Origin of the sequence: Allobosea sp. LjRoot90, assembly GCF_964254315.1 — a bacterium.
GTDB lineage: Bacteria > Pseudomonadota > Alphaproteobacteria > Rhizobiales > Beijerinckiaceae > Allobosea.
Window position 1 is genome coordinate 388981 of sequence record NZ_CAXUTF020000005.1, and the last position, 44782, is coordinate 433762.

Genomic DNA, 44782 nt, shown 5'->3' on the forward strand with positions numbered 1-44782 from the left:
TGCGCAAGGGTGGCCAGAACCTCGCCCAGCAGATGCAGGGCGAGCCCGGCGAAGGCGAGGGCAACGAGAACGCCTATGGCGAGCCGGACGGCCGGCCGGCCGGACGGCCCTCGTCTCAGCAACCCAACAACAACGACCCGCTCGGGCGGCCGCAGCGCCAGCGCGACTGGGCGGATGGCCGCGTGCGTGTGCCCGGTGCCGACGAGAGCGCGACGCAGAGGGCGCGGCGCATCCTAGAAGAGCTGCGGCGGCGCCTCGGCGATCCGCTGCGTCCGACCGAGGAGCTCGACTATCTCGAGCGCCTGCTGCGGCGGAATTGATACCGTTGCTCCGCGTCATGCTCGGGCTTGACCCGAGCATCTCAGGCCGGAGAAGGCTCAGTTCGGTGCCTTCTCGTCATGAGATTCTCGGGTCTGCGCTTCGCTTCGCCCGAGAATGACGGCCGCGTCAGCCGGCGCGATTGCCCGAGACGACCGCGAGCGCCGCGATGAAGCGGTCGAGGTCCGCCTCGTTCAGATAGGGTGCCGGCGAGATGCGGATGGTGTTGCCCTTGGCGACGCCACCGCGGCGCACCGTCATCACCTTGTGCTGGTCGCGTAGCGCGGCCACGACGGCGTTGCAGTCGGCGGCGGAGCGCTTGCCCGTCAGCGCGAAGGAGGTGATGCCGGCGACCATCTCCGGATCGTCCGGCGTCTGGATCTCGACTCCCTTGAGCTCGCGCGCCCTGGCAACCCAGTAGTTGCGAAGATGTCGATAGCGCGCTTCCTTGGCCTGCGGGCCGACCTCCTGATGCAAGGCGAGCGCCGCGGGAACGGCGAGCTGGGCGGCGAAGTTCGGCGTGCCGGTATGGATGCGCGAGCGGACATCGTCCGCCTTGAAGTCCTCGTCGCCATAATGGGTGTCGATGTCGGCCAGCCGCTCACGGGCGATGTACATGACGCCGACGCCGAGCGGCGCGCCGATCCATTTGTGCAGGTTGAAGCCGATGAAATCGACGCCGAGATCCCTGGCCTTGAAGTCGACCTGGCCCCAGCTATGGGCAGCGTCGAGGATGACGTCGATGCCGCGCGCCTTCGCCATGGCGGCAAGCTCCCTGACCGGCATCATCAGCCCGGTGCGGTGGCTGATATGGGTGAGCAGCAGGAGCTTGGTCTTAGGATTGGCCTTGAGCGCGGCTTCATAAGCCGCGAGCACATTGGCCTTGGTCGCGGGCTCCGGGATGTCGAACTTCGCGACCTCGACGCCGCGCCGGCCCTTCAGCCAGTTCATCGCGTACTGCATCGAATCATAGTCGAGATCGGCATAGAGCACGCCGTCGCCGGGTTTGAGCTTGTTGTAGCCGGCGATCAGGGTCTGCAGCGCCTCGGTCGCGCCGCGGGTCAGAGCGATCTCCTCGCGGGCGACACCGAGGAAATCAGCCACCGGCGTGCGGACATTGTCGAGGTCCTGGCCGATCTTGGTGCGGGCGTAGACCGTGTTCTCGAAGTTCACGAAATCGGTCAGCCGCTTGTATTCGGCCTTCACCGGCTCGGCCATGATGCCCCAATAGCCGTTCTCGAGGTTCACCATGTCGGGCGTGACGCTGTAGAGGCGCCGGACCGAGTTCCAATAGCCGGTGTCGGTGCCGAGGCCGCCGGTCGGCAGGGCTGGAAGCGAGCGGGCGAGGGCTGGTGCGGCGAGGGCGGCGGTACCGAGCGCGGCGAGCAGTGTGCGGCGGCTAAGGGCGGTCTGGTCGGTCATGGCGGATTTCCTGAGGCGGTCGCCTTCGCTAGCCGCCGCCTGTTTCAGGGCCATGACGACTATCAGGTGGATTTATCCCCGCGCTGCGAAACGGATGCATACTGGGGCAAAGCGCAACCGGAGTGCCGCCATGTCGATGCAAGGATCGCCAGCCGAGGAAGCCCCAGTCGAGGAGCCGCAGGCGCCGCGAAGGCCCGATCTTGCCGTAACGGTCACGCGGCTCGCCCGCCTGGCACCGACGGGCAAGGCGGAGATCATGAACAACATCGCCTTGCATTTCGATCGGCTCGCGGCCGAGGCTGATCTGACGACGCCGCTGCGGGTCTGCCATTTCCTGGCTCAAGCCGCGCATGAGAGCGACCGTTTCCGCACGCTGGAGGAGAAGGGCGGGAAGAAGCAGTTTGCTCGCTACGAAGGCCGTGTCGATCTCGGCAACACCGAGCCCGGCGATGGTGCGCGCTATCATGGGCGCGGCATTTTCCAGCTGACTGGCCGGGCCAATTACAAACGCATCGGCCGGATGCTGAACGTCGATCTCGAAGGGCGACCGGAACTCGCGCTCGATCCGCGCATCTCAGTCCAGATCGCCTTCGCCTATTGGCGCGACCGCAAGATCAACGCCGCTGCCGATCGCGACGATGCAGCCCGCGTCACCCAGCTGATCAATGGCGGCGCCAACGGCCTCGCCGACCGCCGGCAATTGCTGACGACGGCGAAAGGGATCTGGTTCTAGGCGTCAGCGGTGCCCGGACTTCAGCGCCTGGTCGAGGTCGGCGTAGAGATCGTCGACATCCTCGATGCCGGTCGAGAGGCGCAGCAGGTCTGGCGGGCAGGGCGAGCCGGCGCCCTCGATCGAGGCGCGATGCTCGATCAGGCTCTCGACGCCGCCGAGCGAGGTGGCGCGCTTGTAGAGTTCGACATGCGCGGCCGACTTGATCGCCGCCGCCTCGCCGCCGGTGACCTGGACCGAGAACATGAAGCCGAAACCGCCCTCCATCTGGCGCGCCGCGATGTCGTGCCCGGGATGCTGCGGGAGGCCGGGGTAGAGCACGCGCGAAACCAGCGGGTGGGCGGAAAGCTTTTGCGCCAGGGTCATGGCCGAGGCTGACTGGCGCTCCTGCCGGACATGGAGTGTGCGCATGCCGCGCATCAGCAGGTAAGCCTCGAATGGGCCGAGGATGCCGCCCTGACCCTTGCGCACGGTCTTGATGCGCGCCCAGAAATCGTCGTCCTGCCGGGCGCAGAGCGCGCCGGCGATCACATCGGAATGGCCGTTCAGCACCTTGGTCGCGGCATGCATGACGATGTCGGCGCCGAGCGTAAGCGGGCGGGTGTGCACGGGCGAGGCGCAGGTCGAGTCGACCGCGAGCCTGGCGCCAGCCGCATGGGCGATCTCGGCGGCGCCGGCAATGTCGGTGATGGTCCAGAGCGGGTTGGATGGCGTTTCAATCCAGACCAGCTTGGTGACGCCGGGCTTCACGGCGGCCTTCAGCTTGGCGAGATCGTCGCTCTCGACGAAATCGATCTTTAGCCCCCAACGCGTCGCCTCGGTCAGCAGCCAGGAACGCAGCGCCCAGTACATTACCTTGGAGGCGACGACATGATCGCCAGGAGAGAGCGCCTGGAACACGGCGGTCGCCGCCGCCATCCCTGAGCTGAACAGCAGGGCGCCGGCCTTGGCCTCCTCCAGCATGGCGAGCACGGCTTGCGCCTCGTGCACCGTCTCATTGTCCGGCCGGCCATAGATGAAGCCGGATGAATAGGCGTTGTCCTCGTCGCGGATATAAGTGGTGGAGACATGGATCGGCGGCACCACCGCCTTGGTCAGCGGATCGATCTTGCCCATCGCCTGCGCAGCGAGCGAACGGGGATGCAGTGGGCGCGCGGTCATGATCGATCCAGTGCTTCTACTATGAGAGACGATTCATCTCACTATGATTGCTGCAGTGCAAGGGGCTCGTCTTGCCCGGAGCGCAGATGCACCCCATTCTCGCCGCATGAGCATATCGACAGATAGCGCCAGCCGTCAGCCGGTAGTGTGGCTTGCCGCCCTCATTGCCATCCTGCCGGTCGTGGCGGCTTCGCTGATTGGCAGCGCGGTGACGGTGCCGCAAATCCCCGGCTGGTATGCCGGCCTCGCCAAGCCGTCCTTCAATCCGCCGAACTGGCTGTTCGCGCCGGTCTGGACGCTTCTGTTCGCACTGATGGCGCTGGCGGCTTTTCGCGTCTTGCGCCTGCCGAACGGCACGCCGGGCAGGGCGCAGGCGCTGCTCGCCTACCACGTCCAGCTTGCGCTCAACATGCTCTGGTCCTGCGTGTTTTTCGGGCTGAACAGCCCGGCGGGCGGGCTCGTCGCGATCGCGTTGCTGCTGGTGGCTATGGTCTGGACGATGCGGTGTTTCGCAGGGCTGGGCGACAAATTGTCCGCGGCCCTGTTCATCCCCTATCTCGCCTGGGTCTCGTTCGCGAGCCTGCTCAACGCGTCGATCTGGTGGCTGAATCGCTGAACCAGCGAGCCCTCACCCGATCGAGCGCTCGATCACGCGGAGCACCGTTTCACGCAGTTCGGCGATGGTGAAGGGCTTGGTCATCACCTCCGCGACGATCGTCTCGAGGCTCTTGGCGCGCTCGCGCTGCTCGGCATAGCCGGTCATCAGCATGATGGTGAGGTCGGGGAATTGCTGCTTGGCGGCGAGCGCCAGCGCGATTCCGTCCATCAACGGCATGCGGATGTCGGTGAGCAGCAGATCGAAATGACCTTGCTCGGCCATCAGGATGTCGAGCGCCTCGGCGCCGTCGCCGGCGGTCAGGCAATCGTGCCCGTCCATGGCAAGGCCACGCGCGACCAGCGAGCGCAGGCTCTCTTCGTCGTCGACCACAAGGATGCGCGACATCGTTCAGATCCCCGGCAGGCCGGCCTGGTCGGCGGTCTCGATGACGCCGACATAGGGCAGCTGGCGATAGGAATGGGCGACGTCCATGCCGTAGCCGACGACAAAATAGTCGGGGCATTCGAAGCCGACATAGTCAGCCTGGATATTGACGGCGCGCTTGGCCGGCTTCTCGAGCAGGACGGCGGTGGAGACGCGTGCGGCGCCGCGCGCGGCGAGCAGGTCCTTGGCGAAGGCGAGGGTGCGGCCGGATTCGAGGATGTCATCGACGAGGAGCACTTGCCTGCCGCGGACGTCGCTCTGGACGTCGCGCAGGATCTCGACCTGGCCGGATGAGATGGTGGCGGCGCGATAGCTGGAGAGATGTACGAACTCGACCTGCGGGGTCATGCCGGTGCGATGCATGGCCCGAATCAGGTCGGCGACGAACATGAAGCTGCCCTTCAGCACCGCGACGACGAGCAGGTCCTCGCCGGAATTGGCCGCGATCTCGGCAGCCATTTCGGCATTGCGGGCGGCGATCGCCGCCTCGTCGTAAAGCACGCGGATACGCTGGGGCTGGGACATCGACGACCGTTCCTTCTCGGCGCAGGCCCGTGCCCGCGCAGCCCCGTGATCGCGGGCTCAGATTGTTAGGTCTCAGTCATAGCGTCCATGCGCCGACAATTGAAGCGGTCGGGGGCCAGGAGTCGGGAAACCAGGTGTGGGAAATCAGTAGAGAGCGGCGATGCCGTTGGGGCTATTCGCGCCAAAGCGCAACTGGACCGAGCGGCCGTTCTCGGGCGGCGAGGCGAGGCGGGCACGAAAATGCATCAACTCGGCCGATTCGAGCGATGCGCGCGGTGGCTCCGTTGTCCAGCTATAGAGCACCTTGCCGTCCTCGGCCTGCACCGTCACCGTGATCGGCGGCACCTTGGCCGCGCCCTTGGTGATGTTGGTGACGTCGCCCGTGACCACCAGGAAACGCCCTTGTGGGTCCTGGACCAACTCGCTTTCCACGGCGCTGAAGGCGAGACCACGCACGTTCACCGGCAGGCCGATCTTCGCGTAGAGCGCGGCAAATTGCGGCATCGCCAGGACGACGCGCTCGCGCTGCCAGACGCCGAGCGTGAGGATGGCGATGCCGACCACCACGAGGACGCTCGCGGCAGCCGATGGCAGGCGCGCAAGCGGGTTGCGGGCGCTAGCCCAGCTCCGCTTCCGAGGAGGGGGCGGCTGCGCTGCGTCGGGCGGCAGAAACTCGGCCCTTTCGGCTGCGACCGCTGAGATGTCGGCATCGATCTCGCCGGCGTGGCGCAGTTCCTCCTCGAGCTCGGCGGCGGTCTGTTCGGGGCTGGGAGCGGTGGGAAGGTCCGGAATCGCGGCATCGAGATCGGATTGCAGGATGTCGTTCGTCGGTCGCAATTCGTCAGCCCGCGGCGCTTCGATCTGCCAGGTCGTCTGGCAACTGGCGCAACGCACCTTGCGGCCGCCGGTCCCGATCTTGGCCTCGGCGATCTCATATCGGCTGGCGCAGTTGGGGCAGACGATCAGCATGGCCCAGAAACGGTCGCTCCGTGCGGCATCCGCGAGACATCGATGCGGAGCCTGATCCTCTCGCCGCCTCACGCAAGCAGAAGCGGAAGCGGTATGCGACTCCACGCCTCATAGGGTCGATTTATGGTTAACGTCGCGTAAAGCCGGCTCTCAGCTTGGGGCCACGAGTGCATTATCGGTGCGCTTGCCGTGCAGGCCGAACGAGGTGGACTCGCTGCGCGATTGAGGAAAACACGTTCGGCGCTTCCCGCGGGGCTATCGTCTGGGTGTAGGATCGCGCCGGCTTGGCAACTGTCCGTCACGATTCGGACGTGAGTGAGCGAGAGGAGCGGCGTTGGTTCGGTTCGAGAATGTCGGGTTGCGGTACGGGATGGGGCCGGAGGTGCTGAAGGATATCAACTTCAGCATTGCGCCGCGCTCGTTCCAGTATCTGACCGGGCCGTCTGGAGCCGGCAAGACCACGCTGATCCGGCTGGTCCTGATGGCGCTCAAGCCGACGCGCGGCCTGGTCAATTTGTTTGGCCAGGACGTTTCGCGCCTCGAAGCCAACACGCTCACCGATTTTCGTCGACGCATGGGTGTCGTCTTTCAGGATTTCCGGCTGCTCGACCATCTGACGGTCTATGAGAATGTCGCTTTGCCGCTGCGCGTCATCGGCAAGGAGGAGGCGAGCTATCGCGCCGAGGTCGTCGAGCTGCTGCGCTGGGTCGGGCTCGGCGAGCGCATGCATGCGGTGCCCGCCGTCCTCTCCGGCGGCGAGAAGCAGCGCGCCGCGATCGCGCGCGCCCTGATCAGCCGGCCGCAACTGCTGCTCGCGGACGAACCGACCGGCAATGTCGATCCCGGTCTTGGCCGGCGGCTGCTCCGGCTTTTCATGGAGTTGCAGTCGCTGGGCACTGCCGTGGTGATCGCGACCCACGACATCGCCCTGATGGAGCTCTACGACGCACCGCGCCTCGTGCTGGCGGATGGGCATCTGCATGTCGATGCCTGAGCCTCTCGATATGGACGATGCGGAGGAGGAGCGGCCGCGCGCCGGTCAGCGGCTGCCGGCCAGCCTGCGCCGCGACCAGCCCTTGGTGCCGGTCGATTCGGTCGCGGGGCGCGCGCTCGTCGTCGTCATCGCCATCCTGACCTTCCTCGCGGCTCTGAGTGCAGGAGCAGCGTTGCTTGCCGCTCGCGCCTCGGAGCAATGGCGCGGTGCGGTTGCCAACGAGATGACGATCCAGGTCCGGCCCGATCCACGCCGGAACATCGAGCAGGACATTGCGCGCGCGGTCGAACTCGCCCGAGCCGTGCCGAGCGTCGCCGAAGCGCGGCCGATGCCACGCGCCGAATCGGACAAGCTGCTGGAGCCCTGGCTCGGTGCGGGGCTCGATCTCGTCGAATTGCCGGTGCCGCGGCTGATCGTGCTTCGGCTTTCCTCGGCCGTCGCCAACGATCTCGTCACGTTCGGCCAGGCGCTCCGGCGCGAAGTGCCGAGCGCGACGCTCGACGACCACCGGCTCTGGGTACGCCGCCTCTCGACCATGGCGAGCACCATCATCCTAGCCGGCGTCGCGGTGGTGCTGCTCGTGCTGGTGGCGGCCGGACTCGCCGTCGCCTTCGCCACGCGCGGCGCCATGGCGGGCAGCCGCGATTCGGTCGAGGTGCTGCATTTCGTCGGCGCGACCGACGAGTTCATCGCCCGCGAGTTCCAGACACGCTTCGTCGCGCTGGGGCTGCGTGGCGGCGCAGCCGGTGGATTGGCGGCGATCCTGGCGATCGCGCTGCTCGGTCTTTTGTCCTCGGCCTGGAGCGCGACGCCGGAAGCCGATCAGTTGCAGGCCCTGTTCGGAGCCTTCGAGATCGGCTGGTCGGGCTATGCGGCCGTCGTGCTCGTCGCGGCGGTGGTCGCAGCGATTGCGGGACTCGTCTCGCGCCTGACGGTGCGGCATTATCTGCGGGCAATGAGCTGACTCGCTGCGCGGCGGAGTTGTGAGAGTGCCGTCATTGTGCCCGATTGGGCGGTTAGTTCCTGAACGTCATGGTGCTGCTTGGAACCCGGCAAGGCCATCTTCCCCATGTTGAGGACAGCCCGGCTGCCCTGCGACCGATGACGACGCACGTCTCTCCGCGGCGCCGCTTCCTTCGTCGTTTCCTGTTCTGGTCGTGCTTCGCCGGCGGTCTTGGCCTGGCCGTCGGCTACGTCAGGTTTGCCACCGCCCTGTCGGTGACAGAAGCCGGCTCGCCGCCCAGGACGGATGCGATCGTCGTCGTGACCGGTGGAGCGCAGCGGATCGGTGACGCCATCAGCCTGCTCAATGCCGATCGCGGGCGACGCCTGCTGATCAGCGGCGTCAACGAGAAGACAGGGCGCGACGAACTGGCCAAGCTCAATCCGACAGCACGTGAGGCGCTCGCCTGCTGTGTCGATCTCGATTATCGCGCCCGCAACACGATCGGTAACGCGATCGAGGCGCGGCGCTGGGTCCGGCGTCACGATTTCCGTTCGCTGCTGGTGGTGACCTCGAACTACCACATGCCGCGCACGCTGCTCGAACTCGAGCATGCGATGCCCGGCGTGCGCTTCGTGCCGCATCCGGTGGTGACCGATCAGGTCGACGTCGCCGGCTGGTGGCGCGACTGGCACGCGATCCGCCTGCTGGTGCCGGAATACCTGAAATATCTCGTCGCCGGCGTGCGCAGCAAGCTCGAGACGGATCCCGAGACCTCGCGTCTTTCCGTGATCATCGGTGGGCGGAAGCCCGTGTCGCCGAAGCCTGGCGACCAGATCGGCCCCGAGCACGACAAGCGTTCGCGGGCGGCGTCGCCGGCACGCGGGGCCTGACCCGATGCAAGAGGGCTCTTGACGCATTCGGGCTGTCGGGGTTCTTGCGGACCATGCTGCTGATCCGCTCGCTCCTGTTCAACGTCGCCTTCTATCTGAACCTCGCATTCTGGCTGCTCGCGGCCATGGTGACGATGGTGTTGCCGCGGCGCTTCCTGCTGAAGATCGCGGTGAGCTGGGGACGGACCTCGCTCTGGCTGATGCGGGTGATCGTCGGCACGCGTTGCGAGATCGTTGGAACTGAGAACATTCCGCCGGGCGGCATCATCATGGCGGCCAAGCACCAGTCGACCTGGGAAACCTTCGCGCTGGTGACGGTGTTCCGCAATCCCGTCTACATCCTCAAGCGCGAGCTGACCTGGCTGCCCTTCTTCGGCTGGTGCCTGATCAAATTGAGGATGATCCCGGTCGACCGCGGGGCGCGCAGCCGCGCCCTGCAGGAGGTGACGCGGCGCGCCAAGATCGAGCTCGGTGAGAACGGCCGGCAGCTGATGATCTTTCCCGAGGGCACGCGCCGCCCCGCTGGTGCCGAGCCGGCCTATAAATATGGTGTCACCCATCTCTACACCGAGCTCGGCCTGCCCTGCGTGCCCGTCGCGCTCAATGCCGGGCTGTTCTGGCCACGCCGCAGCCTGATCAAGCGGCCCGGCACAATCCGCGTCGAGATACTGCCGGCGATTCCGCCCGGCATGAAAAAGATGGCGTTCCACGCGCTGCTGCAGGAGCAGATCGAGACGGCGAGCAACCGGCTTCTGGCAGACGGCCTTGCCGAACTCGAGCGGCTTGGCGTGCCTCCTCCTGTCAGTATACGGCAGGAGCCTCAGCCCCGCGCCTGATCGGCCTTGACAAAGGTCGGGAGTGTTCCGATTTTGTTCTAGAACAAAGGAGGAACAATATGGCTGCTCTCGCCCGAGCCCGGTTCCCATTCGACCGCAACCGGTCGATCGACAAGATGCCGCGCCAGCTCAACCTGCTGGAGGCCCTGCAACCCGCCAAGGTGGAGCGCACCGTTTCGCCATTCGGCGACGATGAGGTCGTGCCGGGGCAGGTGCGGGAGATGCCGTTGCGCGCTACCGCCCATCTGGCCGAGCGTCGCTTCACCGCCTGGCGCGGCCGCTCGGGCCGGCGCTATGTCGCTTCGGTCTTCGCCGTCCAGGACGGGCATGCCCTCGGCTTCAGCGACGTGGTGCTGCTGGCGGTCTCGCCCGATCGCAAGATCGTCGCTGCGCGCGACAGTGGGCCGTTCGGCATCGATGCGGCGCTGACGCGCTGGCGCGATGCTGTCGCCATGGCCGGTGCCAGCGAGATCCATGTCCATCTGCTCGCCGAGGACAGTGCCAGCCGCCGCGCCGCGCTCTGCGATCTGATGCCGGAGGTCTAAGCTTTCAGGTCGGCGCCGTCTGGTGCGTCTTGTCGAGCTCGGCCACGAGGTGGGCGAGCAGCGGGTCATGGATGCCCATCTCGTGAAGATGCTCGTGGGTGCGCCGGACATAGTCCGGGTTCTCGCCCGAGACGCCCTTGCCCTGACGCACCAGCGCGAGCACCGCCGCCTCCGGCAGGCGCCCGGCATATTGCTCATGCGCACGGTCGGCGATGTAGGTGACGGCATGGAGGCGCCGGCCATCGTCGAGCCGTAAAGCAAGCCGGCGTTCGAGATAGACCGCGGTCGCCTGCTCGCGGGCGCGCAGATAGTCGATCGTCTCTTCGGCCTGTTCGGCGGGAACGCGGAAGGCGACACCGCGGCAGATGCCGCCCCGATCGAGACCGAGCACCAGCCCCGGCACTTCCGGCGTGCCGCGATGGACATGCGAATAGATGCAGAGCGCGCGATGATAGCCATGCAGGCGCGCGCCGGCGCGCTCGACGAAGGGGAAGCCCGGGCGCCAGATCAGCGAGCCGTAGCCGAACACCCAGAGATCTTCCGGCGGAAGCGGCGCCGTCATCCCGTCCCTCACAATTTAGCCTGCTTGCCTCGCCACAGAGGGCGTTCGCGATCCGTTGCTGGCGACCACCGCCAACGCTGGCGCGTTGCGGCCCCGGTCGCTATCAATCTGCCGAGATTTTCGCAATGGAGCCTCTGCGCATGTCCGATACCACGCGCGTGCGCCGGCACAGCCGCTTCTGGCTCTACGCGCCTTTCGTGCTGCTGGCGCTGCTCGCTGCCGGCTGGTCGGGCATATGGGGCTTCGCGCGCAGCAAGGTCGACCAGGAGCTCGATGCCGGCATCGCTCGCGAGGCCCGCGCCGGACGCAACTGGACGTGCCGCGAGCGCGATGTCGGCGGCTATCCTTTCCGCATCGAAGTGCGCTGCGCCAGCCTGACGCTGACCTCCTCGCGCTGGGGCGACGAGGTCAAGGTCGATGCCGGCCAGGCGGTCGCGGTCGCGCAGGTCTGGACCCCCGGTCACATCATCCTGCAGATGACCGGGCCGATGCTGGCCAACCTGCCGCAAGGGCGCAAGGCCACCCTCGATTGGAAGGGGCTCGCGGCCAGCCTGCATCTCAGCGGGCTCGCCTTCGAGCGCTTTTCGCTGATGCTGGGCGAGCCGGTGCTGACCGTCACCGAACCCGGACAGGCCGCCTCCGAGACCTGGCGGGCGACTGTCACTGAGATACATCTGCGGCCCAATCCGCAACGCTTCGCCAGTGAGGGTACGGTCGATCTCGCCGTCAACGCCAAGGGTGGCGTGCTGCCGGCGCTGGAAGTGCTGATCGGCAACGGCCAGCTCGCCGATCTCGACCTGCAGGCCAGCCTGTCGCGGGCTCCTGCCTTCCGACGCGGCTTCAATCCCGATGCGCTCGAAGCCTGGCGCACCTCCGGTGGTGGGCTCGACGTGACCAAGCTCGTGCTGACAAAGGGGCCGGCGCGGCTCGAGGCCAGCGGCCTGGTTGCGCTCGACGAGGCCCATCGGCCGGCTGGCAAGGTCTCGGCCGCAGTCGCCGGCGTCGATCGCATCGCTGGCATCAAGGTCGGTGGCCTGGCGGCAGGCCTCGGCGCCCTGTTCGGTGGACGTGGCGGGGATGGCATGCAAGGCAATACGGCGGCAGGGCTTTCGCCGCTGCCGCCGCTGGTCCTGCGCGAGGGCAGGGTCTTCCTCGGGCCGCTCAGGCTGCCCTTGCAGCCGCTGCTGCCGCTCTACTGATCAGGCCGCGGGCAGGGCGGCCCGCGGCGCCTCGATCCTCACCAGCGCCTTCTTGACCGCATCCTGCACCTTCTCGAAGGCGCGGACCTCGATCTGGCGGACACGCTCGCGCGAGACGCCGAACTCCTCGGAGAGCTCCTCCAGGGTGATCGGATCTTCGGCGAGGCGGCGGGCCTCGAAGATGCGGCGCTCGCGATCGTTCAGTACGCCCAGCGCCTCACGCAGGGCAAGATGGCGGTTGTCGCTCTCTTCGGAGTCGGCGAGCCGGCGCTCCTGGCTTTCGCTGTCGTCGACCAGCCAGTCCTGCCATTCGCCTTCGCCGTCCTCGCGCAGTGGCGTGTTGAGCGAGGCATCGCCGCCGAGGCGGCGGTTCATATCGATCACGTCCTGCTCGTTGACGCCGAGCTTGGTCGCGATGGTCTTGACCTGATCCGGCTTGAGATCGCCCTCGCCCAGCGCCGAGATCTTGCTCTTGGCCTTGCGCAGGTTGAAGAACAGCTTCTTCTGGTTGGCGGTGGTGCCCATCTTCACCAGCGACCAGGAGCGCAGGATGTACTCCTGGATCGAGGCTTTGATCCACCACATCGCATAGGTTGCGAGCCTGAAGCCCTTGTCGGGCTCGAAGCGCTTGACCGCCTGCATCAGGCCGACATTGCCTTCCGACACGACCTCGCCCATCGGCAGCCCGTAGCCGCGATAGCCCATGGCGATCTTGGCGACAAGGCGCAGATGCGAGGTCACGAGCCTATGGGCCGCGTCGCGGTCGCCACGCTCGCGCCAGCTCTTGGCCAGCATGAATTCCTCGTTCGGTTCCAGCATTGGGAACCGACGGATCTCGTCCAGGTAACGTGAAAGTCCGCCCTCTGCGGACATGACGGGCAACGACGCAATCGCCATGCTCGTTCTCCTTTTCCGGCCCCCGCTCTGCGGCGAGCCAACCACCCGATGTTCCATCGGGCAGGATCATCCGATGTGCTGCCTAGGCGACGACTCCCGTCCAGTTGCCTGCTGCACACCCTAAGCGGCGCCCCTTTAGCCATCCGCTTTCGCAGCGCAGTATAGACGATGCGAGGGTGGCGGAAAGTGGGCAGCGCAGCAAAAATCCGTCACAGGATCGAGAGCTCGGCTTGCAAACGTGCAAAGTCCGCCGGCGGTTCCGACTCGAAGCGCAATTCCTCGCGAGTGACCGGATGTTCGAAACCGAGCAGGCGTGCATGCAGCGCCTGACGGCCGAGATCGGCGAGCGCGGCCTGGGCTTGCTCGGGCAAACGGCTCGCCTTGGTCATGAAGCCGGAGCCGTAGAGCTGGTCGCCGAGCAGCGGATGGCCGATATGGCTCATATGGACGCGGATCTGGTGAGTGCGGCCGGTCTCGAGCTGGCACTCGACCAGGCTTGCCAGCGCCTCGACCTCTTCATGACCGCGCAATAAGGGCGGGTAGCGCTCGATCAGCTCGATATGGGTGATCGCCTCGCGGCCACGGCCTTCGCCGACCACCATCATCTTTTCGCGATTGCGGTTGGAACGCTCGATCGGAGCATTGATCGTGGCGGTCTGCCGGCGTGGCGACCCCCAGACCACAGCGAGATAGGCCCGTTCCAGAGGTCCGGTGCGGCCATGGTCGGCGAATTGCTTGGCGAGGCCGCGATGGGCCTTGTCGTTCTTGGCGACGACGAGCAGGCCGCTGGTGTCCTTGTCGAGCCGGTGGACGATGCCCGGCCGGCGCACGCCGCCGATGCCGGAGAGGCTCTCGCCACAATGGGCGATCAGAGCGTTGACCAGCGTGCCATCCTCATGGCCGCCGGCGGGATGGACGACGAGCCCGGCCGGCTTGTCGATGACGATCAGGTGCTCGTCCTCGAAGACGACGGTGAGCGGGATGTCCTGACCGATCGGCGCGGCGGGCTTGGCCTCGGGCATGACGAGGGAGAGGCGCTGGCCGGCGACGACCTTGCGGCTGCCATCGACGACGACAGCGCCGTCGACGCTGACGCCGCCCTCCTTGATCACCTGCTGTAGGCGGGCGCGCGAAACCTCGCCGCCAAGCAGGGCGAGCGCCTTGTCGAGGCGCAGGCCGGCTTGCTCGGGCTCGATGACGAGTTCGGTTGCAGGGAGCTGTGAGGTGGTGATCTCGGACGTGGTCATGCGCCGTCTATAGGCGGGCGGACAAAAAACCGCACGCGAAGATGCGAGAGATCATGCGTCATGCTCGGGCTTGACCCGAGCATCTCAGGCCGCGAGAGGCTCCGATCGGAGCCTTCTCGTCACGAGATTCTCGGGTCTACGCTTCGCTCCGCCCGAGAATGACGTGCCGGTGGCGTCAGCTGAAAATCCGAAAACGACCCTTGGTCTCGCCCGGCGCCTGCTGCTCCGGGCCGGGATCGTCGGGGGCGTGCGGGACCGGGAAGATGACCGGAGCAGGCTTGGCCTGCTGGGACGCCGGCTTCGTCGTCACCGGTGCAATCTCGACGACAGGCTCGGCCGGGGGCGGAGCCGGCGCGACAGGCGGTTCCGCTTTGGTCTCAGCCTTGGGCTCCGGCTTCGCCTCAGCCTTCGGCTGCTCGATCGTCGCGGGCGGAGCAAGTCCGGCTGGGGCCGGCACGGTCACTGCCTCCGCGATCTCTGCCTTGCCTTCCAGCAATGGCGCCGAGGGCTCGTCGAGATCGGCGAGGACATCGTCGTTGAGATGGGCGCCCTGGCTGCCGAGCGTCGCCGGCGGCACGGTCCAGACGAAGGCATCGAGCCGGCCAGAGATTGGCGAGACCGGCAACCATTGATCGGAAACGAGCCCGTCGGCGACCCAGGCAGCGTCGCGCGGGGCGCGGGTGGCGCGCCCCAGCCATTCGCGGACGCGCCCGGTGGCGCCGTGCTCGGCCTCTTCCAGTTCGGCCATCAGCAGGCAGGCGCGGACCGAGGCGCCGCCGGCGAGCAGCGGCTTCAACGTGGAACGGGCGCGGGCGAAATCCTGGGCATGGATAGCTGCGCCGGCGAGCGCCAAAACGCCCTCAGGATCGGCCGGACGCAGCTTCGTCAGCGTCTCGGCGCGGGCAAGGCGATCGCGGGCGCTGTCGCCGGGGCGGACGTCGAGATAGGCGCTGGCGACGTCGGGATGCGAGACCTGCTTCCAGGCCGCTTCCAGCAATCGTGCCGCCTTCTTGATGTCGCCGCGTTCCGACAGCATCCGGCCGGCCAGGGCGGCGGCGGGTGTCAGCCCGGGCGCGAGCTTGACCGCTTCGAGCGCGGCAGCGAGGGCCTTTTCGGGCTCGCGATCCTTGGCGTCGAGCGCCTCGGCTGCGAGCAGGACGGCGCGCTGGCGCTTGGCCTCGCCCTTGTCGGCGAGGCGCAGCGCGGCCCGGCGCTCGACCGCGGTACGAGCCGCCTGCCAGTCGCCCGCGGCGGTATGGAAATCGAGCAGGGCGTCATTGGCCCAGGCGAGCGAGGGCGAGCGGCGCACCGCATCGTCGGCGAAGGCGCGGGCCGCGGTCATGTCGCCGCGCCGGCGCGCCTCGACAAAGAGTCCCCGCAGGCCGAGCACGCGGGTTTCCGGCTTGTCGAGCATCGCCTTGAAGGCGGTCTCGGCCTGGCCGCGATCGCCGGAGAGCTGGGCCGACTGCGCTTCGAGCAGCAATGTCAGCGGCTCATTGGCTACGAATTTGCGGGCATCGACGGCATGGCGTCCGGCGGCGATGGGATCGCCCGCGCCGATCGCGACCATGCCGCGCGAGATCGCCTCGAAGCCGCGTGCCCGGCGCCGTGCTCGCGACGCAAAGCCGAAGGCGGAGGGTAGCCCGAAGACGAAGCGCGTGATCGCCCAGGCGACCAAAGTGAGGAAGGCGAGCACGACGACGCCGATCGCCGCGATCGCGACGCTGGTCTCGATCCTGTAGCCCTGCCAGAGGACCGAGACCTCGCCCGGACGGTCGGCGAGCCAGACGGCGCCGATGGCGACGAGCGCGATGACGAAGAGATAGACCAGTACGCGAACCATCGGGATCTATCCTTATCAGCCTGCCGTACCCAACGCCGCGACCGCATCCTGCGCAATGCGGTTGATCGTCGATTCCGCGATCGCCCGCAGCCTCAACGCCAGGCCGAAAGCTTCGCTGCCGCGCCGTGCCGGCTCGGGCAATTGCGTCCAGAGTTCAGCCGCCTTGACGACCTCGTTCTGGGTGAGCGCCGCTTCCAGCCGGATCGGCAGGGTCGCGGGATCGGTCGAGCCGGATTCGCCGACCGGGCGGATGGTGACGATGCGGCTCGCCAGCCCGAGCAGCTTGTCTTCCCAGCTGTTCGCGGCCGGCGCGGTCTCGCGCACGAAAAGGGCGCGATGGCTCCTGAACTGCGCCAGCAGCTGATCGCGGGTCGCGGCGCCGGTACCGGCCACCGCACTCAGCGCCGCGCGCTGTTCAGCTGGGATGTCTCCGAGGGCCGTCAGATCGGGCTGGAAGGGCCGGCCGGAGCCGATCGCGTCGCGGATGCGCTCGGCGAGGACGACACGCGCCGCGGCGAGCGCCTGCCGACTGGGCTGGGCAGCGCTCTTGGCGGCCGCTTCGACGCCAGTGAGGCGCTGGCCCAGCGTTGCGGCTGCGTCGCGGGCGGCGGTCGCGGTGCTGTCGGCGCGGTCGAGCTTCTCGTTCAGCCCGGCGGCAATCGTTGCACCGGCGGCCGGCGCAGCCTTGGCAAGCTCGGCGAGGCGGGCGGCATTGGCCTGTGCTTCGCTGCCCGCCTTGGCGGCGCTCTCGGCCGCAGCCACGGCCTTGCGGTCGACGGCATCGAGCGCAGCGCGATTGGGCAAAGCGGCGCTCTGCGCCTGCAAGGTCTCGACGCGCTTGGCGAGCTCGGCCAGTTGCGCACCGTCATCGGGGCCAGAGAGGCGCAGACCCAGCAGCACCAGGCCGGCGCCGATCACGCCGCCGGCGAGGCCGGCGAGCGCGACGGTCGGCAGGTTGTAGCGGCGCTGATGCTCGGGCACCGGGGGCGGCGTGAATTCCTGGGCGAGCGCTTCGGTCGGCAGCACCGCTTCGGCTTGCGTCTCGGTGTGCTCGGCCTCGGCCGCGCTTGTTGCCGAAGCGGTAGCCTCGGCAGATGAGGTCTCGACGGTTTCGGTGGCCGCAAGCTCGATGGTCGGCGGTGTCCTGCCGGAGCGATTGCGGCGCTTGCTCGCCGGGCCCTGGTCGCTGCTCGGCTCTGCCGTCATGCCGCTTTCGTCCACTTTGTCGTCTGCCGCTGCTGGCTCCTTAGCATCGCCGGTCAACAGAGTGCGAGCGGGAAGCTGGTCGAGTGCGGCAAAGAGCGCGGCTTCCTCGGGATGCTCGGCGACGAGCACGGTATCGGAGCCAGCCGCGATCAAGGGCGCGGCGACCTCGATGGAGAGAGCGAGCTGGGGCAGCGCCTGCGCCTGCTCGGCCAGCCCGGCCTTGCCGGCGAGGTCGAGGAAGATTTGGGCGCTGCGCGGCGAATAATGCAGGGCGGCGTCGGCCGAGCCGTTGCGCAGGGCCTCGGCGGCCGGGGCGGGCAGGGCATCGACCGCTTTGGCCTCATAGGCCGTCCAGACAGTCACCTCGTGGCCGGCGTCGCGCAATTGCTGCGGCAGGTCCTCGTGGCGGTCGCGGCCGGCGACGAAGAGGAGCTTCTGTCCCTTCGGCAGGCGCTCGAGGATCAGCGCCAATAGCTCGGCGCGCCCGCCTTGGGCGCTGTGGGTGGTGAAACCGAGCTTGCCGACGGTGTCTGCCGTGCGCGTGCCAACGCAGAAGGCCGGCAGCGTGCCACGCCAGGTCTTCGGCAGGGTCTCGACTGCCGGCACGGCATTGGCGCTGGTCAGGACGAGGGCGTCGAACGGCCCCTTCGGCGGCTTCTCGTTGCTCGGCACAATCTGGAACAGCGGCGCGACCACCGGATCCTGGCCGCGCTCGCGCAAGGCTTGCGCGCTGCGCTCGGCATCCTGCTGCGGTCTGAACACCAAAACGCGCATATCGCCTCCTCGTGCGGGCTTCGCTCAGGCCGGATCGTAGATGCCGGCAGGGGCGCGGGCGCGCAATTCGCGCCCGAGATCGGCTCCCAGTTGCGCGGCCTCCGTGACGGAACCAAGGCGTTCGCCCTCGGCGCTCGCCTTACCGTCGGGCGAAAGCAGAAGGCCACGCAGATGTAGGCGGTCGCCGTCGACGGTGGCGTGGCCGGCGATCGGTGTGCGGCAGGAGCCGTCGAGCTCGGTCAGGTAGGCACGCTCGGCGGCGAGGGCATGGCCGGTGTCGCGGCAGATGATGGGGGCGAGCGCCGCAGCTGCAGCTACGTTGCCGGCACGAATCACCACGGCGATGGCGCCCTGGCCGACCGCGGGAAGGCATTCATCGAGCGAGAGGATGCCGCTTGCCCTGTCGGCGAGGCCGAGGCGACGCAAGCCGGCGAGGGCGAGCAGGGTGGCGTCGATCTCGCCGCTCGCGACCTTATCCAGCCGCCTTCCGACATTGCCGCGCAGCAGCGTCACCTCGAGATCGGGCCGCGCCCGCTTGAGGATCGCCTGACGGCGCAGCGAGGCCGAGCCGACGATCGCACCTTGCGGCAGGTCGGCGAGCCGGGAAATGCCGCGCGCGATAAGCGCGTCGCGGACATCCTCGCGCGGCAGATAACCGGCGATGACGAGGCCATCGGGCAGGGCGGTCGGCAGGTCCTTGGCGGAATGGACGGCGAAATCGATGGTGCCGGCGAGCTGGGCGGCGTCGATTTCCTTGGTGAATAGCCCCTTGCCGCCAGCCTCCGACAGTGCCCGGTTCTGGATCGCGTCGCCGGTGGTGCGGATCACGTCGAGCGGCAATTCGGCGCTGTCCCAGCCATGGGCGGCGCCGAGCCGGCGGGCGAGTTCATGCGCCTGCGCCAGAGCGAGAGGGCTGCCACGCGTGCCGAGGATGAAGCGGCCTGCGAGCCGGCTTTCACGTGGCGGGGTCGGCATATCGGTCATTCGCTGCGAGGTCTCCGCTTTCGCGCCATTAACTGGCGCTGGCCATTGGCCTTCGCCTTCATGCAGCACTATACGGAGGAAATCCCCGCGCGAAACCGCGCACCTCGGCGGTAGCCCGGCCATCAGGGCCGATGTCCGCCCAACGTCACGATGAGCATGCGAGTTCTGGGCATAGAGACGACCTGCGACGAGACGGCCGCCGCGATCGTCTCGGTCGAACGCTCCGGCGAAGCGAAGATCCTGTCGAACGAGATCCTCAGCCAGATCGCGGCGCATGCCGCCTATGGCGGCGTCGTGCCCGAGATCGCGGCGCGCGCGCATGTCGAGGCGATCGACCGGATCGTGATGCGCGCCTTCGAGACTGCCGGCATGAAGCCCTCCGAGATCGACGGCGTTGCTGCGGCTGCGGGGCCGGGGCTGATCGGCGGCGTCATGGTCGGCCTGACCACCGCCAAGGCGATTGCGCTGGTGACCGGGCGGCCCTTCATCGCGATCAACCATCTCGAAGGCCATGCGCTGACGGCGCGGCTGACCGACGACATCGCTTTTCCCTATCTGCTGCTGCTGGTTTCGGGCGGTCATACGCAGTTGCTCGCCGTGCGCGGCGTCGGCGATTACCTCCGGCTCGGCACCACCATCGACGATGCGGTCGGCGAGGCCTTCGACAAGATCGCCAAGATGCTCGGCCTGCCCTATCCGGGCGGCCCCTCGGTCGAGCGCGAGGCTCGGAGCGGCGATCCCGAGCGCTTCGAATTCCCGCGGCCGATGAGCGGGCGGCCCAAACCGGATTTCTCGCTCTCCGGCCTTAAGACGGCGGTGCGGCTGGTCGCAGAACGGATTGCGCCCCTGTCGGACCGCGACGTCGCCGATCTCTGCGCCTCCTTCCAGGCGGCGGTCGTCGATGTGTTGGTCGACCGGACGCGGGCGGGCCTGCGCGCCTGCCGTGAGGCCGGGGTCAAGCCGACCTCCCTGGTCGTGGCCGGCGGCGTCGCCGCCAACCAGCAGATCCGCAATGGGCTCGTGCGGCTCGCGACCGAGGCTGGACTGCCGATGGTCGCGCCGCCGATGGCGCTTTGCGGCGACAATGGCGCGATGATCGCCTGGGCCGGGCTGGAGCGCCTGCGGCTCGGCCTGGTCGACGATATGACCGCAGTGGCGCGCCCGCGCTGGCCGCTCGACGAATTGCGGGCGAAGGCGTGAGCGGAAAAGCCCGTTACCAGACGATCGGCGTCGCCGGCGCCGGCGCCTTCGGCACGGCACTGGCGCTTGCAGCCGCGCGGGCCGGACGCCGCGTGCTGCTCTGGGCCCGCGATGCGGAGACCGTGGCGAGCCTGCGCGATAAGCGCGAGGCGCCGCGATTGCCGGGTGCAAGACTGCCTGACGCGATCGAACCGATGGCCGAGATCGCGGCGCTGGCACAGGCCGAGGCGCTGATCCTGGCCGTGCCGACGCAGGCGCTGCGTGCGGCTTCCGAGCTACTCGCCCCGGCGCTGCGCGAAGGGCTGCCTGTGATCTCGGCCGCCAAAGGCATCGAGCAGGGCACCGGCCGCTTCACCACGCAGATCATCGCCGAGGCGCTGCCTCAGGCGGTTCCTGCGGTGCTGTCCGGGCCGAGCTTCGCTGCCGATATCGCGCGCGGCCTGCCGACGGCGCTGACACTCGCCTGTGCGGACGCCGCGCTGGCGAAGGGGCTGGCCGAGGCGCTGAATTCATCCACGCTGCGCATCTATCACAGCAACGATCCGCGCGGCGTCGAGATCGGCGGTGCCGCCAAGAACGTGCTCGCCATCGCCGCCGGCATCGCGATCGGCCTCGGCCTCGGCGAGAGCGCCCGTGCTGCGCTGGTGGCGCGCGGCTTTTCGGAACTGCGCCGCTTTGGCGAAGCCCATGGCGCCCAGGCCGAGACGTTGATGGGGCTTTCGGGACTGGGCGACGTCGTGCTCTCCTGCGCCACGGCGCAGTCGCGCAATTTCGCCTATGGCCAGGCACTGGGGCAGGGCAGATCGCCGACCGAAGCCGCCGGTGGCAAGCTCGCCGAAGGCGCCTTCACCGCCTCCGTGCTGGTCCAGATGGCGCGGGCGCAGGAGATCGACATGCCGATCGCGGAAGCGGTCGCGAGCGTCATCGCCGGCACCGTCGGCGTACGCGAGGCGGTGGCCGACTTGCTGGCGCGGCCGGTGCGGGCGGAGAATTGAGCGGAGAGGCATGCATGGCGAATGACTGGTCCGATCTGACGAAGCGCGTCGCGCGCGGCATCGCCGAAGTCCGCAAGACGACTGGGGCCGAGTTGGTGAGCGAGAGCCAACCGGTGCCGCTTGCCGGGCGCATCGCCGGACGCGTGATCGAGCTGCGCCGGCGGCGGGCCGAGGACACGCATCGTTTCGTGCTGATCCTGCCCTTCGGCGAGGGCGAGACCCGGATCGAGCTCTCGCCCCAGGATTATGCCGCGCTGACGCGCGAGATGGTCAGGTTCTGGAACGAGAACGGCGAGGCGGCGTCGCGGCCGCCGGTGCCTTTGAAGGAAGAGGATGAGGGTTGATGGCGCACTGGTTGATCAAATCGGAACCTTCGGTCTTTTCCTGGGACGACCAGGTCAAGGCCGGGGCGAAGGGCACGCATTGGGACGGGGTGAAGAACCACACCGCCAAGCTCAATCTGATGGCGATGAAGAAGGGCGACCAGGTCTTCTTCTACCACTCCAATGAGGGGCTCGAGGTCGTCGGTATCGTCGAGGTCATCAAGGAGCACTATCCTTGGACCGAGGCCGGCCCGCCCTGGGTGCTGGTCGATTTCAAGGCGGTGAAGCCGCTGCCGAAGCCGGTCTCGCTCGCCGCGGTCAAGGCCGAGCCGAAGCTCGCCAAGATGGCGCTCGTCACCTCCTTCCGCCTCTCGGTGCAGCCGGTGACGGACGAGGAGTGGGCGCTGGTCTGCAAGATGGGCGGGCTCTGAGCGTTCCATCCTCGCCGAAAGTCGCAGCAACGAAAGTGCGAGCCCGCTGCGGCTTGCCGGCTGAGGTTCGCGCCGTATGATGCGGCGAAATTTAAGAAGCCGATGGGATGTCGGGCTGACGCTGCGCGCCAGCCGTGCTGATCGGTCCCGACGACGGCCCAAGTCTGGGGAGACGCCTGAAATGACCGAGATGATCTACGATGTGCCGGCTTCCTGGGCCAAGAAGGCATGGTTGAACGACGCCAAGTACAAGAAGATGTACGCGGCCTCGATCAAGGATCCGGACAAGTTCTGGGCGGAGCAGGGCAAGCGGATCGACTGGTTCAAGCCCTACAGCAAAGTCCGCAACGTCAGCTACAAGCCGGGCAAGGTCTCGATCAAATGGTTCGAGGACGGCACCACCAATGTCGCCTTCAACTGCATCGACCGGCACCTTGCGACGCGGGCCAAGCAGACGGCGATCATCTGGGAGGGCGATGATCCCAGCGAGTCGAAGAAGATCAGCTACGGCCAGCTCTATACCGAGGTCTGCAAGTTCGCGAACGTCCTGAAAGCCAAGGGCGTCAAGAAGGGCGACCGGGTCACGATCTACCTGCCGATGATCCCCGAGGCGGCCTACGCCATGCTGGCCTGCGCCCGCATCGGCGCGATGCATTCGGTGGTGTTCGGCGGCTTCTCGCCGGATTCGCTCGCCAGCCGCATCGAGGATTCCGATTCAAAGATCGTGATCACCGCCGATGAGGGCCTGCGCGGCGGCCGCGCCGTGCCGCTCAAGAAGAATGTCGACGCCGCCGACGACAAGGTGAAGGGCGGTATCGCCACGGTGATCGTGGTCAAGCGCACAGGTGGCAACGTCACCATGAAGGACGGCCGCGACGTCTGGTACCATGACGAGGCCGCCAAGGTCTCGGGCCATTGCCCACCGGTCGAGGTCAAGGCGGAGGACCCGCTGTTCCTGCTCTACACCTCGGGTTCGACCGGCAAGCCGAAGGGCGTTCTGCATACGACCGGCGGCTACCTCGTCTACACCGCGATGACGCATCAATACGTCTTCGATTACCATGACGGCGATATCTACTGGTGCACCGCCGATGTCGGCTGGGTCACCGGTCACAGCTACATCCTCTACGGGCCGCTCGCCAATGGCGCGACGACGCTGATGTTCGAGGGCATCCCGACCTATCCGACGATCTCGCGCTTCTGGGAGGTCATCGACAAGCACAAGGTCAACATTTTCTACACCGCCCCGACCGCGATCCGCTCGCTGATGGGCGCCGGCGAGGAGCCGGTGAAGAAGACCAAGCGCAAGTCGCTGCGCCTGCTCGGCTCGGTCGGCGAGCCGATCAATCCGGAAGCCTGGGAATGGTATCACCGCGTCGTCGGCGAGCGCCGCTGCCCGATCGTCGACACCTGGTGGCAGACCGAGACCGGCGGCATCCTGATCTCGCCGCTGCCGGGCGCGACCAAGCTGAAGCCTGGCTCGGCGACGCGGCCTTTCTTCGGGATCAAGCCCGAGCTGGTCGACACCGAAGGCAAGGTGCTGGAGGGCGCGGCCGAGGGCAATCTCGTCATCGCCGAGAGCTGGCCCGGTCAGATGCGCACGGTCTATGGCGACCATAAGCGCTTCGAGGAGACCTATTTCGCGACCTATCCGAACAAGTACTTCACCGGCGACGGCTGCCGTCGCGATGCCGATGGCTATTACTGGATCACCGGCCGCGTCGACGACGTGATCAACGTTTCCGGCCACCGGATGGGCACGGCCGAGGTCGAATCGGCGCTGGTCGCGCACCCGCAGGTCTCGGAAGCCGCGGTCGTCGGCTATCCGCACGACATCAAGGGGCAGGGCATCTACGCCTATGTCACGCTGATGGCGGGCGAGAAGCCCTCGGCCGACCTGAAGAAGGAGCTGGTCTCTTACGTCCGCAACGAGATCGGCCCGATCGCCTCGCCCGACCTGATCCAGTTCGCGCCCGGCCTGCCCAAGACCCGCTCCGGCAAGATCATGCGCCGTATCCTGCGCAAGATCGCCGAGGACGAGTTCGGCGCGCTCGGCGACACCTCGACGCTGGCCGACCCGGCTGTCGTCGACGACCTGATTGCCAACCGGCAGAACAAGCGCAAGGCGGGGTGAGGTCGGGAAGGACGGCTGTGACGTCATGCTCGGGCTTGTCCCGAGCATCCACGTCTTGAACACCGCTTCTCACCAAGGAAAACGTGGATGGTCGCCACAAGGGCGACCATGACGGAGGGGGCTCAGGCGTCCTTCTTGCCGGGCTTGCGCCGCGCCGACTTGACCTTGCGCCCATACAGCTCCAGCCGGTGGCGGACGATCTCGTAGCCGAGCTCGGCTGCGATCTTGGCCTGGAGCGCCTCGATCTCCGGCGAGGAGAATTCGACGACCTGGCCGGTCTCGACATCGATCAGATGATCATGGTGCTGCTGGTCGGCGTGCTCGTAGCGCGAGACACCGTCTTCGAAGGCGTGGCGTTCGATCGCGCCTTGCGTCTCCAGCAGCTTCATCGTGCGGTAGACGGTCGAAAGCGACAGCGTCGGGTCGTGCACGAAGGCGCGCGTGAAGATGCCCTTCGCATCGGGATGGTCGTTGGCTTCGGCCAGGACCCGCAGGATCAGCCGGCGCTGCTGCGTCATGCGCAGCCCCGCCTTGCGGAGCTGGAGCTCGAATGCCGCCACGCGCTGGTCGATTCCCTTCATGCGCGAGAGGTAGCAACCCTGAGAGGCATTTGCAAAAATGCTTTATCGCAATTCGTTTGCAACTGCGTTGACAGATGCAAGTGGTTTGCAATAGCGTTACATTATCCCCTGTTTCGCTATTGGAGAGACCATGTCGCCGCGCCGCTATTTCCTTGGCCTTGCCGCCGCCACGACACTGGCCTTCGGCCTTGCCGGTTCTGCCTTTGCGCAGACCACGCCGGGCAAGCCCTTGCGCGTCGTCACCACCTTCACGGTGATCCAGGACATCGCCCAGAACGTCGCCGGCTCGGTGGCGATCGTCGAATCGATCACCAAGCCGGGCGCCGAGATCCACGATTACCAGCCGACGCCGCTCGACGTGGTGAAGGCACAATCGGCCGATCTCGTGCTCTGGAACGGCATGAACCTCGAGCGCTGGTTCGAGAAGTTCTTCGACAATGTGAAGAACGTGAAGAGCGCGGTGGTGACCGACGGCATCGCGCCGATGGGCATCAAGGAGGGCCCCTATGAGGGCAAGCCCAATCCCCACGCCTGGATGTCGACAGCCAGCGCACTGATCTATGTCGAGAATATCCGCAAGGCGCTCAGCGAAGCCGACCCGGCCAATGCCGCAACCTATGCCAAGAACGCCGCTTCCTATTCGGCCGAGATCAAGGCGATGGACGGGCCCTTGCGCGCCCGGCTCGACAAGGTCCCGGCCGACAGGCGCTGGCTCGTCTCCAGCGAGGGCGCCTTCAGCTATCTCACCCGCGACTATGGCTGGCGCGAAGCCTATCTCTGGCCGATCAATGCCGACGAGCAGGGCACGCCGCAGCAGGTGCGCCGGCTGATCGACCTCGTCCGCAAGAACAAGATCCCGGCCGTGTTCAGCGAGAGCACGATCTCGGACAAGGCCGCCAAGCAGGTCGCGCGGGAGACCGGCGCCAAATATGGCGGCGTGCTCTATGTCGACTCGCTCTCGGATGCGCGCGGCGCGGTGCCGACCTATCTCAAGCTGCTGGAGGTCACCGTCGACACGATCGCGAAGGGGTTCGGCCAGTGAACCGGCAGGCCGCCGAGATCCGCCCGGGGCAGGAGCCCACACCCTCGATCGTGATCAGCGGCGTCACCGTCCGCTATGCCAATGGCGTGACCGCGGTGAACGATGCCTCGTTCGCGCTCGGCCCCGGTACGATCTGTGCGCTGGTCGGCATCAACGGCTCCGGCAAGTCGACGATCTTCAAGACCCTGATGGGCTTTTTGAAGCCCGCCCGAGGACTGGTCAGCATCGCTGGCATGGAGGTGCGCCAGGCGCTGAAGCGCGGCCTCGTCGCCTATGTGCCGCAGGCGGAAGAGGTCGATTGGACCTTCCCGGTGCTGGTCGACGACGTCGTGATGATGGGGCGCTACGGCCATATGGGCTTCATGCGCCTGCCGCGGAAGGCCGATCGCGAGGCGGCCGAGCAGGCGCTCGAACGCGTCAACATGCTCGAGTTCCGCCGCCGCCAGATCGGCGAGCTCTCCGGTGGCCAGCGCAAGCGTGTCTTCCTTGCTCGCGCTCTGGCGCAGGGCGGGCAGGTGATCCTGCTCGACGAGCCCTTCACCGGCGTCGACGTCAAGACCGAGGACCAGATCGTCGGGCTGATGCGCGAATTGCGGGCTGAAGGGAGGCTGATGCTGGTCTCGACCCATAATCTCGGCTCGATCCCGGATTTCTGCGACCAGGTCGTGATCGTCAACAAGACCGTGCTCGCGGCCGGGCCGACCGAGACGACCTTCACCCAGGACAATCTGCAGAAGGCTTTTGGCGGCGCGCTCCGGCATTTCCGCCTCGAAGGCGCGAGCTTGCACGCCGATGCCGACGACCGGCGCGTCACCGTGATCACCGACGACGAGCGCCCGCTCGTCTTCTACGGCGAGCGCGACCATGAGAAGCCTGCTGCCGGCAGGAAGGATGGCCAGCCGTGATGGAGCTCCTGCTCGAACCCTTCGGCTACCAGTACATGGTCAAGGCGATCTGGGTCTCGGCGCTGGTCGGCGGCGTCTGCGCCTTCCTGTCCTGCTATCTGATGCTCAAGGGCTGGTCGCTGATGGGCGATGCGCTGGCGCATGCGATCGTGCCCGGCGTCGCGCTTGCCTATCTCTTGAAGGTTCCCTATGCCGCCGGCGCCTTCTTCTCCGGCCTGCTGGCGGCGCTCGCCATGGCGCTGGTCCGGGTGCGCACGCAACTGCGCGAGGATGCCGTCATCGGCATCGTCTTCACCAGCTTCTTCGCCGTCGGCCTGCTGATCGTCTCGATCAACCCGACCTCGGTCAACGTCCAGTCGATCGTGCTGGGCAACATCCTCGGCATCTCGGACGAGGACGTGATCCAGGTCGCGATCATCGCCTTCGTCTCGCTCGCCATCCTGCTGCTGCGCTGGAAAGACCTGATGCTGGTCTTCTTTGACGAGAACCAGGCGCGCGCCGTCGGCCTGTCGCCGACACGGCTCAAGGTCCTGTTCTTCGTCTTGCTCTCGGCCTGCACGGTCGCGGCGCTGCAGACGGTCGGCGCCTGCCTCGTCATCGCCATGGTGGTGACGCCGGGCGCGACTGCCTACCTGCTGACCGACCGTTTCGGCCGGCTGATCGCGATCGCGGTGACGATGGGCGTCGTGACCTCGGCGGTCGGGGCCTATGCCAGCTATTTCCTCGACGGCTCGACCGGTGGGCTGATCGTCGTGTTCCAGACGGCGCTGTTCCTGCTCGCATTCCTGTTTGCGCCCAAGCATGGAAGGCTCGGCGCGCGCCGCGCCGCCAGCGCCGGAGGTGCGGCATGAGCCTGATCCAGAACTGGCTGCTCGCTCCCTTCGCCCATGAGTTCATGCTGCGTGGGCTCGCCATTGCCGTGATGGTCGGTTTCGTCTGCGCCGTCCTCTCCTGCTTTTTGGTGCTGAAGGGCTGGTCGCTGATGGGCGATGCGGTCTCGCATGCGGTGCTGCCCGGCATCGTGTTGGCGCATATCGCCAGCCTGCCGCTGGCGCTCGGCGCCTTCGCGGCGGGCCTCACCTGCGCCTTCGGCATCGGCTACCTCAAGGAGAACAGCCGGGTGAAGGAGGACACGGTGATGGGCATCGTCTTCTCCGGCATGTTCGCGCTCGGCCTCGTGCTCTTCGTCAAAGTCGATAGCGACCAGCACCTCATGCACATCCTGTTCGGCAATATGCTCGGCGTGACCTGGGCCGACATTGCCGAGACCGCGCTGATCGCCCTGCCGGTCGCCGCCGTCATGCTGGCGAAGCGGCGTGATTTCCTGCTGCACGCCTTCGATCCGGCGCATGCGCGAGCGATCGGCCTGCCGGTCAAGGCGCTGCATTTCGGCCTGCTCGCCATGCTGGCGCTGACCATCGTCGCGGCGCTGAAGGCGGTCGGCATCATCCTGGTCGTCGCCATGCTGATCGCGCCGGGGGCTATCGGCTACCTGACGACGCGCCGCTTCGATCTGATGCTGCTGGTCGCGATCGCGGCCGCGGTGACGTCGAGCGTCCTCGGCACGATCCTGAGCTTCCATCTCGACGTTGCGACCGGGCCCTGCATCGTCGTGGTGCAGGCAATGCTTTTCCTGGCCGCACTGGCACGCAGCCTCCTCAGGGCGCGAGGGCTGGTCGTGGTGCGGCCGGCCTGAATCGCACTGCGAAAATCGTCTCCTCGGGAATAAGGCCGATCGCCACTCGTTCTTCCCAAATCCGCCAAGTTGTCCCGCTGCCATGGGGCATGGTCGGTATAGAGGAGACGATGATGAGCGAGACCGACGAAGGACGGCGGAAGCTGCTGCGGCTGGCGCTCTTTGCGTTGCCAATGGCGATCGCCGGCTCAGTGCTGACCGCGACGACTGTACGAGCCGACGATGATGACGACGATGACGATCGTCGGCGCCGCCGGTGGTATCGCCGCCACTATTACGGCGATGGCTACCGGCGGCGCTGGCGCGATGACGATTACTATCGCTGGCGGAGGCACAGGCGCCGTCGTGACGATGATGACGACGACGATTGATCGCCGCGGCTGGGCGGCCGGCTCATCGCCGGGTCAGGCGGCCTCGGCGGGCTCGCTGTCCTCGGTCCGCGTGACCTCGACCCATTGGCTGAGGCACTGGCACAGGCTGCCGCTGGTCAGGAAGGCGATGTCGGCGGCGTCGCGACCGGCGGCGATGCGGACCATGCCCTCGATCGGCGCCAGCCGCGTCGGATCGACCAGCCACCAGCGCCCATCGAGGAAGACCTCGAAGACAGCGTGGAAATCGGGTGGGTTCAGCTCGGCGGCATAGACGCTGACGGCGCGGGCCGGCAGGTTGAGCGCGCGGCAGAGCGCGATGCCGAGATGGCTGAAATCGCGGCAGACGCCGGCGCGGTCGATGAAGGTCTGCTCGGCCGTGGTCTTGGCGTCGCTGACACCATGGACATAATCGACATGCTCCTGCAGCCAGTCGATGACGGCGAGTACTTTGGCGCCACCGGCTTCGATGTCGCTAAACTCGCGCTGGGCGAAGCGCATCAGATTGTCAGACGGGCAGAAGCGGCTCGGCAATAGATAAGGCAGGACCTCGGCCGGGAGTTCGGCCCAGGCAAGCTGGCGCGCTTCCGGCCTCAGGATCTCGCGGCTGCCATTGTCGATCACGCCCTGATACTGGATCGAGACCTGCCCGGAGAGCACCGCGCGAAAGCGGCGCACACCCGTGGCGGGGTCCTCGTCGCGGATTAGCTCGGCCGCCTGATCGATCAGCAGCCGGTCCGAGAGGATGGTCTGGTCCGAGGACCGTGCCGGTTCGATCGCGACGATCACCGGCGTTTCATGGTCGAAGCGATAGACGAGAGTGGCGACGACCTTCAGCTGCACATCCTGCTCCTTGTACGACCGCGCCAGGCGGCGCGTGCGTCAACCTGATGGGGAGCGGGATGTTCCGCTGTTTCCGCGACAGCCGTGCGAAGGCTTCGTGCCTGTCGTCAGCGCTTGGTCAGGAACGCCATGAAGGCGGCCTGCGCTTCGGCCGACTGCAGCCGCTCGCCGAAATGGCGCGCCTCGGTCGCGATCGTCTCGGCCACGGCGGCGGCGCTGCCGCGCTTGAGCAGTGCCTTGGTCAGCGCCACCGATTGCGGCGGCAACGCTGCCAGCGCCTTGGCCTTATCGAGCGCAACCGCGAGCGCACCACCCTCATCGGTGACACCGTTGATCAGGCCTGCCTCCTGCGCGAGCGCGGGCCCGAAGGCTTCGCCGAGCATCAGTAGCTCGGCGGCCCGCTTGGAGCCGGCGATCAGGGGCAGGAGGTAGCTCGAGCCGCCTTCCGGGCAGAGGCCGAGGCTGACGAAGGGCATACGGAAACTCGCGCCGCGCCCGGCGAAGGCAAGGTCGCAATGCAGCAGCATGGTGGTGCCGATGCCGACGGCGAACCCTTCCGCCGCCGCGATGATCGGCTTCTTGGCCGTCGAGATCGCGGTCAGGAAGTCGATGGCGATCTCGGCGCCGACGCCGGTCGCGGCCGCCACGGCGAAATCCTTGATGTCATTGCCGCTGGTGAAGCAACCGCCCGCGCCGGTGAGGACGACGGCGCGCACCGAGGCGTCGGCATCGGCCGCGGTGAGCGCGTCGATCAGCCCCTGATAGGTGACGCGGTCGAGCGCATTGCGCCGGTCGGGCCGGTTCATGGTGATCTGCCTGATGCCCTCGGCCGGGGTCTCGCTCAGAACGGTCTGCGTCATGCCAGCTTTCTCGCCTCATCCCGCCGAAAGCGGGCGGCAGACGATGGGGGAGGGGATTGCGCCGGTCAAGGAAGCGAGCGGGAGCAAAGCTGTCCCGGCTTGACAGCACCCCTCCCGCTCGGCTCCTTGCGGCGCGCAGTACAATGGAGGCAGGCATGCAGACGGTCACCCTCACCCGCCAAGGCCAGGTGGCGATCGCGACGCTGCACAACCCGCCGGTCAACGCCTTGAGCGCCGCGCTGCGGGCCGACCTGCTGCAGGCGTTGACGCAGGTGATGGCTGACAGCGACGTGGTGGCGCTGGTCATCGCCGCGCAGGGCAAAGCCTTCATCGCCGGGGCCGACATCAGCGAGTTCGGCAAGCCGCCGGCGCCGCCGATCCTGCCGGATCTGCTGGCTGCAATCGAGAATGCGGCCAAGCCGGTCGTCGCGGCGATCGAGGGTGTCGCCCTTGGCGGCGGGCTTGAGGTCGCGCTCGCCTGTCACGGCCGCGTCGCGATGCCAGCCGCCAAGCTCGGCTTGCCGGAGATCAAGCTCGGCCTGATCCCCGGCGCCGGCGGCACGCAGCGCCTGCCGCGCCTGATCGGGGCGGCTGCCGCCTTTCCGATGATGCTCTCAGGCGAGCCGATCGCGGCGCAGAAGGCCCTGGCGCTCGGACTGGTCGACAAGCTCGTCGAGAGCGATGCCGTGGGAGCAGCCGTTGCGCTGGCGCAGGAGTTGGCAGGCAAGGGCGCGCCGGCGAAGACCGGCGAGCGGGCCGACAAGCTGACGGCGGGCGATCGCGAGGCTTTCGAGGCACTGGCGAAGGATGCGCTGGCGAAGTCCGGCGATATGCCGAACGTCGCGGCGCTGGTCGAGGCGGTGCGTGGCGCTTTCGCCCTGGCGCCGGCGGAGGCCCATGCGAACGAACGCGCGCTGTTCGTAAAGCTCCTCGCCGATGAGCGCTCCAAGGCGCTGCGCTATGCCTTCTTCGCCGAGCGCGAGGCGGCGAAGGTTCCGGGGATCGACGAGAGCGTCAAGCCGCGTCCGATCGCGCGCGCTGCCGTGATCGGCGCCGGCACCATGGGCGGCGGCATCGCGATGTGCTTCGCCAATGCCGGCATCCCGGTGACGTTGATCGAGACCACGCAGGAGCAGATCGACAAGGGTTATGCGCGGGTGCGCGACACCTATGGTTTCTCGGTCAAGCGCGGCTCGATGACCGAGGCGGTGCGCGAGCAGCGCATGGCCCTGATCACGCCGGCAGTCGGGCTTTCCGCCGCTGCAGAGGCCGATATCGTGATCGAGGCCGCCTTCGAGGAGATGGGCGTCAAGCGCGAGATCTTCGGGGCGCTCGACACGATCGCCAAGCCGGGCGCGATCCTCGCCAGCAACACCTCCTATCTCGACCTCGCCGAGATTGCCGCGATCACCAGCCGCCCGAACGACGTGCTCGGCATGCACTTCTTCAGCCCAGCCAATGTGATGAAGCTGCTCGAGATCGTCCGCCCGGCCGGCGTCGCAGGCGATGTCGTCGCGACCGCGATCGCGCTCGGTCGCAAGCTCGGCAAGGTGCCGGTGGTGGTCGGCAACTGCTTCGGCTTCGTCGGCAACCGCATCCTGGAAGCGCGTACCCGTGCGGCCGAGCGCCTGCTCGTCGCAGGCGCCTTGCCGCACGAAGTCGACGCGGCGCTGACCGGCTTCGGCTTCAAGATGGGCCCCTTCGCCATGTCCGACCTCGCCGGCAACGACATCAGCTGGCGTAGCCGCAAGGCGCGCGGCAAGAGTGCAGCGGTGGCAGATGCGATCTGCGAGCGCGGCTGGTTCGGCCAGAAGACCGGGCGCGGCTATTACCGCTATCCCGAAGGCGCCCGCAGCGGCGAGCGCGACCCGGAGGTCGAGGCCCTGATTGCCGAGGTCTCGGCGCAGAAGGGCGTAACGCGGCGCAGCTTCACCAGCGAGGAGATCCTGGCGCGGTTGCTCGATCCCATGGTCAACGAGGGCGCGCGCATTCTCGAAGAAGGCATCGCGACCCGCGCCGGCGACATCGATACGGTCTGGCTCAACGGCTACAACTGGCCGGCCTGGCGCGGCGGGCCGATGCATTGGGCGCAGAGCGTCGGGTTGGGCGTGATCGTCAAACGGCTGGAGCAGCAGGCGGCGGAGAGCGGCGATGCCTCGCTCGAACCCGCGCCGCTGTTGCGCAAGCTCGCCGCCGAAGGCAAAGGCTTCTCCAGCGTGAAGGCTGCGGCCGCCTGAAGGCGGCCCGACACGAGCCGACACCCAAGTTCGAATGGCGGCCGCGGCCGCAATGCCAGACAGGATGTGAAGCGCCATGACCGAAGCCGTGATCGTCTCGACTGCCCGCACGCCGATCGGCAAGGCGCATCGCGGCGCCTTCAACCAGGTCCGCGGCGCCGACATGGCCGCCCATGCGATCAGGCACGCCATGGCCCGGGCCAAGCTCGAACCCGAGGCCGTCGAAGAGGTGGTGCTGGGCTGTGGCTATCCGGAAGCGGCGACCGGCGGCAATGTCGCCCGCCATGGCGCGCTCGTCGCCGGCATACCCGTGCAGTCGGCCGGCGTCACCGTCAGCCGGTTCTGTGCCTCGGGGCTGGAGGCGATCGCGCATGCGGCGCGGCGGGTCGTGATGGACGGCGTGCCGGTCGCCATCGGCGGCGGGGTCGAGTCGATCTCGCTGGTGGGGCCGGTGGTGCGGCGCGACCTGACCGAGAATGAATGGCTGAAGGCCCACAAGCCCACGATCTACACGACGATGATCGAGACCGCCGACATCGTCGCCGAGCGCTACGGCATCTCGCGCCAGGCGCAGGATGAATTCTCGGTCGAGAGCCAGCGCCGCACCGCCGCCGCCCAGCAGCGCCAATTGTTCGATGACGAGATCGTGCCGATGAGCGCGGTGATGGCCGTCACCGACAAGGCGACCGGCGAGGTCCGGCAGGAGCAGGTGACGCTGTCGAAGGACGAAGGCAACCGTCCCGAGACGACGCTGGACGGCCTGCTCAAGCTCAAGCCGGTGCGCGGCGAGGACAAGTTCGTCACGGCCGGCAATGCCAGCCAGCTTTCCGACGGCGCCTCGGCGAGCGTGGTGATGTCGGCCGAGGAGGCCAGGCGCCGTGGCCTCACGCCGCTCGGCATCTTCCGCGGCTTCGCCTCGGCCGGCTGCGAGCCCGACGAGATGGGCATCGGCCCGGTCTTCGCCGTGCCGCGCCTGCTCGAGCGCAACGGTCTCAAGGTCTCCGACATCGATCTGTGGGAGCTGAACGAGGCTTTCGCCTCGCAGTCGCTCTATTGCCGCGACACGCTCGGCATCGATCCCGAGAAGGTCAACGTCAATGGCGGCGCGATCGCGATCGGCCACCCCTTCGGCATGAGCGGGGCGCGCCTCGTCGGCCATGCGCTGCTGGAGGGCCGTCGCCGCAAGGCGCGCTATGCCGTGGTCACCATGTGCGTCGCCGGCGGCATGGGCTGCGCCGGCCTTTTCGAGATCAACGGGTAGGCTTCGCCGTCATGCTCGCCCTTGTCCCGACCATCCACGTCTTCCCTCGCTAAATGGCGCTGTCCAAGGCGTGGATGCTCGCCACAAGGGCGAGCATGACGGAGAGGTGATCACCCTTCCGCTGCGAAGCCGAGCGGGATCGCCGTGGTCGCCTTCAGCTCCTCCATGGCGAACATGGAGGTGACGTCGCTGAGCTCGATGCGGGCGATCAGCTTCTTGTAGAGCGCGTCATAGGCGGTGATATCCGAGACATAGGCCTTGAGCAGATAGTCGATGTCGCCGCTCATCCGGTAGAAGTCGACGATCTCGGGCAAATCATGCACGGCGGCGTGGAAGCGCTCGAGCCATTCCATCGTATGGCGCGCCGTCTTCACCGCGATGAAGACGGTGACGCCGGCCTTCAGCTTGTTGCGGTCGAGCAGTGCGACCCGCCGCTTGATGTAGCCTTCTGCCTCGAGCTTCTGGATGCGCCGCCAGCATGGCGTCGGCGACAACCCGACGGCCTCGGCGATCTCGGCCAGCGGCTTGCTCGCATCCTCCTGCAGCAAGGCGAGGATGCGCAGATCGAAGGCGTCGAGCTTGACCACGGTGGTCGATCTCCTCGGAACGGAATATCATTCGTAACCGGTCATCGGAAATCTGTTTCTCATAACGCGATGAAGATTGGTATTGGTTTTCAAAACTGGCTCGTTTCGAGCTGAGGATCGCAAACCATTGCCTCCACGCCCGGCCTATCATTCTCCCGTCATCGGACGTGATGGGAGATGAGGGACAATGCAGGGCTTTCTCGGCGAAGAGCGGCGCGGCGCGGTCCTGAATGCGTTGCGGACGCATGAGGGAACCTGCTCGCGCGACTATCTCGCTGCGGCGCGTAGCGTCCTCAACGAGCTCGTCGCCGTTCCCGAGCTGATCCAGCGCCTGCCGCTCCTGCGCAAGCCGGGCGGCTATACCCGTAACCTGCTCGCCGGCAATGAGGCGGTCGGCGTCTGGGCGATGGTCTGGGGCGAGGGCGCCACCACCTGCATCCACGACCATCATTGCTCGTGCTGCTTCGGCGTCGTCTCGGGCACGGTCACGGAAACCTGGTATCGCGCCATCGATGCGAGCCGCGCCGTGCCGACCGAGGAGCAGGAGCGCCAGGCTGCTTACGTCGCCTGCATGGTGCCGACCGGTCCGAACATCCACCGCATGCAGAACCGCGGCGTGGGTGACGCGATCTCGATCCACATCTACGGCTACGACCATCAGCTCCACGATTCCTCGGTCGAGACCGAGTACACCGCCGTGGCAGGCTGACGCGCGCAGCAGCTCGATTGGGGTGCCGGTGAGCGCGCTGGCAGCACTGCATCTCCGCCATCAAGATGTCGCAACCCTCGCCAATTCTGTCGGCGGGGAGATCGCAGCGATCAAAACGGGTGGGCCAGCTGTCAAGGAGACTTGAGGCATGAGCCTGAACGTTCGACAAATCCGTTGGGACGGCACCGAGGGCAACGATTCCTGGGTAGCCGACGACATCACAAAGAGTTGGGCTGCTTACGGCAATGGTTGCGATGACCATCTCACGGGCGGCTCGCTCGGCGACACATTGTCCGGCGGTGACGGCTTCGACGTCATTCACGGCGGCGGCGGCAATGATCGTCTCTACGGAGGCGAAGGCCAGGACCAGCTCTATGGCGGTGACGGCAACGACCTCATCGACGGCGGCGGGCAGTACGACCTGATCTATGGCGGCAATGGCAACGATGTCGTGCTCGGCGGCGGCATCGCCTACGGCGAGGCCGGTAACGATACGCTCTACGGCAGCGACGAACGCGACATCATGTCGGGCGGCGACGGCAACGATACGCTCAACGGCGGCAATGGCGCCGATTTCCTCCTGGGCGGTGCCGGCTCCGACACGATCCATAGCGGCGGCGACAATTCCGGCAATTTTTTCTACACGGACGAGCTGCAGGGCGATGGCGGCAAGGATTTCCTCTACGGCGATCTAGGCCGCGACGTCTTCGTCTACTGGAATGTCAGCGACAGTGCTCCCGGAGCAGCCGCGCGCGACGTCATCTACAACTTCACGCAAGGCGCGGATGACATCCAGCTGGCGATCGATGCCAACGCCAACACGGCCGAGCAGGAGGATTTCGCCTTCATCGGTAGGGATGCGTTCAGCGGCGAGGCCGGTCAGCTTCGCTACGAGATTTCGAACGGCAGCACGTTCGTCAGCGGCGATGTGAACGGCGACAGCCTGGCCGATTTCGAGATCGAGCTCGTCGGCGAGATCAATCTTACGGCCTCGGACTTCATGTACTGAGTCCGACAGATTCGGGCTAATCCAGCCAGCTGGTGAAGCCCTCGACCGGCTCGCGCTCCGGCACGAGCCGGTTGGCCGGCGCATCCGGATCGGCCTTGCCGAGCGCGATGCCACAGACCACGACCTCGTTCTCCGGGATGGCGAGTTCGCGCCTGACGACCCCGTGGAAGCTGGCGAAGATCGCCTGCGGGCAGGAATCGAGGCCATGGCCTTGCGCCGCGACCAGCATGGTCTGGACGAAGGCGCCGAGATCGAGCCAGGAGCCGATCTCGAGATCGCGGTCGACCGTCAGCATCAGCGCGACGGGCGCGCCGAAGAAGCGCAGATTCGCCGCGGTCTGGCGGCGCATGCCGGCATGGTCGCCCTTGGCGACGCCGAGCAGGCCGTAGAGATCCCAGCCGACCTTGCGGCGGCGCGAGAGATAGGGCTCGCGGAAGGTCGCCGGGTAGTAGCGGTATTCCTCTTCGCGCGGGGAGGGATCGTCGAGCGCGGCGGCCAGCGCCTTCTCCAGCTTGGCGCGCGATCGGGGACCGAGCACGCGCAAGCGCCAGGGCTGCATATTGGTGCCGCTTGGCGCCTGCGCCGCCAGTTCGATCAGGCGGCGCACCAGTGCGGGCTCGACCGGATCGGGCAGGAAGGCGCGCACGGCGCGGCGGCCGGTGATGGCCTTTTCGACCGCCTCTGCCGCCAGCGCCGCCATGGTCAGGCGCTGAGTGGCTGGCGCGCCGCCAGGAAGGCCTCGTGCTCGCGGATCAAGCCGCCGTCGAGCGCCTCGGCGATCAGCCTGCGGGTGTTGTCGAGTCCGTAGATCGCCGCGAAGGAGCCGAAGCGCGGGCCCTGATCCTCGCCGAACATCACCTGATAGATCGCCTTCCACCAGTCGCCCGAGACGCCGGGCCGTTCCGGTGTCGCATTCTTGGCAGTGAGGTTCTGGTAGCGCGGGATGGCGCGCGCCACGTCAAGCGCTGCGTCCTGCACGGCTTCGGCGCTCGCATCTGCGGGCAGAGCGGCAATGGCGGCATCGAGTGCCATGAAGGCTGCGCGCTCGGTCTCATCGGCCGGGCGATAGTGCTTTGCCGGCTTCACGAAGTCGCGGAAATAGGCGAGCGCGTAGCCGACGAGAGCGTCGAGCTGCGGATGGGTCGCAGGCGAGATGCCGGGCGCATAGCGCTGCAGGAAGCCCCAGAGCACGGCCTTGTCCTCGGAGTTCGCGACAGCGACGAGGTTCATCAGCAGCGAGAAGGTGATCTGCGTGCGCACCGCATTGTCGCCCGCGCCGGCGGCGATCACCTCCGGCTGCGGCGGCGTGCCGGCATGGATGTGCCAGGCGGGGTTGCCTAGGCGGTTCTTCCAGTCCTGGCGCTCATAGCCGCCGAGAAACTGCAGGTAGTCGTCGACCGCGCGCGGGATCACGTCGAAATGCAGCTTCTTGGCCTCGCGCGGACGCGCGTACATGAACAGCGCCAGCGACTCCGGCGGGCCATAGCTCAGCCAGTCCTCGATGGTGAGGCCGTTGCCCTTCGACTTCGAGATCTTCTGGCCCTGCTCGTCGAGGAAGAGCTCGTAGTTGAAGCCTTCCGGCGGCGTGCCGTCGATGGCGCGGGCGATCTGCGAGGAGACCTTGACCGAGTCGATCAGGTCCTTGCCAGCCATCTCGTAGTCGACGCCAAGCGCGACCCAGCGCATCGCCCAATCCGGCTTCCATTGCAGCTTGGCATGGCCGCCGGTCACCGGGGTGGTGAAGCGCTCGCCCGTTGCCGGATCGGTCCAGGTGATGGTGCCGGCCTCGACGTCGCGCGCCTCGATCGGCACCTGCATGACGATCCGGGTCTTGGGGTGGATCGGCAGGAAGGGCGAATAGGTCGCGGCGCGCTCCTCGCGCAGGGTCGCCAGCATGATCGACATGACCTTGTCGAAGCGCGCCAGCACCTTGAGCAAGGTCGCGTCGAACTCGCCGGCGCGATAGGCGTCGGTCGAGGACTTGAACTCGTAGTCGAAGCCGAACTGGTCGAGGAAGGCGCAGAGCCGGGCATTGTTGTGCCGGCCGAACGAGTCATGCGTGCCGAACGGGTCCGGCACCTCGGTCAGCGGCTTGCCGAGATGGCGCGCCAGCAGCTCCTTGTTCGGGACGTTGTCCGGAACCTTGCGCAGCCCGTCGAGATCGTCCGAGAAGGCGATCAACCGGGTCGGGATGGCGCCGTCGGTCAGCACCTGAAAGGCGTGACGCACCATCGAGGTGCGCGCGACCTCGCCGAAGGTGCCGATATGCGGCAGGCCGGACGGGCCATAGCCGGTCTCGAACACCGCCTCCTGCTTGCCCGATTTCTGCAGCCGCGCGACGAGCTTCTTGGCTTCCTCGAACGGCCAGGCGGCCGAGACGCGGGCGGCTTCGATGAGCGCGGGGTCGAAAGCGGGCATTTTGGCTTCAGGTCTCGCTGGGTAGGGCAGGGAAGCGCGCGGTTTCGCAGATATGCGCTGACGGCGCAACATCCGCGGGGCAGCCTGCTGGCAAGATGGAAAACGCCTGCCCGAAAAAGCGGCAGACAACCCCGGCCGCTCGATTGACTCCCGATAGAGCCTCGCTAGCGTCGTCGTACAACATAAGCAGGGGTCGGCTTCGATGGTTCGTGATGTGAAGTGGGGGCAGTCCGGCTCGCAGCCGGCCGGCGAAGGTATGGCTTGGGCACTCACCCGCCGTATCGCATTGGCGGGTGCAGCGGCTCTGGCCCTGGGAGCGATGTCTCCGGCGCAGGCGCAAACAGCGGTGAAGTTCACCCTCGACTGGGTGTTCCAGGGGCCGACCTCGCCCTTCCTGGTGGCGCTCGAGAAGGGTTACTACAAGGCTGAAGGGCTCGATGTGACCATGGACCCCGGCCAGGGCTCGGCCGGCGCGGTCCAGCGCGTCGCCACCGGCGCCTACGACCTCGGCTTCGCCGATGTGAACTCGCTGATCGAGTACAATGCGAAGAATGTCGGCAAGGAGATCCTTTGCGTCTTCATGGCCTATGACTTCCCACCCTTCGGTGTGCACACGCTGAAGAAGACCGGGATCACCAAACCGGCTGATCTCGCCGGCAAGAAGCTCGGTGCGCCGGTGTTCGACGCCTCGTTCCGGCTCTTCCCCGCCTTCGCCAAGAAGGTCGGCATCGATGCCAAGACCGTCAACCATGTCAACCTGACGCCTCAGCTGCGCGAGCAGTCGATGGTGCAAGGCACGGTCGACTTCATCTCGGGCCACTATTTCTCGTCGGTGCTCGACTTGAAGGCGCGCGGCGTGAAGCAGGAGGACATCGTCTCCTTCAACTACTCCGACTACAAGATGGACGTGTACGGCAACGGCATCATCATCTCGCCGGCCTTCGCGGAGAAGCCCGAGGTGGTCAAAGGCTTCCTGCGCGCCACCGCCAAGGCCTGGAAGGAAGTCGCGGCCAATCCGGCTCTGGGTATCGCCGCCGCCAAGAAGCGCGACCCGCTGATCGACGAGAAGCTCGAGACCGAGCGCCTCGACCTGTCGCTGAAGATGAACGTGCTGACGCCCTTCGTGAAGGAGAACGGCATGGGCGATGTCGAGCCGGCGCGCTTTGCCCGCTCGGTCGTCGACGTCGCCGACGCCTTCGGCCTGCCTGCCGCGCCGGCGGCCGACAAGGTGTTCACCAACAAATTCCTGCCGCCCAAGGCGGAGCGCATGGTCGCGCCGTGAGTTCGTTCCGCAAGGACATTAAGGGCGCAGGGAACCCTTCTCCCGTGTGGGAGAAGGGCAGGGATGAGGGCCTGCCCTCTCCGCAAAAGGCGCAACGGCACCGTCGCTCCTCAACGATCAACGGCGGTCCCTCACCCCTGCCCCTCTCCCATCCGGGAGAGGGGTTCCCCGCGCCTCTCCTGCGATGACGCCTTCCATGCCGGCTTCTCCCGACACCCCTCTTGTCGAATTGCGCAAGGTCAGTCTCGCCTATGGCAGCGGCCCCTCGCGCATGCTGGCGCTGGAGGATGCGACGCTCGACATCGCCAAGGGCGAGTTCATTGCCGTGGTCGGCCCCTCCGGCTGTGGCAAGTCCACGCTGATGAAGCTCGTCACCGGTCTCCTGCCGCCGACGGGCGGTGAGGTCCGCGTCCACGGCCAGCCGGTCAAGGGCCCGATCCGCGGCGTCGGCATGGCCTTCCAGGCGCCGACGCTGATGCCCTGGCGCACGACGCGGGACAACATCCTCCTGCCGCTCGAAGTGGTCGAGCCGTACAAGCGCCGCTTCCGCAAGAACAAGGCGGAGTACATCGAGCGCGTCGAGAAGCTGCTCGCTTCGGTCGGTCTCGGCGGCTTCGGCGACAAGTTCCCCTGGCAGCTCTCGGGCGGCATGCAGCAGCGCTCCAGCCTGTGTCGGGCGCTGGTGCACGAGCCCGAGATCATGATGCTCGACGAGCCTTTCGGCGCGCTCGACGCCTTCACGCGCGAGGAGCTCTGGGGCGTGATGCAGGCGCTCTGGCTCGAGCGGCGCTTCACGGCTGTTCTCGTGACGCACGATCTGCGCGAAGCCGTCTATCTCGCTGACACCGTCTATGTGATGAGCCGGCGGCCGGGCAGGATCGTCAAGGTCAGCAAGATCGAGCTGCCGCGCCCGCGCACGCTGGAGACGACCTTCACCGCCGAGTTCGTCGACATCGTCCACGATTTGCGCGAGCGCATTCATATGGAGCATGCCTGATGGGGGCCCCCGCAGGACCAGGACAATGACCGAGACGCAGAGGCGGCTTCTGCTCGTCGCCATGCCCTGGCTCGCCATGGCGAGCCTGCTGATCCTCTGGGAGCTCGCCTGCATCGTCTTCGACGTACCGGAGATCCTGGCGCCGAGGCCGACGCGCATCTTCGAGGTGATGGTCCTGCGCTGGGACATCCTGCTGAAATACTGCCTGGAGACCTTGTGGACGACGGCGATCGGCTTCGTGCTGGCGATCGGCTTCGGCGTCCTGCTCGGCCTTGCCGTCGGTGCCTCGCCCTTCGTCTACTCCGGCCTCTATCCGCTGCTGATCGCCTTCAATGCGGTGCCCAAGGTCGCGATCGTGCCGATCCTGATGATCTGGCTCGGTGTCGGCGCCTTGCCGGCGATCATCACCGCCTTCGTGATCTCGTTCTTCCCGATCGTGGTGAACGTCGCCACGGGCCTCGCCACGATCGAGCCGGAGATGCGCGACGTGATGCGCTCGCTCGGGGCGAGCCAGTGGGAGATCCTGACCAAGGTCGGCGTGCCGCGCGCCATGCCCTATCTCTTCGCCAGCCTGAAGGTCGCAGTGACGCTTGCCTTCATCGGTTCGGTGATTTCCGAGACGGTCGGCGGCAATCGCGGCATCGGCTTCCTGATGCTCTCGGCCGGCGCGCGCAACGACTCCGCCACCACCTTCGCCGGCCTCTTCGCCATCGCGATCATGGGCGTGCTGATGTACGCCGCCTGCGCCCTGGTCGAGCGCCGGATGACGCGCTGGGCTTTTCGCGGCGAGATCGTGGGCTGAGGGGACGTTCCGGCGCTAGTGACAGAGCGGTCGCGCAACAATATACAGTCAATCCATTCAGTGCTTCGCCTCATGACGGATCGCATCGATGGACTGGCACCCGGACCTGACTCAGAGCGGCAAGCCGCGCTATCTCGCCATCGCCGACCGTATCGCCGCCGACATCGCGGCGGGGACGCTGTCGGCCGGGGAGAGGCTGCCGCCGCAGCGGCGGCTGGCCGAGGCGCTCGCCGTCGACTTCACCACCGTGGCGCGCGGCTATGTCGAGGCGCAGCGGCGTGGCCTGGTCGAGTCGCGGGTCGGGCAGGGAACCTTCGTCAAGGCCGTGCCAGCCAAGGTCGCGACACAGCGGGCATTCGGGCCGGAGCTCGTCGACCTCTCTATGACCCTGCCGCCGGAGCCGGATGATCCGGCGCTGGTCGCCCGTTTGCAGCAGGGCGTGGTGGAGGTCAGCGAGCGATTGGTCAGCCTGCTGCGTTATCAGCCGCTCGGCGGCGCGCCCGCCGACAAGGCGGCAGCGAGCCTGTGGCTCGGCCGGCGCGGGCTCGCTCCGGCTCCCGAACAGCTCTTCGTCGTCCCGGGCGCGAATGCGGCGCTGCTTGCGATCCTGAGCAGCCTCGCCAAGCCCAGCGATGCGGTGCTTTGCGAGGCGCTGACCTATCCCGGCATCCGCTCGATCTGCGCGCAGCTCGGCCTGTCCCTGACCGGCGTTGCGATGGATGGCGATGGACTCGACCCCGAAGCTTTTGCCGAGGCCTGCGCGCGATTGAAGCCCAAGGCGCTCTATCTCAATCCGATCCTGCAGAACCCGACGACGATCACCATGCCGGAGCGGCGGCGCCTTGAGATCGTGGCGATCGCCCGCCAGCATGGCGTGGCGATCATCGAGGACGATGCTTATGGCTTCGTGCCCCCGGACGCGCCGGCCCCCTTTGCCGCGCTCGCGCCCGAGCTGACCTGGCACATCGCCGGCCTGTCGAAATGCCTCGGGGCCGGCCTGCGCCTCGCCTATGTCGTGGTGCCGGACATCCGCTCGGGCTGGCCCTTCGTTGCCGCCTTGCGCGCCAGCAGCATCATGGCCTCGCCGCTGACTGCTGCGCTGGCGACACGCTGGATCGAGGACGGCAGCGCCGATGCACTGCTCGATTTCCTCAGGGCGGAGACGACGGCGCGGCAGCGGCTCGCGGCCGAGACCTTGCCGGCAGGCAGCTATCGCGTCGACCCGCTGAGCTTCAATCTCTGGCTCAAATTGCCGCCGCCCTGGACGCGCGCCGCTTTCGTTGGTCAGATGCAGGCGACCGGGATCGGCATCGTCGCCAGCGACGCCTTCGCCGCGTTGGGTCCGCCACCCGAAGCTGCCCGAATCTGCCTTGGCGGACCGATCGGCCGCAAGGCGCTCGGCGATGTCCTCGCCTTCATGGCGCATGCGCTCGAGCAGGCGCCGGAGGTCAGCGGCCGCGCGCTCTGATGCGGCGGTACCTCCGCGGACCCAGCGGGTGCGTGCCTGCGGCAATGGTGCATTTCATCGGATATTGACTGCAGTCAATTCTGAGCTTATGTAGCGTTCAATCTCTGGTGAATGCAGTCAATCAGGCCGCGTCCACCGATTGGAGGACGACATGGCACATCAGCATTGGCCGGCGCTGTCTCCGCTCAAGACCGGCCTGCGCGGCCGCTGCCCACGTTGCGGCGAAGGCCAGCTCTTCGACGGCTTCCTGACGCTGAAGCCGCGCTGCGAAGCTTGCGGGCTCGATTACTCCTTCGCCGATCCGGCGGATGGGCCGGCCTTCTTCGTGATGATGTTCGTCTGCGTGCCGGCGGTCGCCTTCCCGCTCTGGCTGGAGCTGAGCTACCAGCCGTCGACCTGGGTGCATCTGGTCACGACGCTGCCGCTGGTGCTGCTGACCTGCATCCCGCCCCTGCGGCCGCTGAAGGGTTGGCTCGTCGCCTCGCAGTTCTTCTACAAGGCTGAGGAGGGGCGTCTGGCCAAACCGAACCCGCCGGCCAAGGATGAGCCTCAGAACGGGCTGACCGGGAAGAACCGGATGAACAGCCTGGCATAGGTGCCATCGTCCCAAAGGGCCTGCAGCGCGTAGTCGACTGCCCGCTTCAAAGCGAGGTCGTCCTTGCGCAGCAGGAAGCCGATGCCTTCGCCGAAATAGCGCGCTTCGAGATAGGGCCCGCCGGCGAAGGCGAATTCACTGCCGCCGCGACCGGCGATGGTCAGCGCCAGCGAGACGCCGTCACCGAAGACGTATTCGGCATCGCCACTGCGCAGCAAGGCGAGGGCCGCCTGCAGGTCCGGAGCTGTGCGGCGCTGGATGAAGGGCGCGAGGCGTTCGAGGAAGGCTTCGTGTGCCGTCCCGGAGACCACGGCGACGCGCTTGCCCCGCAGCGCGATCAATTCGACTTCGGGCTGCGCGTTGCCGCGCGTCGTCAGCAGCCTGGCCGGCGAGCGATGGTAGATCTGGCTGGCGACGAAGCGCGTGCGCAACTCGGCGGTGACCGGAATGGCGGCGGCGAGCACGTCGCCGCGTCCCTCGGCCAGTGAATCCAGCAAGGTGTCGAAGCGGCGCGCCTGGATGGTGCAGCTCAAGACCAGCTTCTCGCAGACCGCGCGCGCGAGCTCGACCGAGAAGCCGGTGATGCCGCCTTCCGGCGTGGCGAAATGCATCGGCGGGAAATCGTCGTCGGTGAGGAAGCGAACAACCCGCGGCGAGCCGAGATCGGGCCGCTCGACCCGGACATTCGGGTCCCAGTAGTTCGGCACGGCATAGGAGATGGGCGGCTGCGCCTGCGCCTTCGCTCCATCTGAGGGCAGGAGCAGCAGCGCGGCGAGGGCGCTCGTGGCCAGGGCGTTGGCGAAGCGGGCGATCATCGTCGGCATCTGGCGCCAGGGAGGGCGGGGGATCAAGGGGACAAGGCGCAATCGTGCAAGGGCGCGGGATCCCCTCTCCTGGAAGGAGAGGGGTAGGGGTGAGCGACTGTCTTGCTGGTCAAGCGGTTTGAGCG

46 protein-coding genes (1 of these 46 cut by a window edge) are annotated in these 44782 nt (G+C 67.2%); 28 read left to right on the plus strand and 18 right to left on the minus strand.

Going from position 1 to position 44782, the window contains the following annotated elements:
• A protein-coding gene (locus ACSQ3M_RS20420; RefSeq protein ID WP_436151899.1) for a TIGR02302 family protein crosses the window boundary here: on the plus strand, positions 1-320 show its 3' end. Its footprint begins 2380 nt before the window's first position; only the last 320 of its 2700 coding nucleotides appear in the window; its start codon lies beyond the left edge, outside the window; its stop codon occupies positions 318-320.
• A gap of 127 nt (positions 321-447) precedes the next feature.
• Here the strand turns inward: ACSQ3M_RS20420 and ACSQ3M_RS20425 are convergent, their stop codons facing one another.
• On the minus strand, positions 448-1740 hold the full coding sequence (locus tag ACSQ3M_RS20425; RefSeq protein ID WP_436151900.1) for an aminotransferase class V-fold PLP-dependent enzyme: 1293 nt from the start codon (positions 1738-1740) through the stop codon (positions 448-450).
• 130 nt (positions 1741-1870) lie between these two features.
• On the opposite strand from ACSQ3M_RS20425, the gene ACSQ3M_RS20430 reads away from it, so the two are divergent.
• Positions 1871-2473: a glycoside hydrolase family 19 protein gene (locus ACSQ3M_RS20430; RefSeq protein ID WP_436151901.1), complete on the plus strand. Its 603-nt coding sequence runs from the start codon at positions 1871-1873 to the stop codon at positions 2471-2473.
• A 3-nt stretch (positions 2474-2476) separates the two neighbouring features.
• Here the strand turns inward: ACSQ3M_RS20430 and ACSQ3M_RS20435 are convergent, their stop codons facing one another.
• The gene (locus ACSQ3M_RS20435; RefSeq protein ID WP_436151902.1) at positions 2477-3631 is read right to left on the minus strand and encodes a trans-sulfuration enzyme family protein; all 1155 of its coding nucleotides are present in this window, start codon (positions 3629-3631) and stop codon (positions 2477-2479) included.
• Between the two features lie 145 nt (positions 3632-3776).
• Here ACSQ3M_RS20435 and ACSQ3M_RS20440 point away from each other — a divergent pair, with 145 nt between their 5' ends.
• A complete protein-coding gene (locus tag ACSQ3M_RS20440) occupies positions 3777-4247 on the plus strand; it encodes a TspO/MBR family protein (protein ID WP_436151903.1) in 471 nt (156 codons plus the stop codon).
• 12 nt (positions 4248-4259) lie between these two features.
• Here ACSQ3M_RS20440 and ACSQ3M_RS20445 read toward each other — a convergent pair whose 3' ends face one another.
• The 3 genes from ACSQ3M_RS20445 to ACSQ3M_RS20455 all read right to left on the minus strand — a co-directional run bounded on the left by ACSQ3M_RS20445 (position 4260) and on the right by ACSQ3M_RS20455 (position 6167).
• Positions 4260-4634 carry a response regulator gene (locus ACSQ3M_RS20445; protein WP_129159700.1) on the minus strand — a complete coding sequence of 125 codons (375 nt, stop codon included), beginning with the start codon at positions 4632-4634 and terminating at the stop codon, positions 4260-4262.
• Between the two features lie 3 nt (positions 4635-4637).
• Positions 4638-5198, minus strand: coding sequence for a hypoxanthine phosphoribosyltransferase (gene hpt / locus ACSQ3M_RS20450; protein WP_436151904.1), 561 nt, complete (start codon positions 5196-5198; stop codon positions 4638-4640).
• 144 nt (positions 5199-5342) lie between these two features.
• A complete protein-coding gene (locus ACSQ3M_RS20455; RefSeq protein ID WP_436151905.1) occupies positions 5343-6167 on the minus strand; it encodes a zinc-ribbon domain-containing protein in 825 nt (274 codons plus the stop codon).
• A 334-nt stretch (positions 6168-6501) separates the two neighbouring features.
• Here ACSQ3M_RS20455 and ftsE point away from each other — a divergent pair, with 334 nt between their 5' ends.
• The 5 genes from ftsE to ACSQ3M_RS20480 all read left to right on the plus strand — a co-directional run bounded on the left by ftsE (position 6502) and on the right by ACSQ3M_RS20480 (position 10378).
• Positions 6502-7161, plus strand: coding sequence for a cell division ATP-binding protein FtsE (gene ftsE / locus ACSQ3M_RS20460; RefSeq protein WP_436151906.1), 660 nt, complete (start codon positions 6502-6504; stop codon positions 7159-7161).
• Entirely contained in the window at positions 7148-8125 is a 978-nt protein-coding gene (locus ACSQ3M_RS20465; protein ID WP_436151907.1) for a cell division protein FtsX, read from the plus strand. Before ftsE ends, ACSQ3M_RS20465 begins: the two co-directional genes overlap by 14 nt.
• A gap of 137 nt (positions 8126-8262) precedes the next feature.
• Positions 8263-8997 carry a YdcF family protein gene (locus ACSQ3M_RS20470; protein WP_436151908.1) on the plus strand — a complete coding sequence of 245 codons (735 nt, stop codon included), beginning with the start codon at positions 8263-8265 and terminating at the stop codon, positions 8995-8997.
• Positions 8998-9050: 53 nt separating this feature from the next.
• Positions 9051-9833 carry a lysophospholipid acyltransferase family protein gene (locus tag ACSQ3M_RS20475; RefSeq protein WP_436151909.1) on the plus strand — a complete coding sequence of 261 codons (783 nt, stop codon included), beginning with the start codon at positions 9051-9053 and terminating at the stop codon, positions 9831-9833.
• Between the two features lie 59 nt (positions 9834-9892).
• Complete coding sequence (locus tag ACSQ3M_RS20480; RefSeq protein WP_436151910.1) at positions 9893-10378, plus strand: hypothetical protein; 486 nt, start codon at positions 9893-9895, stop codon at positions 10376-10378.
• A gap of 4 nt (positions 10379-10382) precedes the next feature.
• Here the strand turns inward: ACSQ3M_RS20480 and ACSQ3M_RS20485 are convergent, their stop codons facing one another.
• Complete coding sequence (locus ACSQ3M_RS20485; RefSeq protein ID WP_436151911.1) at positions 10383-10940, minus strand: gamma-glutamylcyclotransferase; 558 nt, start codon at positions 10938-10940, stop codon at positions 10383-10385.
• A 140-nt stretch (positions 10941-11080) separates the two neighbouring features.
• On the opposite strand from ACSQ3M_RS20485, the gene ACSQ3M_RS20490 reads away from it, so the two are divergent.
• Positions 11081-12139, plus strand: a complete 1059-nt coding sequence (locus ACSQ3M_RS20490; RefSeq protein ID WP_436151912.1) for a DUF2125 domain-containing protein — start codon at positions 11081-11083, stop codon at positions 12137-12139.
• Here the strand turns inward: ACSQ3M_RS20490 and rpoH are convergent, their stop codons facing one another.
• The 5 genes from rpoH to hemC all read right to left on the minus strand — a co-directional run bounded on the left by rpoH (position 12140) and on the right by hemC (position 19090).
• On the minus strand, positions 12140-13036 hold the full coding sequence (gene rpoH / locus ACSQ3M_RS20495) for an RNA polymerase sigma factor RpoH (protein WP_436151913.1): 897 nt from the start codon (positions 13034-13036) through the stop codon (positions 12140-12142).
• 209 nt (positions 13037-13245) lie between these two features.
• The gene (locus ACSQ3M_RS20500) at positions 13246-14283 is read right to left on the minus strand and encodes an RluA family pseudouridine synthase (protein ID WP_436151914.1); all 1038 of its coding nucleotides are present in this window, start codon (positions 14281-14283) and stop codon (positions 13246-13248) included.
• Between the two features lie 175 nt (positions 14284-14458).
• Positions 14459-16126: a heme biosynthesis protein HemY gene (locus tag ACSQ3M_RS20505; protein ID WP_436151915.1), complete on the minus strand. Its 1668-nt coding sequence runs from the start codon at positions 16124-16126 to the stop codon at positions 14459-14461.
• 15 nt (positions 16127-16141) lie between these two features.
• A complete protein-coding gene (locus ACSQ3M_RS20510; protein ID WP_436151916.1) occupies positions 16142-18106 on the minus strand; it encodes a uroporphyrinogen-III synthase in 1965 nt (654 codons plus the stop codon).
• A 24-nt stretch (positions 18107-18130) separates the two neighbouring features.
• Positions 18131-19090, minus strand: a complete 960-nt coding sequence (gene hemC / locus ACSQ3M_RS20515) for a hydroxymethylbilane synthase (protein ID WP_436151917.1) — start codon at positions 19088-19090, stop codon at positions 18131-18133.
• Between the two features lie 156 nt (positions 19091-19246).
• Here hemC and tsaD point away from each other — a divergent pair, with 156 nt between their 5' ends.
• The 5 genes from tsaD (at position 19247) to acs (ending at position 24173) form a co-directional block, all read left to right on the plus strand.
• Complete coding sequence (gene tsaD / locus ACSQ3M_RS20520; protein ID WP_436151950.1) at positions 19247-20290, plus strand: tRNA (adenosine(37)-N6)-threonylcarbamoyltransferase complex transferase subunit TsaD; 1044 nt, start codon at positions 19247-19249, stop codon at positions 20288-20290.
• Complete coding sequence (locus tag ACSQ3M_RS20525; RefSeq protein WP_436151918.1) at positions 20287-21285, plus strand: NAD(P)H-dependent glycerol-3-phosphate dehydrogenase; 999 nt, start codon at positions 20287-20289, stop codon at positions 21283-21285. The genes tsaD and ACSQ3M_RS20525 overlap by 4 nt, the downstream gene beginning before the upstream one ends.
• Before the next feature lie 14 nt (positions 21286-21299).
• The gene (locus ACSQ3M_RS20530; protein WP_436151919.1) at positions 21300-21629 is read left to right on the plus strand and encodes a hypothetical protein; all 330 of its coding nucleotides are present in this window, start codon (positions 21300-21302) and stop codon (positions 21627-21629) included.
• Positions 21629-22039, plus strand: a complete 411-nt coding sequence (locus tag ACSQ3M_RS20535) for an EVE domain-containing protein (protein ID WP_436151920.1) — start codon at positions 21629-21631, stop codon at positions 22037-22039. The genes ACSQ3M_RS20530 and ACSQ3M_RS20535 overlap by 1 nt, the downstream gene beginning before the upstream one ends.
• A 181-nt stretch (positions 22040-22220) precedes the next feature.
• Positions 22221-24173, plus strand: coding sequence for an acetate--CoA ligase (gene acs / locus ACSQ3M_RS20540; RefSeq protein ID WP_436151921.1), 1953 nt, complete (start codon positions 22221-22223; stop codon positions 24171-24173).
• Between the two features lie 122 nt (positions 24174-24295).
• Here acs and ACSQ3M_RS20545 read toward each other — a convergent pair whose 3' ends face one another.
• Complete coding sequence (locus ACSQ3M_RS20545; protein ID WP_436151922.1) at positions 24296-24754, minus strand: Fur family transcriptional regulator; 459 nt, start codon at positions 24752-24754, stop codon at positions 24296-24298.
• A 130-nt stretch (positions 24755-24884) separates the two neighbouring features.
• On the opposite strand from ACSQ3M_RS20545, the gene ACSQ3M_RS20550 reads away from it, so the two are divergent.
• The 5 genes from ACSQ3M_RS20550 to ACSQ3M_RS20570 all read left to right on the plus strand — a co-directional run bounded on the left by ACSQ3M_RS20550 (position 24885) and on the right by ACSQ3M_RS20570 (position 28768).
• A complete protein-coding gene (locus tag ACSQ3M_RS20550) occupies positions 24885-25796 on the plus strand; it encodes a metal ABC transporter substrate-binding protein (RefSeq protein WP_436151923.1) in 912 nt (303 codons plus the stop codon).
• On the plus strand, positions 25793-26701 hold the full coding sequence (locus tag ACSQ3M_RS20555; RefSeq protein ID WP_436151924.1) for a manganese/iron ABC transporter ATP-binding protein: 909 nt from the start codon (positions 25793-25795) through the stop codon (positions 26699-26701). The genes ACSQ3M_RS20550 and ACSQ3M_RS20555 overlap by 4 nt, the downstream gene beginning before the upstream one ends.
• Complete coding sequence (locus tag ACSQ3M_RS20560; RefSeq protein WP_436151951.1) at positions 26701-27552, plus strand: metal ABC transporter permease; 852 nt, start codon at positions 26701-26703, stop codon at positions 27550-27552. The genes ACSQ3M_RS20555 and ACSQ3M_RS20560 overlap by 1 nt, the downstream gene beginning before the upstream one ends.
• On the plus strand, positions 27549-28397 hold the full coding sequence (locus tag ACSQ3M_RS20565) for a metal ABC transporter permease (protein ID WP_436151925.1): 849 nt from the start codon (positions 27549-27551) through the stop codon (positions 28395-28397). Before ACSQ3M_RS20560 ends, ACSQ3M_RS20565 begins: the two co-directional genes overlap by 4 nt.
• Positions 28398-28510: 113 nt before the next feature.
• Positions 28511-28768 carry a hypothetical protein gene (locus ACSQ3M_RS20570; protein ID WP_436151926.1) on the plus strand — a complete coding sequence of 86 codons (258 nt, stop codon included), beginning with the start codon at positions 28511-28513 and terminating at the stop codon, positions 28766-28768.
• A 33-nt stretch (positions 28769-28801) separates the two neighbouring features.
• Here the strand turns inward: ACSQ3M_RS20570 and ACSQ3M_RS20575 are convergent, their stop codons facing one another.
• A complete protein-coding gene (locus tag ACSQ3M_RS20575) occupies positions 28802-29608 on the minus strand; it encodes a transglutaminase-like domain-containing protein (protein WP_436151927.1) in 807 nt (268 codons plus the stop codon).
• 107 nt (positions 29609-29715) lie between these two features.
• The gene (locus ACSQ3M_RS20580; protein WP_436151928.1) at positions 29716-30468 is read right to left on the minus strand and encodes an enoyl-CoA hydratase-related protein; all 753 of its coding nucleotides are present in this window, start codon (positions 30466-30468) and stop codon (positions 29716-29718) included.
• 155 nt (positions 30469-30623) lie between these two features.
• Here ACSQ3M_RS20580 and ACSQ3M_RS20585 point away from each other — a divergent pair, with 155 nt between their 5' ends.
• Positions 30624-32705 carry a 3-hydroxyacyl-CoA dehydrogenase NAD-binding domain-containing protein gene (locus tag ACSQ3M_RS20585; RefSeq protein ID WP_436151929.1) on the plus strand — a complete coding sequence of 694 codons (2082 nt, stop codon included), beginning with the start codon at positions 30624-30626 and terminating at the stop codon, positions 32703-32705.
• A 76-nt stretch (positions 32706-32781) separates the two neighbouring features.
• Positions 32782-33966 (plus strand): acetyl-CoA C-acyltransferase, encoded by a 1185-nt coding sequence (locus tag ACSQ3M_RS20590; protein ID WP_436151930.1) that lies wholly within the window; start codon positions 32782-32784, stop codon positions 33964-33966.
• A 110-nt stretch (positions 33967-34076) separates the two neighbouring features.
• Here the strand turns inward: ACSQ3M_RS20590 and ACSQ3M_RS20595 are convergent, their stop codons facing one another.
• The gene (locus ACSQ3M_RS20595) at positions 34077-34553 is read right to left on the minus strand and encodes an Lrp/AsnC family transcriptional regulator (protein ID WP_436151931.1); all 477 of its coding nucleotides are present in this window, start codon (positions 34551-34553) and stop codon (positions 34077-34079) included.
• A gap of 187 nt (positions 34554-34740) precedes the next feature.
• Here ACSQ3M_RS20595 and ACSQ3M_RS20600 point away from each other — a divergent pair, with 187 nt between their 5' ends.
• Entirely contained in the window at positions 34741-35262 is a 522-nt protein-coding gene (locus tag ACSQ3M_RS20600; protein ID WP_436151932.1) for a cysteine dioxygenase, read from the plus strand.
• Between the two features lie 148 nt (positions 35263-35410).
• Complete coding sequence (locus ACSQ3M_RS20605; protein WP_436151933.1) at positions 35411-36271, plus strand: calcium-binding protein; 861 nt, start codon at positions 35411-35413, stop codon at positions 36269-36271.
• A 16-nt stretch (positions 36272-36287) separates the two neighbouring features.
• Here the strand turns inward: ACSQ3M_RS20605 and ACSQ3M_RS20610 are convergent, their stop codons facing one another.
• Both ACSQ3M_RS20610 and ACSQ3M_RS20615 read right to left on the minus strand, forming a co-directional pair.
• Positions 36288-36971, minus strand: a complete 684-nt coding sequence (locus ACSQ3M_RS20610) for a nitroreductase (protein WP_436151934.1) — start codon at positions 36969-36971, stop codon at positions 36288-36290.
• A 2-nt stretch (positions 36972-36973) separates the two neighbouring features.
• A complete protein-coding gene (locus tag ACSQ3M_RS20615; RefSeq protein WP_436151935.1) occupies positions 36974-38689 on the minus strand; it encodes a lysine--tRNA ligase in 1716 nt (571 codons plus the stop codon).
• A 202-nt stretch (positions 38690-38891) separates the two neighbouring features.
• Between ACSQ3M_RS20615 and ACSQ3M_RS20620 the strand changes: the two genes are divergently transcribed.
• The 5 genes from ACSQ3M_RS20620 (at position 38892) to ACSQ3M_RS20640 (ending at position 43833) form a co-directional block, all read left to right on the plus strand.
• A complete protein-coding gene (locus ACSQ3M_RS20620; RefSeq protein ID WP_436151936.1) occupies positions 38892-39971 on the plus strand; it encodes an ABC transporter substrate-binding protein in 1080 nt (359 codons plus the stop codon).
• Between the two features lie 196 nt (positions 39972-40167).
• On the plus strand, positions 40168-40968 hold the full coding sequence (locus ACSQ3M_RS20625; protein ID WP_436151937.1) for an ABC transporter ATP-binding protein: 801 nt from the start codon (positions 40168-40170) through the stop codon (positions 40966-40968).
• 25 nt (positions 40969-40993) lie between these two features.
• Positions 40994-41770 carry an ABC transporter permease gene (locus ACSQ3M_RS20630; protein WP_436151938.1) on the plus strand — a complete coding sequence of 259 codons (777 nt, stop codon included), beginning with the start codon at positions 40994-40996 and terminating at the stop codon, positions 41768-41770.
• 88 nt (positions 41771-41858) lie between these two features.
• Complete coding sequence (locus tag ACSQ3M_RS20635) at positions 41859-43238, plus strand: PLP-dependent aminotransferase family protein (RefSeq protein WP_436151939.1); 1380 nt, start codon at positions 41859-41861, stop codon at positions 43236-43238.
• A 151-nt stretch (positions 43239-43389) separates the two neighbouring features.
• The gene (locus ACSQ3M_RS20640) at positions 43390-43833 is read left to right on the plus strand and encodes a DUF983 domain-containing protein (protein ID WP_436151940.1); all 444 of its coding nucleotides are present in this window, start codon (positions 43390-43392) and stop codon (positions 43831-43833) included.
• Here the strand turns inward: ACSQ3M_RS20640 and ACSQ3M_RS20645 are convergent.
• The gene (locus ACSQ3M_RS20645; protein WP_436151941.1) at positions 43788-44648 is read right to left on the minus strand and encodes a transporter substrate-binding domain-containing protein; all 861 of its coding nucleotides are present in this window, start codon (positions 44646-44648) and stop codon (positions 43788-43790) included. The genes ACSQ3M_RS20640 and ACSQ3M_RS20645 overlap by 46 nt on opposite strands.
• Positions 44649-44782 lie beyond the last annotated feature (134 nt).

Excerpts from the sequence above, each read along its gene's own strand:
- ACSQ3M_RS20425 (WP_436151900.1), bottom strand. The coding sequence starts at position 1,740 with ATGACCGACCAGACCGCCCTTAGCCGCCGCACACTGCTCGCCGCGCTC.
- ACSQ3M_RS20430 (WP_436151901.1), top strand. The coding sequence starts at position 1,871 with ATGTCGATGCAAGGATCGCCAGCCGAGGAAGCCCCAGTCGAGGAGCCG.
- ACSQ3M_RS20435 (WP_436151902.1), bottom strand. The coding sequence starts at position 3,631 with ATGACCGCGCGCCCACTGCATCCCCGTTCGCTCGCTGCGCAGGCGATG.
- ACSQ3M_RS20445 (WP_129159700.1), bottom strand. The coding sequence starts at position 4,634 with ATGTCGCGCATCCTTGTGGTCGACGACGAAGAGAGCCTGCGCTCGCTG.
- hpt (WP_436151904.1), bottom strand. The coding sequence starts at position 5,198 with ATGTCCCAGCCCCAGCGTATCCGCGTGCTTTACGACGAGGCGGCGATC.
- ACSQ3M_RS20455 (WP_436151905.1), bottom strand. The coding sequence starts at position 6,167 with ATGCTGATCGTCTGCCCCAACTGCGCCAGCCGATATGAGATCGCCGAG.
- ACSQ3M_RS20465 (WP_436151907.1), top strand. The coding sequence starts at position 7,148 with ATGTCGATGCCTGAGCCTCTCGATATGGACGATGCGGAGGAGGAGCGG.
- ACSQ3M_RS20470 (WP_436151908.1), top strand. The coding sequence starts at position 8,263 with ATGACGACGCACGTCTCTCCGCGGCGCCGCTTCCTTCGTCGTTTCCTG.
- ACSQ3M_RS20475 (WP_436151909.1), top strand. The coding sequence starts at position 9,051 with ATGCTGCTGATCCGCTCGCTCCTGTTCAACGTCGCCTTCTATCTGAAC.
- ACSQ3M_RS20480 (WP_436151910.1), top strand. The coding sequence starts at position 9,893 with ATGGCTGCTCTCGCCCGAGCCCGGTTCCCATTCGACCGCAACCGGTCG.
- ACSQ3M_RS20485 (WP_436151911.1), bottom strand. The coding sequence starts at position 10,940 with ATGACGGCGCCGCTTCCGCCGGAAGATCTCTGGGTGTTCGGCTACGGC.
- ACSQ3M_RS20490 (WP_436151912.1), top strand. The coding sequence starts at position 11,081 with ATGTCCGATACCACGCGCGTGCGCCGGCACAGCCGCTTCTGGCTCTAC.
- rpoH (WP_436151913.1), bottom strand. The coding sequence starts at position 13,036 with ATGGCGATTGCGTCGTTGCCCGTCATGTCCGCAGAGGGCGGACTTTCA.
- ACSQ3M_RS20500 (WP_436151914.1), bottom strand. The coding sequence starts at position 14,283 with ATGACCACGTCCGAGATCACCACCTCACAGCTCCCTGCAACCGAACTC.
- ACSQ3M_RS20505 (WP_436151915.1), bottom strand. The coding sequence starts at position 16,126 with ATGGTTCGCGTACTGGTCTATCTCTTCGTCATCGCGCTCGTCGCCATC.
- ACSQ3M_RS20510 (WP_436151916.1), bottom strand. The coding sequence starts at position 18,106 with ATGCGCGTTTTGGTGTTCAGACCGCAGCAGGATGCCGAGCGCAGCGCG.
- hemC (WP_436151917.1), bottom strand. The coding sequence starts at position 19,090 with ATGACCGATATGCCGACCCCGCCACGTGAAAGCCGGCTCGCAGGCCGC.
- tsaD (WP_436151950.1), top strand. The coding sequence starts at position 19,247 with ATGCGAGTTCTGGGCATAGAGACGACCTGCGACGAGACGGCCGCCGCG.
- ACSQ3M_RS20530 (WP_436151919.1), top strand. The coding sequence starts at position 21,300 with ATGGCGAATGACTGGTCCGATCTGACGAAGCGCGTCGCGCGCGGCATC.
- ACSQ3M_RS20535 (WP_436151920.1), top strand. The coding sequence starts at position 21,629 with ATGGCGCACTGGTTGATCAAATCGGAACCTTCGGTCTTTTCCTGGGAC.
- acs (WP_436151921.1), top strand. The coding sequence starts at position 22,221 with ATGACCGAGATGATCTACGATGTGCCGGCTTCCTGGGCCAAGAAGGCA.
- ACSQ3M_RS20545 (WP_436151922.1), bottom strand. The coding sequence starts at position 24,754 with ATGAAGGGAATCGACCAGCGCGTGGCGGCATTCGAGCTCCAGCTCCGC.
- ACSQ3M_RS20550 (WP_436151923.1), top strand. The coding sequence starts at position 24,885 with ATGTCGCCGCGCCGCTATTTCCTTGGCCTTGCCGCCGCCACGACACTG.
- ACSQ3M_RS20560 (WP_436151951.1), top strand. The coding sequence starts at position 26,701 with ATGGAGCTCCTGCTCGAACCCTTCGGCTACCAGTACATGGTCAAGGCG.
- ACSQ3M_RS20565 (WP_436151925.1), top strand. The coding sequence starts at position 27,549 with ATGAGCCTGATCCAGAACTGGCTGCTCGCTCCCTTCGCCCATGAGTTC.
- ACSQ3M_RS20570 (WP_436151926.1), top strand. The coding sequence starts at position 28,511 with ATGAGCGAGACCGACGAAGGACGGCGGAAGCTGCTGCGGCTGGCGCTC.
- ACSQ3M_RS20580 (WP_436151928.1), bottom strand. The coding sequence starts at position 30,468 with ATGACGCAGACCGTTCTGAGCGAGACCCCGGCCGAGGGCATCAGGCAG.
- ACSQ3M_RS20585 (WP_436151929.1), top strand. The coding sequence starts at position 30,624 with ATGCAGACGGTCACCCTCACCCGCCAAGGCCAGGTGGCGATCGCGACG.
- ACSQ3M_RS20590 (WP_436151930.1), top strand. The coding sequence starts at position 32,782 with ATGACCGAAGCCGTGATCGTCTCGACTGCCCGCACGCCGATCGGCAAG.
- ACSQ3M_RS20600 (WP_436151932.1), top strand. The coding sequence starts at position 34,741 with ATGCAGGGCTTTCTCGGCGAAGAGCGGCGCGGCGCGGTCCTGAATGCG.
- ACSQ3M_RS20605 (WP_436151933.1), top strand. The coding sequence starts at position 35,411 with ATGAGCCTGAACGTTCGACAAATCCGTTGGGACGGCACCGAGGGCAAC.
- ACSQ3M_RS20610 (WP_436151934.1), bottom strand. The coding sequence starts at position 36,971 with ATGGCGGCGCTGGCGGCAGAGGCGGTCGAAAAGGCCATCACCGGCCGC.
- ACSQ3M_RS20615 (WP_436151935.1), bottom strand. The coding sequence starts at position 38,689 with ATGCCCGCTTTCGACCCCGCGCTCATCGAAGCCGCCCGCGTCTCGGCC.
- ACSQ3M_RS20620 (WP_436151936.1), top strand. The coding sequence starts at position 38,892 with ATGGTTCGTGATGTGAAGTGGGGGCAGTCCGGCTCGCAGCCGGCCGGC.
- ACSQ3M_RS20625 (WP_436151937.1), top strand. The coding sequence starts at position 40,168 with ATGCCGGCTTCTCCCGACACCCCTCTTGTCGAATTGCGCAAGGTCAGT.
- ACSQ3M_RS20630 (WP_436151938.1), top strand. The coding sequence starts at position 40,994 with ATGACCGAGACGCAGAGGCGGCTTCTGCTCGTCGCCATGCCCTGGCTC.
- ACSQ3M_RS20635 (WP_436151939.1), top strand. The coding sequence starts at position 41,859 with ATGGACTGGCACCCGGACCTGACTCAGAGCGGCAAGCCGCGCTATCTC.
- ACSQ3M_RS20640 (WP_436151940.1), top strand. The coding sequence starts at position 43,390 with ATGGCACATCAGCATTGGCCGGCGCTGTCTCCGCTCAAGACCGGCCTG.
- ACSQ3M_RS20645 (WP_436151941.1), bottom strand. The coding sequence starts at position 44,648 with ATGATCGCCCGCTTCGCCAACGCCCTGGCCACGAGCGCCCTCGCCGCG.